Genomic DNA, 57,671 nt, shown 5'->3' on the forward strand with positions numbered 1-57,671 from the left:
CCGAAATAAGCGCAGTCGCGGCATGACTTACGCGGCAACTACCTTGACATGCTCCGAGGTCGTGCCGGCGCTGCGGTGCATTCACATCCATCAGCGTCAGGTACGGCGCTACGAAATGCCATTCCTCTTCGCTGACGTCGCTCGGGTAGGGTTTGCGGGTCACGGATTCAGATCCTCAGCGGCGCCAGATGGCTTGCGGGAAGTTCATAACACGCTCTAATGCAATCGCCCTGGGGAGTCAGTAGAGTTGTGAATTATTCAGGTTGGTTTTTAATTTGTCGATTACGAATTTTTTCGGCTGGATTTCCTCCGTGCACCGTCCATGGTTCCAATATGCTTTTGGTGACTACCGATTTGGCGCCGATTACAGCGCCTGTGGCGATTTTTACACCAGGGCAAACAAAGGATCCTGCCGCGATCCAGCACTCGCTTCCGATGTCAATCGGCTTGTAAATCAATGGCATATCAGGATGCTGATAATCATGTGACCCTGTGCATAGGTAGACGTCTTGTGATACCACGGTTTGGCGGCGAATGGTGATCGGTGCGAAGTTGTAGAGATTTACATGGCGGCCAATGGCGACGTGGTCTTCTATGATAAGGTTCCAAGGCATTAGTACTTTTGTTCCTGGTAGGATTAGGCATCGTGGGCCGATGTTTGCTCCCATGAGGCGCAACGCCGATACCCTCAACGGACTGAATGCTTTTGGCCACCATCGCACCGCAGGCTCCAGCAAAAAAGTCCACAAGCCACGTTTAATGAGAATGGCAATCGGCCAGTTGGTTTTGCTTTTTGATAAATTGACAACTGACATTTCTTGCTCACTTCAAACGATGTAGGGCTTTTGGGGTGGCAACAGTCTTTTGTACGTCACCTTTGCGGAGTCTGCGGTACAGCGTTTGCACGACTTTGCTCAAAACTGTGGGTGACAGTGAAATGCGTGCTCGGTGTTTACAGATGAAGTGCAAAGCCTGTGAAACTGATCCATCGCATCGGGCTAAGGCCAGTTCGATAACTCGATAGGCCATCATGGCCTCGCCATGATGGCGATCTTGCGCAGTCGCTCCCCCTTTTATCAGGCCTAGAGAAAATTTGACTAGTTGCTCCAGTTCATCCAGGGCAAGATCTGCTGGGAGTTTTGCTCCGTCTGATCCTTGATGACGGCGTAGCTCACACCATTCTTCGCTGATGAGTGCTGAGCGGACACTGGCCATCACCCGAGTGTTGAAGTGAACATCAAAGCAAAATCTGAATTGTTCGCTGTAGCCCCCCACCTGATCCCAGACATTTTTTGTAAATACGTTGCATGCGGGTTCTCTGAAACGGGCGATTTGCTGGAGTTTGAGTCGCACCGATTCATCTGGGTTGATATATACTGTTTCCCTGTTGGCTACGTAAGGACTCATGCGTCGTACCACTTGTCCTTGATCATCGATAATCGTGCCCAAATGACCCAGGAACTGTATGTCTGGTTCGGATTTCAGGAAGGTCAGCAGTGCTTTGATGCCTGCAGGGCGTAAGCGATCGTCTGCCCCCATAACCTTCACGTTTTTTCTGGTGGCTTGCGAGACCGTGAAGTTCCAGTTTTTTTGAATGGAACGCCGCGTGTTGGCGCTGATCCATTGAACCCGGGGGTCTGAGTTTAGTAGTTCGCGCACTTCTCCTATGCGCGAACGCTCGCTGTGATTAGGTGGCAATAGATCAAAATCTTCGACAACGACCAACTCCACGTCGACATCTTGCATCAGGATAGATCGAGCCGCTTCTGCGGTGTAATCTACATAAGTGTATGCTGGGATACATATTGAAAGCATGGTGTCAGTTAGTTTATTTTTGGGTTTTCTTAATGTCATGCCCTGTGAGTCGTAGGAGCGTCGCTTGAATTTCATCTAAATTCGGATGATTGCTGATGGCTTTTTCAAGTTCCATTAGCTTTGCTCCCACTAAGAATCGGTACCAATAACCTTGCAAAAAGTGGTACACCAAGCCTGATCGACCATCCAGGAAACCTAGCTGGAAAATGTAGCGCCAGAGAAAGTACATCAGTGCGCTCAGCGTGAATGGCATTTTGTTGTAAACAGACTCTTTCAGCAGCCGCTTGAGGGCGGCTTGGGCGGACGCGCTTTTAGTATTGAGAGCTTCGTCACGCGGCGCCAGGTTGTGGCGTTGAATCAGCACGTCAATGGCCTCACGAGTGGCATAGGCGTTGTGCTTGGTGGTGAAGAAGGTTATGTCGTTGAGGTTGTGATCAGCAAAGCCGCCCTTCATGGTGATGGTGCGGCCGCCCCACACGACCATGTGTTCATCCATCCAGCGGTCTTCGATGCGGCCGTGGCCGTGGCGCCAGATGCGCAGCAACACCAAGGGGTAGCGTCCGCCGTGGCGGACCCAGCGGTCCATGAAGATGTGTTTGCGCTTCAGGTTGATGCCCACCACCTCTTCAGGCAACTTGGGCAGTTGCTGCTCCAGTTCTACGCGCAAGTCGGCTTCAATCAACTCATCGGCATCCAGCCGCATCACCCACGTGCCGCGAATCTCCGCGTTGTCCAGCGCCCATTGAAACTGCTTGGCGTAGTTGATGAACTTGTTCTGCAGCACCACGGCACCCTGTGCCTTGGCGATGGCCACGGTGTCGTCGGTGGAAAACGAGTCCACCACCACCACGTTTTTGGCCAATCCTTTCAGGTTCTCTAAGGCTCTGCCAATGTGGATGGCTTCGTTCTTGGTGAGGATGATAACGGTGAGGTCTAAAGGCATGGGTTCAAGACTCAGAGGCGTGCTTCAAAAGGGTCAAGCTGCTAAAGCGCCGAGCAGCGCATTGGCAGAGGCTTGAACGGTATAACGTTGATCAAAAGTCTGTCGAGCCTGTGCTGCCATGGCTGCGCGACCTGCATTCGGCAAATTCAGCCAGTCGCGCAGCAAGTGTGTTGTGCCAGCTAAGGTGTCGGGCTCGATCAGTCCGCAGCCGTCTTGAGCTATCTCGCGCCAAATGTTCACCTTGTCCGAGATGAGAACTGGCTTGGCGCAGGCCAGTGCCTCCACCACCGCAATGCCGAAGTTCTCTTGGTGAGAGGGCAGCACAAAGGCGTCGCAGGCGTAGAGGGCGCCCCATTTTGCGTCGCCTTTCAGCATTCCGGTCCAATGCACGCGATATTCGATGCCCAGGGCTTTTGCCTGTGCTTGCAAGGCGGCTAAGTAGCTCGCTTCGCTGGGGCCCGCCATCACTAGTTGTTGCGCTGGGTGTGCATGGGCTACCTGGGCAAAGGCGCCCAGCAGCAGGTCGCAGCCTTTCTTGGGGTGCAAGCGGCCGAGAAACAGGAAAAACGGCTGACCGCGCAACTGGGGGTGTGTTTGCCGAAACCCTTCTGCCAAGGCGGCGCCATGGGCGGGCGGCTCGGTGGTGCCCAGCGGCGCCAGGCGCTCGTTAGCGCGGTAGAGCCAGAATGACTGCCGCGCCAATAGTTTTTCTTCTTCGCATGTGAACAGCACCGCTCGTGCATCGCGCAGCACGCGGTAGTCTGCCCAGGGCCAAAACAGCCACTTCTTCAGGCACTTGAGCGGGTAAGTGCGATTGAACCAAGGGTCCAGCATGCCGTGGGTGAATACGTAGTAAGGCACGCTGCTGCCCGCTAGCACGGTGCGCGCAGCCAAGCCATGAAACTGCCACAGGCCGTCCACCACCACAGCGTCAAAGCGCTCGGCATGTGCGCGCAACCAAGGCACCAGACCGGTATGATATTGCCAAGCGGTGCAGCCGTGGCCTAGCGGATGCAGTTTCAGAGGATAATTTGCCACAAAAGGTGCAGCTGGGTCATCCAGCGACACGACTTCCACCGTGTGGCCCATTTCTACCAGCTTCACGCCGCGGCTTCGAATGCTTTCGGCCACGCCGCCCAGGGCTGGGTCGACGGACGACACGACATGCAATATTCTTTTCATGGCAATTCCTCCTGAATTTAATCTTGGTGCGTGTCTGAGCTTTAGTGGCTCTGGCGCCTTCAGATGGTATCTTTTATTTCGGAGATGTTACCAGATAAGCGTAGCGTGTAGCCGTCGGCATCCTTCGCCGTTTTGCAGACCCCTTGAGTTGTGGGGGGGCTAAATGAGGGTCAGGCTTGTTGTAGGGCTGAAAGAAGTCCGTGCGCCATGCTTGAAATGGAATATCTTGCAATAAAGGTTTCCTTGGCGACAAGGGACATTTTTTCCTGCGCTTTCGGGTCCATGGCAAGCCACCTCGAAAGATTGAAGTGAGTTCCTTCCAGCGTGTCTGGTGCGACATACCCGGCGCTGTCTGCCTGTATCTCACGCCAGATGTTGATTTTGTCCGATATCAAAACTGGCAAGCCGCAGCCCAAGGCCTCAGCAACCGCTATACCAAAATTCTCCTGATGTGATGGTAGAATAAATGCATTGGCCGAAGTGAGTGCTTCCCATTTGGCGTCATTTTCCACCATTCCTAACCACGTTATACGGTCAGAAACTTTGAGCTTCTCCGCCAGATCCTTCAGTGAATCAATCATGGCAGGATCACCCGTGCCTGCCATCAGCAGGTGAACCGAATCGTACTTCTGCGCTACTCTGGCAAAGGCTTCGATCAGCAGGTCACACCCTTTTTTCGGGTGTATCCGACTCAAGTACAGTAAAATGTGTTTTCCGACAAGTTCTGGGTGCGCAAGGAAAAATTTGGTCCGGTAGGGTTCTGCCTCTGCCGGGGGGGGCGCTGTTCCATAAGGAACCACGACTTCGTTGGCGCTGTACATCCAAAATGATTCACGCGCGCGAAGGCGTTCCTCTTCGCTTGTGAACAACACAGTCTTCGCATGTTTGAGCACCCAATACTCAGACAGCAGCCAATAGACCGACTTCTTGATGTGTTTTAGCGGATAGGTATGCTTGAACCATGGGTCCAGCATGCCATGAGTAAAGACATGGTAAGGCACCTGCATTCTGTGAAGTGCCCTTGATGCCGCATGACCGTGGTGTTGCCATAGGCCGTGGATGATGATGTGGTCATAGTCCCTCGCATGTTGCTCCAGCCAGGGTTGCGTTGCTTTGCAATAACCGTAGCTACTCCATCCCGGGCCTACGGCATGCACCTGAAGAGGGAATTCTGATACATATGAGATATCTGGGTTGTCCAGACTCAGTACTTCAACCGTGTGGCCTTGGTTCTGAAGAAAAATTCCGCGCTGCTTGATACCTTCGATGGGACCACCACCGCGAGGATCAACAGATGAAATGATGTGGAGCAAACGCATGGCGAAAATTCATAAAGTGGGCTCACTTTTTATATGAAAAAAATGAAAAGTCAAGTTCAATACGCGTTGCTGTCCGCCACCGTCAGCTTGATGGTGCGCGCGATGATGCGCAGGTCCATCGTCAGCGACCAGTTGCGCAGGTAGTCGATGTCGTAGCGCACGCGCTCGGCCATCTTCTCGATGGTGTCGGTCTCGCCGCGCAGGCCGTTGACCTGGGCCCAGCCGGTGATGCCGGGCTTGACCTTGTGGCGCAGCATGTAGGCCTTGACCAGCTCGCGGTATTCCTCGTTGTGCGCCACCGCGTGCGGGCGCGGGCCGACGATGCTCATGCGGCCCTGCAGCACGTTGATGAACTGCGGCAGCTCGTCCAGCGAGGTCTTGCGGATGAAGGCGCCGAAGCGCGTGATGCGCGGATCGCCCCGGGTGGCCTGGGTGACCTTGGCGCCGTTTTCCATCACGCGCATCGAGCGGAACTTGTAGACGGTGATGTCCTCGCCGTCCAGGCCGCCGCGCTTCTGCTTGAAGATGATCGGGCCAGGCGAGCTGATGCGCACGCCGATGGCCACGCCGATCAGCAGCGGCGCGATCAGCACCAGGATGATGCTGCCCAGCACGATGTCCGATAGGCGCTTGATCAGGCCGTTGATGCCGACGAACGGGCTCTCCAGCAGGCTGACAACCGGCAGGCCGTCCATGTTGCGCATGCGCCCCTGGATGACGTTGACGCCGAAGACATCGGGCACGAAGTAGATGGAGACGGCGCTGTCGTGCAGCGCGGCGATCATGCGCTCGATGCGCGGCTGCGAGCTGAGCGGCAGCGTGATGTAGACATCCTTGATGTTGTGGCGGCGAATGCACTCGACCGCCTCGTCGATGCGGCCGACGATGTGCTCGCGCGCGCTGGGGGCGCAGCGGCTGGCATCGCGGTCTTCCAGATGGCCGATGAAGTCATGGCCGAAGGACTTGCGGTTCAGCAGCATGTGCCCGACCTTGGCGCCCAGCGGGCCGGCGCCGATCACCAGCGCGGCGCGGCGCGCCTCAGGCCGGAGCGCGTGGCGGCGCATCAGTGCACCACCGGCCAGCACGGCTGCAAACTGCACCACCGGCGTCAGCACCGCCCACCACACCAGCACCGAGCTGTCGAAGAACTTGAAGCTCTTGGTCGCGAAACCGCACAGCACCAGGATGGCCATCACGGTAGCCCAGGCGGCGCACAGGTCGACCAGGGCGTTCAGGCGGTTCTCGTAGAAGCGGTTGGTGCCGGGGAAGACCAGCAGCATCACCAGGATGCTCAGCAGCATCGAGGCGCGGTCCAGCACATGCCCATGCGCGAAGTGCACCGCCAGGAAGGCGACCACCGCCAGGATGGGCTCGAGCACCGCCGCCAGAAAGACCGGCACGGACGGCGGCGGCGGAGAGAAGGGCAGGGCGTCCATCGGCGCGCCACCGGTGCGGTTGATCTTGAACGCGCTGGGCGGATGCTGGACTGGAACTTCTGCGCTCATGCGTGTTTCCCCTGAGTTCTTCGTGAGTGTCTGATGAGATGGAGCATCATTCATGCCTTGTCCCGCAAATCGAGCCCGTCCCGGAGAGATAAGACACGGAAATTCTGATCAATCCGTGCGATGTGCTGTCACGACCCGGGTCTGGGTGCAACAGTCATTGCAATCGGAGAGCTTGTTCGGTACCTGAAGGTCCGAACGCGGCGGATCGCCGTCCGGACGAGGTGGCGGCAATGCCGCGGATCTCGCGGCCCAGGGCCAGGATCTCATGCACCCAGCGCGCGGCGTGGGTTTCCGGGCTGTCGGTGATGGCGCCGTGGTCCAGTCCGGCCAGCACTTCCTCCAGGCCTTCGCGCAGGCTGACCTGCGGGCGAAAGCCGAGCAGGTCGTGGGCCTTGCGGCCCTCCGGGGCCAAGTCGTGCGGGTCCGGCGCGGCGCCTTCGGCGACGATGCGCAGATGGCTGCCCAGCGTCTGGCGCAGCGCTTCGGCGATCTCGGCGGTGCACAGCGTCAGGTGGCTGATGTCGAAGATCTGCCGCGAGATGTTGTTCACCGGCGCGTCCAGCACCGCGGTCAGCGCGCTGACCACGTCGCGCACATGCAGATGCGCACGGCGGCGCTGGCCGCCCTGGTCGAGCGTGACGCAGCGCAGGCGCAGCGCGCTGAGCGTCATCGCGTTGATCGTCAGATCGAAGCGCATGCGCGCCGAGCGGCCGAACACCTGCCCGAGCCGCAGCACCACCGGCGCGAAGCCGTCTCCGGCCAGCGACAGCACCGCGGCTTCGGTGTGCAGCACGCCATGGGCGTGGCGGGTCAGCGGATGCGGCGGGGTCAGCTCGTTCAGGGTCAGGCCCGGGCGCTGGCCGTAGACATCGCAGCTGCTGGCCAGCAGATGGCGCGACACGCCGCAGCTGCGCGCCAGCCGCGCCAGCCGCACCTGGGCGTGATGGTGGGCCAGCCCGTTCCAGCCCGGATCCAGCTCGGAGACCAGATCGCTCGACAGGCCGGCCAGGTCGATCAGCATCTGCATGCCGGTCAGGTGCTCGCGCCGCAGGCCGCGGATGTCCATGCGCAGGATCTGCAGCCGGGGGTGATGCGTCAGCTCGGCCAGCGCCCGGTCCCCGAACAGCATGCTGTCGACCGCCGTGACCCGGTGCCCCTGCGCAAGCAGCTCGCGCACCAGCGCCGAGCCGATGTAGCCGGCGGCCCCGGTGACCAGGATGGACAGGCTGCGGCAGGGCATGGAAGCAGGTGGAGCCGGCAGGGCGGGCAGGGACGAAGGGACAAGAAATGTGCCCCGAGAGATTTGCCGTGAATGATCCCCGGAATGAGGGGGTGGCATTGCGAGTGGGGGTGGAAGCGGCACTAATGCACTGTGGCGGCCAGATGATGTGTTTGCTGGCTCTGAATACAGCGGGCGTGTTGCAGGGCGCGCTGGCATCAGTGGCCTGAGGCTGATCTGCGCCGCAGGATGCTGTGCGTGTAGGCCACAAAAAATGGCTTCATGCCGAGGAACCTTTTTTCCAGCAGATGCCAGGAAATCATGGATAGCACGAGAGTTGTGACCATTGAATATTTTATTAGATCGGCGACTGATATTCCTGTATTTATCGCAATAATGGACTGTTGTATTGGGAATGCGTAGATGTATATTCCGTAAGAATAATCACCAAGTTTGTTGTATTTTCTGATGAATCCAGATGGAATATATGACAAATATAAAACTAAGTATCCAATCGAAAAAACATAGATAATATAAAAATTGCGCGCATTGCCTAAGTTTATAGCAATAAGTGTCATGAGTGCAAAGAAAATAGCGCCATGGATCTGGATTCGATTTTTTAATACATAAAATGCTGCACCCATGAAAAACATGAAAAACAGCTCTATATATTTTTCTGGGCGATGCATTGAAATATGATCAAAAGCAATTTTTGCTCCAGATGCAAGCACAAAGAGAACGATGATTGCATGAAAGTATTTTTTTTCGAAAGAACTCAATGCAAGCCAAGTCAAGGCGAGTATCAAGTACATCCTGACTTCATAGGGCATGGTCCATAGGGAGCCATTGACTGATTTTTTGTATGGAAGATCTTCAAAAACACCTGGAAGATGATCTTTTACGCCAAAAATTAATGTCGAGCACTTTGCAATATAAATATATATTTCCTCTGATTTTATATAATTAATAAGATTTATTTTTGTGAATATCGGGCCCAAAATGAAAACAATAAATAAAACCACAAAAATGAGTGCTGGAAATATTCTCAAGAAACGAGCCCAGAAAAAATCAATTAAATCTTTTTTGTTGGTCAGGCTGGCCGTTACCAGTAAACCGCTGATCACGAAAAATATATGGACAGAAATTGTGCCCATGGTGAGACCAAGACTTTGCCGCAAGGGCTCGCTTTCACCTGTGCCTGTGACCAAGGAAAAACTGTGCGTAATCAAAACAGAAGATGCGGCAATCATCCTAATCAGGTTCAGATTATTGTCTTTTCCCTGCGATAGATTTGATAATTTGTTATCCATTTTGGCAAAAATATTGAAATTGAATTGCTCAGATATTGGCAAAAGAGTGGGCCTGCTCGCGAGCTCAGGACTTGGGCGAGATCGACGACCCGGGCAGAACGGATCTCTGTGACGATCCCAAGATGAACTCAGCCGCCAGCGACTGCATCAGCAGCGAATTGCCGTGGCCGCTCACATGGTCGCCGTCGAAGAACAGCGGCCGGCCATCCTGCAGCGCGTGGCAGACGCTGTCAGGGCAGAGCACCGGCAGCGGATCCCAGAGCCGCAGTTCCGGCAGGCGCTGCTGGATGGCCTGCATCCGGGCCAGCACAGGGGCACGCATGGCCTCGATCTCGGCGCGCTCGATGCTCAGCCCGCCTCGGCAGGCTGGATTGCCCTGGTTGAACCAGTCCGAGCAGCGGAAAGCCGGGGCCGGAAAGATCGGCTTGGGCATCTCGAGCAGCGGCAGGGCGCCGCTGCGGCTCATCAGGCTCAGCACTTCGACCGCCTCGTCGATGATGCGCTGTTCACGCTCAGGCCCGGGCGGCGCGATGGCGGGTTGTGCCTTGGGGCCCCACTGATCGCCCAGACGGGCCAGCCGCAGCGATGGCAGGAACACCTGATCGCCAGGGTGTGCCTGTTCGGCGACCCGAGCCGCAGCGGCGCGGATGAAGCGGCTGCAGCGATCGCTTTCCTCCTCGAGCGGACGGCGCAGGTTCAGAAACGGGCAGCCCGGTTTCTGCAGGATTTCCACCTGCAGACCCTGCTGGGCCACCAGGGCGTGCAGCAGGCCCTGATAGGCGGCGGCATGCGAGTCACCGATGACCCAGAGCCGGCGGTTCATGGGCGCGGTCGGTGCAGAGCGGCAGTGCTCGGGCGTGAGGCTGCGCAGATCGATTTCGCCAAGGCTGTGGGTCGACATGCTGACTTGGCAGCGCGGCATGTCGACTGGCACCGGGGTGCTGGGGGACCAGTCCTGGGTGCGGGCGGTGACGCTCAGGCTGATCCGGTCATGCTGCAGCGTCATCGCCAGCAGCGCGACGGTGGCCAGAGACGATGCGCCGATGCCTGTCAGCAGAGTCGCTCGGCGTGTCGAACCCGCTCGGCTGCGGCGCAGCGGCGTCTCGATGAAGCGGAAGGACCCATATCCCAGCAGCAGCGACAGTCCCAGGGCCAGCGCCTGCTGTGAGGGTGCATCCAGTCCGATCGTCCACCGCATCAGCACGATGACCGGCCAGTGCCACAGATAGACCGAGTAGGACATCCGACCGACGAAGACGAGCAGCTGATGCGAGAGCAGACGCCGCAGGGTGCTGGTGGGCGGCTGCCGCATCAGTGTCGCGATCAGCAGGGTGGTGGCTGCGACCGGGACCAGGGCCCAGGGCCAGGGAAAGCGGCCGCTGTCGCCCAGCACCAGAGCCGCTGCCAGGGCCGCAGCCGCTGCGAAGCACAGCGCCGCTTGTTGCCGGGAGCGGACCGGTCGAGTGGCCGCCGGGTCCAGATGCAGGGCCAGCAGCACGCCAGCGCCCAGTTCCCAGAATCTGAAGGGCAGCATGTAGAACGTGCTCGAGGGCCGGTCGGCCTGGTTCAGCGCGGCCAGAACCAGTGAAAGCAGGCAGGTCGCACCGACGATGGCCGTCACCCGCCCCGTTCGCCCCGAACGTGCCCAGGGCCAGAGCAGCAGCGGCACCAGCAGATAGAACTGCTCCTCGATGCCGAGTGACCAGGTGTGGGTGTAAGGATTGAACTCCGACTGCGGAGAAAAATAGTCGCCGCTGAAGTGGGCCAGCACCATGTTGCCGACCCCGAAGAGGGCGCCTGCTGCGGTCAGGCTGTTGGCTTCGCTCAGCCAGGCTTTCGGAATGAAGAGCGCCGAGAACACGCCGGTGGTCACGATGCAGGCGATCAGCGCCGGCAGGATGCGGCGCGCGCGCCGTGCGTAGAACTCTGCCAGGAAGGCGCCCAGTCCGGCATGGGGCAGATGCCGCATCGACAGGGTCACCACGAAGCCCGAGATGACGAAGAAGATGTCGACGCCCATGAAGCCGCCGGGCAGCCACGACGGATCGACGTGATAGAGGACGACGGCCAGGACGGCAAGGGCTCGCAGGCCGTCGATGAAAGGCAGATGGGAGACGTTCCCGCCGTAAGGTGTGCTCATGGATAAAGGGTGTCGGTCGAGCTGCGCCAGGCGCCACTCAGAGCCGGCCGTTCATCCTGCGCTTGACCGTGCCGAGAAAGGTTTTCAGATTGTTCCCGAGGCCGGCGCCGGCGGCATTGCCGAGCAGCTGGGGGCCTTCGTCGATCTGTTGGCCCCGGCCTACCGGTTGCCGTGATCGACATGCCGCCCCATGTCAGCAGGCCACGCTTTCCTGCATCAGCGTGTGCCGGATGATGCTGCAGGTGCGCCGCACATCCTCGTCGCTCACGCCCTGGTGGATCGGCAGGCACAGACCTTCGCCGAACAGGGTGTCGCAGATCGGCAGATCGACCGCATCGATCAGGCCCTGCAGGCAGGGCTGGCGGTGCAGCGGGTAGAACATCGAGCGGGTCTGGATGCTGGCGTTCTCCAGCGCCTCGCGCAGCTCGGGCATGCGCGGGCACAGCAGCGGGAAGCGGAAGGGAATGAAGTCGGAGTTGGGGTCCAGCCGCATCAGGCGCATCTGCGGCAGGCCGGCCAGGGCCTCGGCGTAGAGGTTGTAGCGCCGCAGCCGGTCGGCGCGCACCTGCGGCAGCCGCGCCAGCTGGGCGTTGCCCAGCGCGCACTGCAGGTCGGTGACGCGGAAGTTCATCCCCAGCATCTCGTGCACGAAGGTGCCGCTGGACTCGCGGCCCTGGTTGCGGATCAGGCTGATGCGCCGCGCCAGCGCCGGGTCGCGTGCCATGACGACCGCGCCTTCGCCCATCGTGATCGACTTGTCGGCGAAGAATGAGATCACGCCGACATCGCCGAAGGTGCCGGCATGCTGGCCGCGGTAGCGCACGCCGCAGGCCTGGGCGGCGTCCTCGATGACCGCCAGGCCGCGGCGCCGGCCGAGCTGGGCGATCTCGGCCGCGTTGGCCGCCTGGCCGTAGATGTGCACCGGCATCAGCGCCGAGGTGCGCGAGGTGATCGCGCGCTCGAAGGCCTCGGGCCGGGCGGCGAAGGTGTTCGGGTCGACATCGATCAGCACCGGCTTCAGGCCGGCGAAGACCGCCGCGCTGGCCGAGGCCATGAAGGTGAAGCCGGGAATGATGATCTCGCTGCCGCGCGGCAGGTCGAGCGCCAGCAGCGCCAGGAACAGGCCGAGCGTGCCGTTGGGCGCGAAGGAGATGTGCGGCGAACCGGTGAGCTGACCGAGGTTCTGGCGGAAGGCGGCGGCGGCCGGGCCTTCCGTCAGCCAGTTGCGTTCCAGGCAGGCTTCGATCGCCTCGGTCTCCGGGCGACCGATCCAGGGCTGGACTTGCTGGACACGTTGGATCTGCATGTTGTCGAATCCCCCAGGAAAGACAAGGAAATGGCGTGAGGTGGGCTCTTTTCAGGGCAGATGCCAGCGTATGACAGCCACGCGACGGACGGCGCGTTACCGGCTCAGCTGCTGCGCCTGTGGCGTGCGAACTGACCGAGCGCGCCCCACACGAACAGGGTGTTGTGCACCAGATAGCGGCGCCAGAGCCGGCGAGGTTCCTGGGCCAGGCGGTAGAACCATTCCAGGCCGTGATCGCGCATCCACTGCGGCGCGCGGCTGACGGTGCCGGCATGAAAGTCGATGCCCGCGCCGATGCCCAGCGTGACCGCGCGCACCGCCGGACGGTGCTCGAACATCCAGCGGTCTTCCTTCGGGCAGCCCAGGCCGGTCATCACCAGATGCGCGCCGGAGGCGTTGATGTGCGCGATGTCGGCGGCATCCTCCTGGGGCGTCAGCGGCCGGAAGGGCGGCGAGTGCCGTCCGACGATGCGCAGCCGCGGATGCGAGCGCGCCAGCGCGGCACACAGGCGGTCGAGCGTGGCGTCGGTGGTGCCATACAGATAGATGCCCAGGCCGCGGTCCTCGGCCGCATCGAGCAGCCGGCCCATCAGGTCGGGGCCGTTGATGCGCTGCTGGCCGGGGTCGGCGGTGCGGCGCAGCATCCAGGCGACCGGCCAGCCGTCGGGCGTGACCATGTCGGCGGCGCGGATGTGGCGGCCGTGCGCGGCGTCGCGGCTGGCACGCACGATCGAGTGCGCATCGCAGATCGACACATAGCGCGGCTCGTGCGCCACGGCCCAGCTGCAGATGCGGTCGATCGCGGTGTCCCAGTCGATCAGGTCGACCGGAATGCCGAGCACTGGCGCGGTGCGGCGTGCACTCCGGGTGGGAGAGGGCGTGGGGTCGGGCATGGCTCGGGGCGGCCTTTCAGCGGCGCGCGAGCAGCTGCCGGGCGGCGCGGTAGAGGAATTCGGTGTTGGTCGTCAGGTAGCGCGGCCCCAGGCGGCGCGGCTCGGACCAGAGGCGATGCAGCCATTCGAGGCCGATGTCCTGCATCCACTGCGGTGCGCGGCGGATCACGCCGGCGTGATAGTCGAAGGCTGCGCCGACGCCGATGGTGACCGCCTGGATGCGATGGCGGTGCGCGGCCATCCAGCGTTCCTGCTTCGGGCAGCCCAGGCTGACCCAGACGGTGCGCGCGCCCGAGGCGTTGATGCGCTGGATGATCTGCTCGTCTTCCTCGGGCGTCAGCGGCCGGAAAGGCGGCGAGCAGACACCGGCGATGCGCAGCGCCGGAAAGCGCTCATGCAGGCGCTGCTGCAGCCGCTCGAGCGTCGCGGGCGTGCTGCCGTAGAGAAAGACGGCCTCGCCGCGCTGCTCGGCCTGGGCGAAGTAGCGCAGCATCAGGTCCGGGCCGTTGATGCGGCGCTGGTCGGCATGACCGAGGCGGCGCAGCATCCAGGCGACCGGCGCGCCGTCGGCGGTGGCCATGTCGGCGTCCTCGATCACCTTCATGAACTCGGGATCGTTGCGCGCGGTGACCACCGAATGCACGTTGCAGATGCAGACATACCGGCTTTCTCGCAGTACGGCCCAGCGGCTGATGGTGCGGCAGGCATCGTCCCAGTCGAGCACGTCGATGGGCACGCCGACCACACGCTCCACGGTGCGGCCTTCAGAAGCGGGCATCGGTTCCGAGAAGGTCGACGGCAGTGAAAATTCGGGCCGGTGGAGCATGGTCGGGAGTCGAAAAGATGCCGCATGGTAGGCAGGCATCTGCAAGAGTCCCAGTCAATATTGCCCACGTCCCCCCGGTACTCGGGGGGCCTCCGGAGCGCTCAAAGGCGCCAGACGTGCAATCCGGCATCCCGTAACGCCTTTTCATCCAGACCCGATTTGACATCGATGACACAGCCGCCCTTGATCAGCTTGCGGGTGAAATCCTCGAGGCCGAGCGCGCGGAAACCCCGGTGCGCCACCGCCGCGACGATGGCGTCTGCCCGGGGCAGATCGGCCCAGTCGAGCAGGCGCACGCCGTATTCGTGCATGGCCTCGTCCGGGTCGGCCATCGGGTCGTGCACGAACACCTCCACGCCATAGCTGCGCAGCTCGGCGATGATGTCCACCACCTTGCTGTTGCGCAGGTCGGGGCAGTTCTCCTTGAAGGTCAGCCCCAGGATGTTGACCCGCGCGCCCTTGATGTAGCTGCCGGCGGCGATCATCTGCTTGACGGTCTGCTCGGCGATGAACTTGCCCATGCCGTCGTTGATGCGCCGCCCGGCCAGGATCACCTGCGGGTGGTAGCCCAGCATCTCGGCCTTGTGCGTCAGGTAGTAGGGGTCGACGCCGATGCAGTGCCCGCCCACCAGGCCGGGTCGGAAGGGCAGGAAGTTCCACTTGGTGCCGGCGGCCTCGAGCACCTCGGTGGTGTCGATGCCGATCTTGTCGAAGATGATGGCCAGCTCGTTCATCAGCGCGATGTTGAGGTCGCGCTGGGTGTTCTCGATCACCTTGCAGGCCTCGGCGACCTTGATGCTGGAGCAGCGGTGCACGCCCGGCTCGACGATCAGCTCGTAGAGCGCGGCGACCTTCTCGAGCGTGGCCTCGCTGTCGCCGGCCACCACCTTGATGACGTTGGTCAGGCGGTGCTCGCGGTCGCCGGGGTTGATGCGCTCGGGGCTGTAGCCGACGAAGAAGTCGCGCTTCCAGGTCTTGCCCGAGGCGCGTTCCAGCTCGGGGATGCATACCTCCTCGGTGGCGCCAGGGTAGACGGTGGACTCGAAGATGACGGTGGCGCCCTTCTTGAGATTGGGGCCGATGGTGCGGCTGGCGCCGATCAGCGGGCCGAAGTCGGGAATGCGCGCCTGATCGACCGGCGTGGGCACCGCGACGATGATGAAGTCGGCCTCGCGCAGCACCGCCGGGTCGCTGCTGTAGCGCGCGTGCACCGCCGCGGCCATGTCCGCGTCGGGAATCTCGCGCGAGGGATCCTGCCCGGCCTGGCAGCGGGCGATCTTGTCGTGGGCGATGTCGAAGCCGATCGTCGGCAGGCGGCGGCCGAACTCGACGACGAGCGGTAGGCCGACATAGCCGACGCCGATGACGGCGACGGTGCAGGAAATGGCGGCTACGGAGGCGGATGGGGGCAGGGGCGATGACATGAATGGCAGGCTCGGTCGATGAGCGGATTCTGCCGTGTCCGCTTGCGTACCCGGTTTGTGACGAAACGTGCAGACTTAACGGCGCAATTTCGCGAGGCCGATGCGTTTGCCGGAAGCATCATTTGGCCTTCGGGGCTTGCCGCTAAGATGCGCTCGAAACTTCTCGGTTCTCGGGCGATCCCCACACAAGACATGACGTTTTCGCAGTTCCTCTCGATACTCAGGGCCCGCTGGATAGCGGCAGCCGTCGTGCTGTTCCTGACGATCGGTGTCACGGCGGCCGTGTCGCTGCTGTTGCCGAAGACCTACACCGCCACGGCGACCGTCATGATCGACGTGCGCTCTCCCGACCCGGTGGCGGGCATGGTGATGAACGGCATGGCCATGCCCTCGTACATGGCCACGCAGGTGGACATTCTCGGCAGCGTGCGCGTCGCCTCCCGGGTCGTGCAGCTGCTGCGCATCTCCGAGAACGCCGCTCTGCGCGAGCAGTGGAACGAGGCGACCGGCGGCCGTGGCAACTTCGAGATCTGGGTGGCCGAGCTGCTGCTCAAGAGCCTGAACGTCAAGCCGGCCCGCGAGAGCAATGTCATCGAGGTGAGCTATCGCAATGCCGATCCGCGCTTCGCGGCGGCGCTGGCCAATGCGTTCGTGCAGGCCTACATCGACACCAGCGTCGCGCTGCGAACCCAGCCGGCCAAGCAGTACAGCTCCTTCTTCGAGACCCGCTCCAGGCAGCTGCGCGAGGAGCTCGAGGCGGCCCAGGCCAAGCTGTCGGCCTATCAGAAGGAGAAGGGCATCACCGGTCAGGACGAGCGTTTCGACCAGGAGACCCAGCGGCTCAACGAGCTGACTTCCCAGCTGGTGGCGATCCAGGCGCTGGCGGTCGAGGCCGACAGCCGTTCGCGTCAGGCCCGAAATTCGACGGACCAGGCGGCTGACGTGATTGGCAATCCGGTGGTCGCCGGGCTGCGCTCCGAGCTGTCGCGCCAGGAAGCCCGCATGCGCGAGCTGACCGCCCGACTGGGGGATGCGCATCCCCAGGTCGTGGAGATGCGTGCCAACATCGAGGAGATGCGCCGGCGCGTCGACATCGAGAGCCAGCGCGTCAGCGGCAGCGTCGATTCCAACAGCCAGATCGCCAAGCGTCGCGAGGCCGAGATCCGTGCCGCGCTCGAAGCCCAGCGCCTGAAGGTGCTGAAGATGAAGGAGGAGCGCCAGGCCCTGTCCGTGCTGATGCGCGAGGTCGAGACGGTGCAGCGCAACTACGACCAGGCGCAGCAGCGCATGAGCCAGACCGAGATGGAGAGCCAGAACACCCAGACCAACATCGCGCCGCTGACGCCCGCGGTCGAGCCGATCGAGCCGTCCGGGCCGCGCATCATCCTGAACATGCTGATGAGCGTGTTCCTGGGCCTGCTGCTGGCGGTCGGTGTGGCGGTGATGCGCGAGATCATGGATCGGCGCGTCCGCTCGCTCGAGGACATCTCCAGCCTGGTCGGCATGCCGGTCATGGGTGTGCTGCCTGCACCGCGGGGCCGCCGTCTGGCCGGCAAGTCCGTGTCCCGTGACCTGCCGGTCGGCGTCCTGGCCCGACTGCCCAAGCCGGGTGCCTGAGCCTGAGTGTGCAAAGAGGCCGCCCGAGCGCGGCGCGGATATGGTTGGACCATGAAGCCTCTCTCCAAGATTCACGACACTTCCTCGAGCGCTCCCATGCACGCACCGATCGCGGATGAATCCGCTCATCCGGGACAAGACCGCAGCATCGGCGACATCATTCGCGAGACGCATGACCTGTCGCCCGACCAGATCGAGTCGATCCTGGCCTACCAGCGCCAGCATGGCCTGCGCTTCGGTGAGGCGGCTGTTGCGCTCGGGCTGCTGTCCAGCGACGAGGTGGTCTATGCGCTGAGCCAGCAGTTCCATTACCCCTACACCCCTTCGGATCGCGGCAACATCCATCCGGAGCTGATCACCGCCTCGCAGCCCTTCGGTTTCCAGGCCGAGGCGTTCCGCGCGATCCGCAGCCAGCTGATCATGCGGGTCTTCAACCCGAAGGAGCCCCGGCGTGCCCTGGCGGTCATCAGCCCGGACGGCGGCGATGGCAAGACCTATTTCGTCGCCAACCTGGGGGTGGTGCTGGCCCAGCTGGGCGGGCGGACCCTGGTGGTCGATGCCAACCTGCGGGCACCGCGGCTGCACGAGCTGTTCGGCGTGTCCAACACCAGCGGCCTGAGCGGCATCCTGAGCGGCCGGCAGGAAGAGAACGTGATCTTCCAGGTCGGGGACATTCCCAGCCTCTACGTGATGCCGGTCGGTGTCGTGCCGCCCAATCCGCTCGAGCTGCTCGAGCGGCCAGCTTTCCGGCTGCTGATGGCCGAGCTGCTGCGCAAGTTCGACCATGTCGTCGTCGATACCGCGGCGGCCAGCGTCGGCAGCGATGCCTGCGTAGTGGCCTCCAAGTGCGGGGCAGCGCTGACGATCGCACGCAAGGATCGCACGAAAATGGAAAAACTGGCCGAGCTGGTGGAAAGCGCCGGAGCGATGACCGCTAGCATGGCTGGCGTTATCTTCAATCAGTACTGAACCCGAGAACCACTGGCCATCATGCGCACCCTCCACGATCCTGGCGCGGCAGCGGCGACACCGCCGATTTCCATGCAGCCCCTGCAACTGGTGCAGTCCGCGGCAGCGCGTCCGTGGCTGATCGTGCTGGTCGGCGTGCTGGCCATGTATGGACCCACGTTCTGGGGTCTGTTCAACGGGCTGTGGTCGACCGACAGCCAGGGCCATGGTCCGATCGTGCTCGCCATCTCGGTGTGGCTGCTGTGGCGCCGGCTGCCGGATCTGATGGCCAGCCCGGCCGCGCCGGCGCCGCGAAGCGGCTGGACGCTGTTCGTGCTGGCCCTGCTGCTGTATGCGCTGGGCCGCTCCCAGGACATCCTGCTTTTCGAGGTCGGCTCGCTGGTGCCGATGATCTCCGCGGTGATGCTGATCCTGCGGGGCGGCGCCTCGCTGAAGCTGCTGCTGTTCCCGCTGTTCTTCATGCTCTTCATGGTGCCGCTGCCCGCGCCGGTGGTCGACGCGCTGACGCAGCCGATGAAGCTGGCGGTCTCGTATGTCGCCGAGTCGCTGCTGTACACCGCTGGCTATCCGATCAGCCGCAGCGGCGTGATCCTGCAGATCGGGCCCTACCAGCTGCTGGTGGCCGATGCCTGCGCCGGACTGCAGACCCTGTTCACGCTCGAGGCGCTGGGCCTGCTCTATCTGAACCTGATTCGGCATGAGTCCATGGCGCGCAACGTGACGCTGGCCATCCTGATCGTGCCGATCAGCTTCACCGCCAATGTCATCCGTGTCGTCGTGCTGACGCTGATCACCTACCACTTCGGCGACGAGGCCGGGCAGGGTTTCCTGCACGGCTTTGCCGGCATGGTGCTGTTCATGGCGGCGTTGATGATGACCATCCTGGCGGATTCGCTCATCCGCGCCGTCGTGGCGATCTGGTCCGGGCGTTCCCGTTCGGCGACGGCCTGAGCCGACCCGTGCTGGCCATCCCATTCAACCCAGGAAGCAGGATCCGATGATCTCCTCGATGAAGACGGCCGCAGTGATGGCCGCGATCATGGTCGGCACCAGCGTGCTGGCGTCAGCGGCCAAGCCGACCCGGATGCTGGCCGACACCCGCCAGCAGCAGCGCATCGAGCCGCTGATTCCCTTGCAGTTCGGCACATGGCGTGCGGTTCCGGTCACTGGCGGCATCGTCAATCCGCAGGTGGAGGACTTCGTCAACAAGGTCTATGCCGAGACCGTCTCGAAGATCTACGAGAACGACCGCGGCGAACGGGTCATTCTGTCGATCGCCTACGGCAAGAATCAGGGCGACGATTTCCAGGTCCACAAGCCCGAGGTCTGCTATCCCGCCCAGGGCTTCGAGATCCGCAGCAACCAGAAAGGGCAGCTGCAGACGGCCTCGGGCAGCATTCCCGTGCGTCGCCTCGAGACGGTGCTGGGGCGCCAGCGCTTCGAGCCGGTGACCTACTGGACCACGCTGGGCGACTTTGCCGTCGCCAGCGGCATCGACAAGAAGATGCTCGACATCCGCTATGCGATGGATGGCCTGGTGGCCGACGGGCTGCTGTTCCGCATCTCCAGCATCGACCGGGACAGCCCCCGGGCGTTTGCCCTGCATGAGCAGTTCGCACGTGATCTGCTGGCGCATGTCGGTGCGGGCGAGCGCCGCCGGCTGGCTGGGCTGTCGCAATGACCACCACGGTCATGACGGCCGGGGCCTGCCGGATCGGCCCACTGCGCTGACCTGATGAGTTCCACCCCCGCGGGGGGGCGTCCGATGCTGCGCAGCGTGGGTCTGTCTGGTCTGGGCACTGCTGCGCGTCTGGCGTCTTCCCTGGTGGCGATCAGCATCGCTGCCCGTACCCTGCAGCCGTACGATTTCGGCCAGCTGATGTTTCTGCTGTCCCTGGCAGCCATCCTGTGCGTGCCGGCCAATTTCGGCCTGTCCACATGGGTGCTGCGGGCGCTGCCGCAGGCGCGTGCCGTCACCGGCACCTCCCCGGATGGGCTGTCCCCGGACCGCTGCGTGGCCGAGGCCTGGTCGGCCCGCTGGCTGGGCTCGGTGGTGATGCTGCTGGTGGCGATGCCGGCGCTGGCACTGCTGTCGGCACCGGTGCGGCTGCCCTTTGCGCTGCTGATGCTGGCGATGCTGGCCGAGGGGCTCGCCGAGTTCGCGATGGCGGTTCTGCGTGCTTGTGGCCGGCATGACGAGGATGCCCGACTCGGGGTGCGCAGTGCGTGGATCTACAGTCTCTCGGTCGGCCTGACCGCGTGGCTGACCGGCTCGATCCTCGGTGTGGCCGTGGCTTATCTGCTGTCACGTGCCTTGGTGGCGGTGCTCGGTGCCCGGATGGCTTCGCACGCGGTGCCCGGGGGGCTGCGCTGGCTGGGATGGCGGGTGGCCGCGCAGCGCGCCCGGGCCAGTCTCAGCTATGCGACCGATTACGCCATGACGGCGCTGTTCGGTCAGATCGATGCGTTGGTGCTCAACCATCATCTCGGGCCGGTGGCCGTGGGCCTGCACCAGGCCGGCATGCGCATGTTCATGGCTGCGGCGCAGATCATGCCGGTGCTTGCCAATGTCTTTCTGCCGCAGCTGGCCGCTTCGATGACCACGGCTTCCGACAGTCAACTGCGACAGCAGATGGTGCGCATGCAGATGACCATCGTGCTGGTCGGGTGCCTGATCGGTGTGGGCTTCTCGCTGGCTGACGAGATCGTGGTGCGGCTGCTGTTCGGCGAGGCCTATCTGGACCTGCTGCATCTGCTGCCGTGGTTCGGACTGCTGTTCCAGGTGCGCTGCGCTGCCGCCGCCTGGGGCATCACGCTGACGGCCATGGGCGAGCAGGCTTTTCGCGCTCGTGCTTCGGTGCTGCACTGGCTGCTGATCCTGGGCCTGTCGATCTGGCTGCTTCCTGTCTTGCAGGGGCAGGGCTGGCTGCTGGCCTTGGTGGCAGGAAATTTTGTGCTGTGGATGGCCTATGCGGTGCGGGTGCAACTGACCGCGCGCCTGCGCAGCCGTGCCAGCCTGGCACTTGTGCTGACGGCTCTGGCGCTGATGCTGTTGCATCTGGGACTGCTGGTGCAGGCGCAGGGAGGGGCAGGTGCGTGAAGACGGGCGCAGCCTGCTGGTTTCTTTGTGCTTTGCTTGATCCGGTTGCGATTCGCCCCGGAGAGAATCGGAAAAATGCTGATGACCTCCCGTTCATTTCCTTCGACTGCTGCGGCGTCCATGCCGGCGGCGCGGCGCGTGCTTCGCATCGGCTTGCTGTGGCATTCGCTGTCTTCCGACAACCTCGGCGTCGGCGCCCTGACCGAGTCCCAGCTGGCCTTGTGCCGTGAGGCGGCCGAATTGGCGGGCGTCGATCTGGAATTTGTTCTGTTCGGCACGTCTGGCGGTCAGTCCTATGGCCCGCAGGGCGTGAAGCTGGCGCAGGGCTCGGCCGTCTCTGTGCGTCAGATGCCCGGTGGCCGCTCGGCCTACGAGCGCGAGGTGGCGGCATGCGACGCGGTGCTCGACATCGGCGAGGGGGACAGCTTTACCGACATCTACGGCCTGAGGCGCTTTGCCTTCATGCTGGCCAGCAAGCAGATGGTGCTGCGTCAGGGTGTTCCGCTGGTGCTGAGCCCGCAGACCATCGGGCCGTTCGAGTCCCGTCCGGTGCGCTGGCTGGCCCGGCGCGCGATGCGCCGCTGTGCTCGCGTCTTCGCGCGCGACGAGCTGTCGATGTCGTATCTCGAGTCGCAGGGCCTGGGCGCAGCGGCGACCGAGGTGGTCGATGTGGCTTTTCGTCTGCCTTTTGTCCGGCCGGTGCGCGACAGCGAGGACGCAATGATCGACATCGGCATCAATGTGTCGGGCTTGCTGCATTCCGGCGGCTACGCGGGGGCGAACCAGTTCGGTCTGCGTGTGGACTATCCGCAGCTGGTGCGCCGCCTGATCGCGCACTTCACCGCGGTCGACCGGCATCGCGTCTGGCTGATCTCGCATGTGGTGCCCGATCATCTGCCGCGTGATGATGACCGGGTTGCGGTGCGCGAGCTGCTGCAGGCGTTTCCTCGGGCGCGCGCCGCACCGCAGTTCGGCAGTCCGAGCGAGGCCAAGTCCTTCATCTCGGGCATGGACTTCATGACGGGCGCACGCATGCATGCCTGCATCGCGGCCATCTCCTCCGGGGTGGCAGTGGTGCCGCTGGCCTACAGTCGCAAGTTCAATGGCCTGTTCGCGACGCTCGGCTATCCCTGGCTGGCCGACGGCAAGGCGCAGGACACCGATCAGGCCCTGCAGACCATTCTCGATGGCTTCGAGCGGCGCGAGCAGCTGGCCGCCGATGCCCGACGCAGCAATGCTCTGGCCCAGGCGCGGCTGGATGTCTACCGCGACTATCTGGCTGACCTGTTCCGGCAGTGCCAGCGAGCCTGAGCGGCCCATGCAGCCTGTGTTGCGCCCGCACGCCGAAGAATTCCCGATGAAGGAGACCGCTCCGTGCTGATGAACTCCGCGACCTTGCGACGTGCGACCAGCATCTCGGCGCTGACCTCGGTGCTGCTGTGGATCGTGCTGCTGCTGGGCATCTTCATCGTCGGCGCGCTGACCGCGCTGGCGCCCGATCTGATGGTGCGCCTCGCGCCCCTCATCGTCATTCCGGTGTTTGTCGTGGTGGCGGCCTTCCGCTCGAATCGCAGCGACCTGGGGCCCCGGTTCATGCGCGGCTGGGCCATGCTGCTTGCTTGCATGCTGTCGCTGTGGCCGACCTATCTGAGCCTGAAGATCGGCAGCGCCCCTTCGCTGGATGGCCGCAAGCTCATGATGCTGGCCGCGCTGGTCATCTTCGTCTATCTGGTGGTCAACCGTCCCGCCATCCGGCAGGCCCTGTTCTTCCACCGCGATTCCGGCACCCATCTGGTCGGCTTCATCATCCTGGCCTACATCGTGCTGCGTTATGTCTCGCTGCATGGCGCGGCGTTTCCAGTCCATGCTTTCCTCATGCTGAGCTGGGAGCTCGTCTACTACTATTTTCTGTATTACTTCGCGATCGCCTGCCTGCGTCATCCGGATTGCCCTGCCACGCTGCAGAGTGCATTTTTCTGGGCCATGCTGCTCATGGCGATCCTGGTTGTCCTTGAGAAGGTCCAGGGGGTCAACTATCTGACCCTGTACGTGCCCATGGGTGGGGATGTTGGCGCCATGCAGGCGCTCAGTCGTCTCCGGGATGGTGTCCTGCGTGCGCAGGGCACCTTCGAGCATCCGATCACCCTGGCCGAATATGCCTCGATGGTCTCGGGCTTCAGCTTGGCCGCCCTGTTGTGGGCCCGGCGGATGAGGGGACGCCTGTTCGCGCTGCTGGTGCTGATGACCTCGCTGGCGGTCAATCTGGCCAGCGCTTCCCGTTCCGGTCTGGTGTGCGCCGGTGCCGCGATGCTGCTGGTGTTCGTGCTGTGGATGTACCGGGCCCGCAAGGTGCAGAGTCTGGCCGGCCTGTTCGGCCGGCAGGTTCTCGTGATCGGCACGCTGGTCGGTGCGGTGGTGCTGGCCGCGCCGGTGGTCTGGCTGCTGACCCAGGGGCGCTCGACCAACGAGAAGCTGAGTTCGCTGGCCCGCTCGGAAATGCTCGATCGTGGCGTTCCCAGCGTCATCGACAACCCGTTCATCGGCACTGGCTTTGGCACGGCCGGCCAGATCGCCGGGCATGTCGGCAACGGTGGGCTGCTGACGCTGGACAACCACTATCTCGGCATCGCGATCGAGTCCGGCGTGCCGGCGGTCCTGCTGTTCACGCTGTCGCTGCTGATTCCCTTGCTGCGGGCGGTGCACGCTGTGCTGTCCCGCCCCAGTCCGCATGCCGCTTTCCTGGCGGGTGCCGCAGGGGCCCTGGCCTTGCTGCTCATCATTCGCGGCACGATGTGGCTGTCGACCAATCTGGCCATCGGCTATCTGCTGGCCGGGCTGGTGATGGTCTTCTCTCGTCCGGGCCTGTCCTGGGCGGCCGAAGCGGTCTCGACCGACAAGGACCGCACGGCACCGGGCCCCCATCAGGCCTCTCAGGCTGCTTCCCGGGGGATGCTCCGTGCATGACTATGTCGTCCTGCTGAACTGGAACGGCTGGCGCGATACCTGCGAGTGCTTGGCCAGCCTGATGAGGCTGAACGGGCCGGCTCCGCGCGTCATCGTCTGCGACAACGCCTCCTCGGACGGTTCGCTCGACAGGATCCGTGCCTGGGCCCGCGGTGAAGCGGAGGTGGAGCTGCCCGGGTGGTGGCCCGCTCCCGGACAGGCTGGCGCAGGCCGGCCGCCTGCACGAAGACCGGTCATGGCCGAGATTCGCCGTGCCGATGCCGACGGCGAATCGCCCGGAGGTGCATGGGATGTGCAGGGCCCGGATGATGCCGATCTGTTCCTGATTCCGACCGGGGCCAACCTGGGCTTTGCCGGCGGGTGCAATGTCGGCTTGCGCTTCATCCTGCAGCGCGGTGACGCGCGCCATGTGTGGCTGCTGAACAATGACACGGTCGTGCATCCCGATGCGCTGGTGGCGCTGGTGCAGGAAGCCGGTCGGCGACCGCAGGCCGGCATGATCGGTTCGGTCCTGCGCTACTACCACCGGCCGGACATCGTGCAGGCTCTGGGGGGCGGGCGCTTCGACCTGGCCCGCACCGCCACGATGCATGTCGGCGAAGGCGAGCGCTTCGAGCCGGTCTCCGAGTCCCGACAGGCGGACATCGAGCGACAGCTGGCCTACATCACCGGCGCCTCGATGCTGCTGACGCCCGCCTTCCTGGCGCAGGTCGGACTGATGCAGGAAGACTATTTCCTGTATTACGAGGAGATCGACTGGGCCGAGCGTGCCCGGCGCAGTCGGCCCGCCTTCGGCCTGGCGCTGGCCGCCGGCAGCCTGGTCTTCCACAAGGAAGGCGCCTCGGCGGGGACCAACACGCCCTCGGTCTTCTCCGCCAGGCTGCTGGCGCGCAACCGGCTGCGTTTCATCCGGCGTTTCTATCCGGAGCATCTGCCATCCGCCCGCCGGCATGTGCTGCGTGATGCGGTGGTGGCCCTGCTCAAGCGCCGCCCTGCGGTCGCCCGCACGCTCATGCGCGAGGCGCTCGGACCGGTTCGTCTGCCTGAGACTTGTCCGGCGGTACAGGCCACGCGCGCATGAATCTGCACAGGCGCGCGGTCTTTTTCTTCTCCTTTCCCGAGTCGGTCACGCTGCCGTGAACATCCTGCTGATCGCCAGGACCTGTCCTGTGCCCGCCAACGATGGCGAAAAACTGCGAGTCTTCCACCTGCTGAAGGTGATGGCCCGTTCCCACCGGGTCACGCTGGTCTGCCGCGTGATGCATGCGGAGGAGGCCCGCGCCATCGACTCCCTTCGCGAGCTCGGGGTCGAGGTGGTCGGCGTGTCGGTGCCGCCGCCCGCCAGTCATCTGGAGCGGCTGCGATGGATCTGGCCCTTTCTCTGGTCGCGGCATCCCATCTCGCTGTGCACCGTGCTGTTCCCGGCCATTCGCGAGGAACTGCGGCGCCTGGTGGCCGCGCGGCACTTCGACGTGGTCCAGGTGGAGCATTCCTCGCTGGCGGTCTATCTGGATGATCTGGCGCTGCCGCCCACGACCGCACGGGTGGTGACGATGCACAACATCGACTACATCCGCAACGAGCGGGTGATCCAGAACTCGCCCTGGGGCCTGCGCCGGATCTATCACCAGCTCAACCAGATGCGTTTCAGGCGCTGGGAGCTCGATGCGGTGCGCCGCTTCGATCGCGCGATGATGATGTCCGATGTCGATGCGGACATCCTGCGCCGCGATGTGCCCGACGTTCCGATCGATGTGGTACCCAACGGTGTGGACTGCGCGGCGCTGCAGCACCGTCTGCCTGTCGGGCCGGGGCCGCAGGGCGAGCGTGCGCTGGTCTTCGTCGCCTCGATGGACTCCGAGGCCAACCAGGATGGCGCCCTGTACTTTCTCGACCAGGTGCTGCCGCTGATCCGGGCTCGCCGACAAGGCGTGAAGGTCTGGCTGGTCGGGCGCCAGCCGCCGGAAGCGCTGCGTGCACGGCATGACGGGCGGGAGATCTTCGTGACAGGAAAGGTCGATTCCGTCGAGCCCTACTACCGTCAGGCCGATGTCGCCATCGTGCCCTTGCGCTCCGGGGGCGGCACGCGGCTCAAGATTCTGGAGGCCATGGCGCTGGGCGTGCCGGTCGTGTCGACCACGGTGGGGGCCGAAGGCATCGAGCTCGAGACGGGTCGGCATGCGCTGCTGGCCGACTCGCCGGAGGAGTTCGCGGCGGCGATCGAGCGCATCCTGCACGACGCCGACCTGCAGCGCAGCATCAGCCTGGCCGCCCGCCAGCAGGCCCAGGAGCGCTATGACTGGGTGGGTATCGGCCGCCTCCAGGACGAGGTGCATCGACTGGCCCTCGCATCGCGCACATCAGACCGGAACAGGCTCTCGAGAACACACTGATGGATTCCAAGCACTCCCCGCCTGGTCGGCTGCCCAGGATTTCCCTGGTGACCGTCAGCTACAACGCGGCCGACTACATCGACGCCACCTTGAGCTCGGTGCTGTCGCAGCGCTATCCCGATCTCGAGTACATCCTGCTGGATGGCGGATCCCGTGACGGCACGATGGACATCGTGGCGCGCCATCGCGCTGGCCTGTCCCATGTGTCCAGCGAGCCCGATGGCGGGCAGTATCACGCCATCCAGCGCGGGCTCGACATGGCCACCGGCGAGGTCTGCGCCTGGCTGAATGCGGATGACATCTATCTGCCCTGGACCCTGTCGGTGGTCGGAGAGATCTTCGCGACCTTTCCCGAGGTGGACTGGATCATCGGCTCCCCGGCCTATCTGAACCGTCTCGGGCAATGCACCCGTGTTTCCGGTGTGACGGCCCCGGCCTATCCCCGGCGCGAGATCGCTGCGGGCTGGTACCGGGAATCGATGTCCGGTTTTCTGCAGCAGGAGAGCATGTTCTGGCGCCGCAGCCTCTGGCAGCGCGTCGGCGGCATGGACCTGTTGCTGAAGTACGCGGCCGATTTCGACCTGTGGCGACGTTTTGCCGAGCATGCTGATCTGGTGTCGGTGTCCGTGCCGCTGGCCGCCTTCCGTCAGCGCCCGGGCGAGCAGCGTTCGTCGGCCGGTCGTGATCACTATGACGCTGAGGTGGCCCGGGTGATCGCGGGCCAGCCGGCTCCTGCCTGGCTCTGGCGGCGGATGGGGGAGGCGGGAGAGGCCCCCCGCCATCTGATGCGCATGATGCGCTGGGGACGTTCGCCGGTGATCGCCTACTCCCAGGCGCAGCAGGCCTGGTGCAAGAGGGTCAGCCGCCGCCCGGTGGCGCGCACCAGCCTGGCGGATGTGCTGCTGGAGCGGACCTTGCGGCGTGCGGGCTGAAAAGGAGTCAGGCCCTGCTGCCGGGAGGGGCAGCAGGGCCTGGTCGATCCGGATCGCTCAGGGCGATCCGAAGCCTTCAACTCAGAACAGGCTCTCGCGCAGATAGATCACGTCGCCGTTCTGCAGCGGGTCGTTCATGCCCGGCTGCAGGATCTGGACCTTGCCGTCGGCGCCGCGGCGGTGCAGGCGCAGGCCCTTCTCGGTGCCGCGCTGGGTCAGGCCGCCACCAGAGGCCAGGCCCTGCAGCACGGTCATGTCGCGCTCCAGTCGCATCGCGCCGGGGCGCTGCACTTCGCCGTAGATGTAGACCATCGGCATGCGCTCGACGTACACCGTGTCGCCATTGGCGATGACCGGGTCGTTGACGCCGCCGGACTGCGCGAACAGCAGCGGCACGTCGATGACGACGCGCAGCGGCTTGCTGTCGCGCATGCCGCTCAGCACCACCTGGTCGCTGCCGCCCTGGGCGATGCCGCCGGCGGTGGCCAGCAGCTCGCTCAGGCGCATGCCGGTCTGCTCGATCGGGTAGCGGCCCGGACGGTTGACCATGCCCAGCACCGAGGCCTGGTTGCCCCGCACCTGCGTCACCAGGATGCTGACTTGAGGCTGGCGGACGAAGTTGCCGTTCTTCAGGCCGTCGGCGATGAGCTTCTCGGCCTGAGGCACCGACAGGCCGCCCAGACGGACCTGGCCGAGCAGCGGGTAGCTGATCGCGCCGCTTTCGGTGATGCGCGTCTCCAGGGTCAGATCCTGGTTCTGGTAGACGCTCACCCGCACCACGTCGCCGGCGCCGAGTACATAGTCGCGCTGGGCCTCGGAGAGCTGGGCATGAGCCAGGACGGGGGCCAGCAGCATCAGCACGGACAGGAACAGCCGCTGCAGCAGCTGTGCCAGGAGGTCGGTCGGGAGTCGGTGTGTCATCGGCATGTGGCGTGCATCGAAGGGTTTACTTCAGCCCGAGGCCCTTCTGGAGCGTGGCGGCATCGAGCGCATCCGAGGCCGGCGCGGTCGGAGCCACCGTCGGGGTGACTTCCGCCGCGGCACTGGCGGCCTCGGCCGGCACCGGCGCCGCATTGGCGAAGGTACCGACATACTCGATCTTGGCAGATTCGCGCAGCTTCTTGATGCTGTCGCTGACCAGCTTGCGCTTGCGGTCGGTCAGCAGGAACTGCTCGATGGCCTTCTTGGCGGCTTCTTCGGTCACCGGGGCCGGCTTGGCGCCGGCGACGAAGATGGCGCTCAGCCCGGCCGGGCCGGCCTTGACCAGCCACTGGCCTTCGCCGACCTTGGCCAGCTCGGCCAGCGCGCCCATCGGGATGTTCTCGGGCGCCTGCGTCACCGCGCGGGCACCGAAGCGGATGCCGGCGTTCTTCAGCGCCGAGGCCAGTTCTTCGCCATTGCGCAGGCCTGGGATCTTCGACTGCAGCGCGGCCTTCTGCTCGGCATTGGCCTCGATGTTGAACTCCTGCAGCGCGTAGATGCGGCGCTTGGAGAACAGCTCGGGCTTGCTGTCGTAGTAGGCCTTGATCTCCTCGGGCGTCGGTGCGGCCGCAGCTTCAGCGACCTTGTCGGCATAGGCGCGGGCGATGATGTCGCGCTTGGCGGCCTCGATGGCGGAGACGACCCGCGGATCGCGGTCGAGCTTCTGCTCGGTGGCCTGCTGGATGGCCAGCTCCTGGTCGACCAGACCGTCGAGCACCCGGCGGCTCACCGCCTGGACCTGCTCGGGCTTGAGGCCGGGCTGGCGCTGCAGCACCTGGTTGACCTGATGGACCGAGATCTCGCCGGAGTTCACCTTGGCGGCCACCTGGGTGGCCGGCTTCTTGTCGCCGTCACCGCCACCGCAGGCGGCCAGCAGTGCGGCGCAGGCGAGAACGGTCGGGACGAGGACAAGGCGGCTCAGACGGGTGGGGCGGGTGGACAGGGCCGATGTCATGACTTGCATACTCCTGGCGCGAGCGCTGCGTCCGGCGGGGTTCAGTGGCCGGCTGCGCTCGCAATGAAAGAGGTGATAAACGGAACAAACCGGCGGCAGTTTATCCGGCACCTGTCCGGGCGGCTTCCCCGGATTGCAGGGGCGGTTTTCATTCCGGGAAGCCACGTTAAGTCTGCACGAAGGCCTGTGCGGGGCGGGGTTCAGGTCGTGAGCCAGTGCGCAAAAGACGTGCTGTTCTTGACCGGCATAGGCTGAAAGATCGGCCGAACGTCTTCCTGAAACAGCAGAAGTCGCAAGGTCATTCCCGGAAAAAGCCGGGCTTCCTGAACTGCGCAATTGCATTGTTTCGTGTTCGGGTGTGGTGTCTGGCCGCTGTCCAGCGGGAATTTCATCTTTTCGGGTGATGCGGCTCCAGTTCAGGGGGGGATCGTCGATATCGGGCGCAGAGAAGGCCGTTGCTTCATTGCCGCTGCGGCCGCCGACCGATCAGTACACCACCGGACCCGACCCCATGGCTTCGATCTTCACCACGCTCTCCCCCGCAGAAGTCGCCGAGCTGCCGCCGGAGGAGCTGGCGGCCCTGACCACCGAGGACTGGGCCGGCATCAGCTCCGCACAGGTGGCGGTGCTGTCGGTCGAGCAGATCGCCGCGATCGAGAGCCTGGGGCTGGCCGCCATTTCCACCACGGCGCTGCGCGGCTTCGATGCCGAGGCGATCACCGCGCTCAGCACGACCCAGGTCGCTGCGCTGACCACCGGGCAGGTGGTGTCGCTCACCGTGGCGCAGATCGGCGGCCTGGCCTCCGAGGACGTGTCGGTCTGGTCGACGCTGCAGACCTCGGCGCTGACCACCGCGCAGATCGCCTCGCTCGGCTCCGAGCAGCTCGCCGGCCTGTCCGCGGCGGACATCACCGCCTTCGGCAGCACGCAGATCGGCGCGTTCACCACCGCGCAGGCGCCGCTGCTCGATGCGGCGCAGATCGGCGCGATCGAGACGCGTGACCTGGTCGCGCTGAGCACCACCACGCTGCGCGCCTTCTCGGCCGAGCAGATCGCGCTGCTGTCGACCGCGCAGGTGGCCGCCCTGGCCAGCACCCAGGTGGCTGCGCTCGGCACGAACCAGATCGCCGGGCTGACCACCCGCCAGATCGGCGCGCTGGAGACGGCGGACATCGTCGCGCTGTCGAGCGCTCAGTTCGCCGCGCTGACGACCGCGCAGGTGGCCGCACTGAGCACCCCCCAGATCGGCGCGATCGAGACACGCGATCTGGTCGGCCTGGGCACCACCGGCCTGGGTGCGCTGACCAGCAACCAGATCGCAGCGCTGAGCACCGCGCAGGTGGCGGCGTTCAACACGACGCAGATCGCGGCGCTGAGCACCGCGCAGATCGTCGCGCTGGAGTCGACCGACTTCGCGGCGCTGAACACCGCGCAGATCATCGCGCTCAGCTCCGAGCAGATCGCCGCGATGGCGGTGGGCGACATCCAGGCGCTGTCGACCTCGCAGATCGCCGCGCTGCGGCCCTGGCAGATTCCTGCGCTGACCGCTGCGCAGGTCGCCGCGCTGGGCACGAATGATCTGGCGGTGCTGGGCACCACCCAGGTCGCCGCGCTGACCAGCACGCAGGTGCTGGCGCTGGGCACCACCGGCATCGCCGCGCTGTCGCCGGCGCAGATCCAGGCGCTGGGCGCCGAGAATGCCGCCGCGCTCAGCACGCTGCAGATCGCCGCGCTGACCACGCTGCAGATGCCCTCGCTGTCGTTGGCCCAGGTGGCGGCGCTGACGACCACCCAGATCGGCGCGCTGCAGACCGCGGACCTGGTGGCGATGAGCACCGCGCAGATCGCCGCGCTGGGCACGCACCAGGTGGCCGCGCTGAAGACGGCCCAGGTCGCCGTGCTGGAGACCGCCGACCTGGTGGCGCTGAACAGCGCCCAGATCGCCGTGCTGTCGACCGCCCAGATGGTAGCCATGTCGACGATGCAGATTGCCGCGATCGAGAGCCGCGACATCGGCGCGCTGTCGACCGTGGCCGTGCGCGCACTGTCGACCGGTCAGATCGCTGCGCTGACCAGCCTCCAGGTGGCTGCGCTGGCCACCGAGCAGATCGCCGCGCTGACCTCGGCCCAGGTGGCCGCGATCGACACCGCCGACCTGCGCGCGATGAGCACCGCGCAGATCGAGGCGCTCTCCAGCACCCAGGTCGGTGCGCTGCGCAGCACCCAGATCGCGGCGCTGAGCACCCGCCAGCTCGGGGCGCTCGACACCTCGGACATGGTGGCGCTGGGCAGCACGCAGATCCAGGCCTTGTCGACCGCACAGATCGCCGCGCTGTCGGTGGCCCAGATCGCTGCCCTCGAGACCCGTGACCTGGCAGCGCTGGGTACCGCCGGCGTGCGGGCGCTGACCACCGCGCAGGTGGCTGCGCTGACCACCGCGCAGGCGCAGGCGCTGGGCACGCTGCAGATCCAGGCGCTGTCGACCACGCAGGTCGCCGCGCTCGAGTCGACCGATCTGATCGCGATGAACACCGCGCAGATCTCCGCCTTCTCCACCACACAGGTCGTCGCGCTGGGATCGCGGCTGATCAGCGCGCTGGAGACGGCCGACATCGCCGCCTTCTCCAGCCTGCAGATCGGTGCGCTGACCACTGCGCAGGTCGCCGCGCTGGGCAATGCGCAGGTGCTGGCGATCGAGTCGCGCGACTTCGCTGCGCTGACGACCGCACAGCTGCGTGCGCTGTCGACTGCGCAGCTGCAGGCCTTCTCCAGTGCCCAGGTCGCGGCGCTGAACACGGTCCAGCTCACCGCGCTGACCACCGGCCAAGTCCAGGCGCTCGAGAGCGCCGACATCATCGCGCTCAGCTCGACCCAGATTGCCGCGCTGACGACGGCACAGATCGCCGCGCTGACGACCGTGCAGCTTGGGGCGCTGCAGACCGTCGACATCGCCGCGCTGGGCAGCGCCCAGATCAATGCGCTCAATACCGTGCAGTTCGCTGCGCTGAGCACCGCGCAGGTGCTGGCGCTCGAATCTCGTGATCTGGCCTCTCTCGGCACTGCCGCGCTGCGCAGCCTGTCGACCCAGCAGATCGTGGCGCTGAATACGGTGCAGACCGCCGCGCTGACCACCAGTCAGGTCGCCGCGCTGGGCAGCACGCAGGTCGCCGCGCTGGAGACCACCGATCTGGCCGCCTTCTCGAGCCTGCAGGTGGCGGCGCTGACGACCGCACAGGTCGCCGCGCTCAACAGCCGACAGGTCGCGGCGATCGAGACCGCCGACATCGCCGCGCTCAGCAGCGCCCAGCTCAATGCGCTGGGCACGGTGCAGCTGGCCGCGCTGACCTCGCTGCAGGTGGGGGCGCTGGAGACGCGTGATCTGGCGGCGCTGAACACCGCCTCGCTCCATGCGCTGACGACCGCGCAGATCCTGGCGCTGAACACCGCGCAGGTGGCTGCGCTGACCACCGGCCAGATGGCCGCGCTGAGCAGCAGCCAGCTGCGCACGCTGGAGACCACCGACATCGTCGCGCTGGGCACCGGCCAGATCGCCGCGCTGACCACCGCGCAGGCGGCTGCGCTGACCACCCGCCAGGTCGCCGCGCTGGAGACCACGGACATCGCTGCGCTGTCGAGCAGCCAGTTCGCCGCGCTGGGCACGAGCCAGCTGGTGACGCTGAGCTCGGCGCAGATCGCCGCGATCGAGACCCGGGATCTGGTCGCGCTGTCGACCGACGCGCTGCGCTCGCTGCTGACCACCCAGATCGCCGCGCTCGGCACGGTCCAGGCGGCCGCGCTGACCAGCACCCAGGTCGCGGCGCTGACCACCCGCCAGATCGCCGCGATCGAGACCACCGATCTGGTGGCGATGAGCAGTGCCCAGGTCGCCGCGATGAGCACCGCCCAGCTGATCGCGCTGACCACCGCGCAGGTCGGCGTGCTGCAGACTGTCGATCTGGCCGGCCTGTCGAGCACCCAGCTGGGCGCGCTGACCACCGCCCAGCTCGGCGCGCTGTCAAGCGTCCAGCTGATGGCGCTGGAAACGCGTGATCTGGGCGCGCTGAGCAGCACCCAGCTGCGTGCGCTGTCGACCAGCCAGATCGTCGCCTTCGGCAGCGCGCAGATCGCGGCGCTGGACACCGCGCAGATCGCCACGCTGACCACCCGCCAGATCGCCGCGCTGGAAAGTGCCGACGTGATCGGCCTGAGCTCGACCCAGGTCGCTGCGCTGACCACCAGCCAGGTGGCCGCACTGACCACCGCCCAGGTCGCGGTGCTGCAGACCGTCGACATCGCCGCGATGTCGAGCGCGCAGCTCGCCGCGCTGAACACCACGCAGATCGCCGCACTGACCACCAGCCAGGTCGCCGCGATCGAAAGCCGTGACCTGGCCGCGCTGAGCACCGGCTTCGTGCGCACGCTGTCGAGTGCCCAGATCGTCGCGCTCAGCTCGGTGCAGGTGGCCGCACTGGCATCCGCACAGGTGGCCGGGCTGTCGACGGATCAGGTCACTGCGCTGGAGACCTCGGATCTGGTGGCGCTGACCACGCTGCAGACGGTCGCGCTGACCAGCAGCCAGGTTGCCGCGCTGACCACCCGCCAGATCGTCGCGCTCCAGGCCGAGGACATCTCGGCGCTGGGCACCCATCAGATCGGTGCGCTGGGCTCCCTCCAGCTCGCGGCGCTGAGCACCAGCCAGATCCAGGCGCTGGAAACCCGCGACATGGTCGCGCTCAGCTCCCGCGTGATCGGGGCGCTGAGCACCGCGCAGGTGGTGGCGCTGACCTCCGCGCAGGTGGCCGCGCTCAACAGCGTGCAGGTCGCGGCGCTGACCAGCCTGCAGGTGGCCGCGCTGGAGACCGTCGATCTGGTGGCGCTGGGCACCACCCAGATTGCCGCGCTGACCAGCACCCAGGTCGCCGCGCTGACCACCCGCCAGATCGTCGCGCTGGAAACCGCCGACATCGCCGCGATGACCAGCGTGCAGTTCGGCGCGATGAGCACGCTGCAGCTGGCCGCGCTGAACACCGTGCAGCTGCAGGCCCTGGAGACGCGTGACCTGGCCGCCCTGAGCAGTACGGCGGTGCGCGCCTTCACCACGCTGCAGATCGGCGCGCTGACCACGCTGCAGGCGGGGGCGCTGACCACCGGTCAGCTCAACGCGCTGAGCACCGCGCAGATGGCGGCGCTGAACACCGCCGACATCGCCGCGCTGTCGTCCAACCAGATCGCCGCGCTGTCGACGGTGCAGATCGGTGCGCTGACCACCCGCCAGATCGCCGCGATGGAGACACGCGACATCGCTGCGCTGACCAGCGAGCAGGTCGCGGTGCTGCGCACCCACCAGATCGCTGCGCTGACCGGTGCGCAGGTGGCGGCGCTGGAGACCCGCGACATCGCCGCGCTGTCGACCGCGGCGGTGAGGGCCTTCTCCACCAGCCAGATCCTTGCGCTGGGGACCGCGCAGATCGCCCAGCTCACCAGCACCCAGGTCGCGGCGCTGAGCACCAGCCAGATCCGCGCGTTCGAGACCACCGACATCGCCGCGCTCGGCAATGCCGGTCTGCTGCCCGCGCTCTCGAGCAGCCAGATCGCCGCGCTGGAAACGCATGATCTGGCCGCGCTCAACACGAACGCGCTGCGCACGCTGACCACGGCCCAGATCGTCGCGCTCAGCTCCGCGCATCTGGCGGCGCTGGGCAGCAGCCAGATCGCCGCGCTGACGACCGCGCAGGTCGCCGCGCTGGAGACGGCCGACATCGTCGCCTTCAGCACGCTGCAGGTGTCGGCGCTGACGACCGCGCAGATGGCGGTGCTCAACACCCGCCAGGTGGCGGCGCTGCAGACCGATGACATCGTCGCGCTCTCGAGCGCCCAGATCGCCGCGCTGGACACCGCGCAGATCGCCGCGCTGACCAGCACGCAGATCGCCGCGCTCGAGGTGCGTGACATCGTCGCGCTGGGCACGGATGGCGCCGCGGCGCTGTCCACCCTGCAGGTGCTGGCGCTGTCGACCGCGCAGGTCGCCGCGCTGAGCTCGGCCCAGCTCGCCGCCTTCGGCACCCGCCAGATCGCGGCGCTGGAGACGGGCGACATCGTCGCGCTGAACACCGCGCAGATCGCCGCACTGAGTGCCGAGCAGATCGCCGCGCTGAGCAGCCGCCAGTTCGCTGCGCTCGAGACGACCGACATCGTCGCGCTCTCCAGCAGCCAGGTGGCCGCGCTGAGCGGCGCACAGATCGCCGCGCTGAACACGCTGCAGTTCGCGGCGCTGGAAACCCGCGATCTGGTGGCGCTGTCGACGACCGCGGTGCGGGCGCTGACCACCGCCCAGATCGCCGGCCTGACGGTCTTCCAGGCGGCGGCGCTGACCACCGACCAGATCCACGCGCTCAGCACCACCCAGGTGGCTGCGCTCGAGACCGGTGATCTGGTGGCGCTGGGCACGCATCAGGTGGCGGCACTGACGACCGCCCAGGTGGCCGTGCTGCGCACCAGCCAGCTGGTGGCGATCGAGAGCCGCGACATCGCCGCGCTCGACAGCAGCCAGATCGGCGCACTGGGCAGTGCGCAGATCGCCGCGCTGACGACCGCGCAGATCGCTGCGATCGAGACGGCCGACATCGTCGGCCTGGGCTCGGCGGCGCTGCGGGCCCTGACGACTGCACAGATCGTGTCGCTGAACTCGGCGCAGTTCGGGGCGCTGACGACCGCCCAGCTCGGTGCGCTGACCACCGTGCAGATCGCCGCGCTCGAGACCAGCGACCTTGCTGCGCTCGGCGCCGACCAGATCGGCGCGCTGGGCACCGCACAGATCGTTGCGCTGTCGACCCGCCAGATCGCATCGCTCGGGACCGATGACATCGCCGCGCTGACCGGTGCCCAGGCGGCGGCGCTGACCACGACGCAGCTGGCCGCCTTCAGCACCCGCCAGATCGCGGCGCTGGAGACGGGCGACCTGTTGGCGATGAGCAGCACGCAGATCGCCTCGCTGTCGGGCAGCCAGTTCGCTGCGCTGACGACCGAGCAGGTCCAGGCGCTGCAGACGACCGACATCGTCGCGATGACCTCGCTGCAGGCGGAAGCGCTGACGACCGCGCAGATCGTTGCACTCACCACCGAGCAGGTGGCCGTGCTGGAGACACGCGACATCGCTGCGATGTCGATGACCCAGGCCGCGGCCTTCGAGCAGACCGACATCGACGCGATGAGCGAGGCGCAGCGCGCCGCGCTGGCTGCGCTGTCGCCGATCGTGCTCGATCTGGACGGTGACGGCGTGCGCACGCTGTCGGCCTCGGCGGGCGTGCGCTTCGACCTGCTGGCCAGCGGCCAGGCCCACGCCACCGGCTGGGTCTCCGCCACCGACGGCCTGCTGGTGCGCGACCTCAACGGCAACGGCCGCATCGACGACGGGCGCGAGCTCTTCGGCGTGGCGACCCAGCTCGACGGCGGCCAGATCGCCGGCAACGGCTATGTCGCGATGCAGGCGCTCGACAGCAACGGTGACGGCCGGCTCGATGCGAAGGACGCCGCCTTCGGCGAGCTCCGCGTCTGGGTGGATGCGGACTCCGACGGCCTGTCCTCGGCGGCCGAGCTGCACGGCCTGGTCGATCTGGGCATCGTCTCGCTCGACCTGAATGCGCAGGCGGGGACCACGGTCGATCAGGGCAATCTGCTGGGTCTGGTTTCGGGCTACACCCGCAGCGACGGCAGCGTGCATGCGATGGCCGATGTCTGGTTCGCCCGCGGCGAGGCGGCGCCCGCCCCGGCGCTGGACGAACTGCTGGCCGAGGCGCCGGCCAGCGCTCCGCAGGCCAGCGCGGCGGTGGTCGCTTCGGTGATCGCGCCGAGCGCCACTGCGACGCTGGACGAGCTGATGCGCCAGCAGCCGCTGCTCTGAGGTCTCGCGCGCAGCACGGGACGGGGCAGGAGCCCCGTCCCGAACTGCCGAAATGCGCCGGGCTTGCCTTGCGCTTTCTGCGAGTTGAAGCGGGGCATCGCTGCAACCATGGGCGCACCATGGTCCTCACCGCCTCGCCCCCCCAGACTCCGGCCGCAGCGGCCGCCGCGACGGCAGCGCCGCCGGTTGCCGACCGCGCCCTGCTGATCCAGGCCCTCGACCACCAGAACCAGGGGCGCGTCGAGCTGGCCGAGCAGCTCTTCCGCTTCTACCTCGGCCACTGGCCGGCCGATCCGGTCGCGCTGTACTCGCTGGCGGTCATCCTGCTGCGCCGTGCCGACGCGGCCGAGGCGCTGACGCTGCTCGAGCGCGGCGTGCGCGACGTGCCGGGCTTCGCGCCGCTGTGGTTCGCGCATGCGACCGCGCTGCAGGGCACGGGCCGGCGCGACGAGGCCCTGACGAGCTACCAGCGTGCGATCGATCTCAAGCCCGACTACACCGAGGCGCTGATCAACAGCGGCGTGCTGCTGCGCGAGCTGCTGCAGCATGCCGCCGCGCTCGAGCGCTTCCAGCGGGTGCTGGCGCTTCAGCCGGCCAACGAGACCGCGCTGGCCAACTGCGCCACGCTGCTGACCGAGTTCCGCCGCACCGAAGAGGCGGTGGCGATGCTGCGCCAGCTGCAGGCGATCAACCCGTCCTACGACTATGGCGTGGGCATGCTGGTCTACGAGCAGCTCCATGCCTGCGACTGGAGCGGCTTCGATGCGCTGTCCCGGCAGGTCATCGAGGGCGTGCGCGCCGGGCAGCGCGCGTGCAAGTCGCTGGCCTTCATGGGTCTGTCGGACTCGGCCGAAGACCACCAGCGCTGCGCGCGCACCTTCTCCGCCCACCGCTATCCGCCCTCGACCACCCGGTTGTGGAACGGCGAGCGCTACCGCCACGACCGCATCCGTCTGGCCTATGTGTCGCCCGACCTGCGCGAGCATCCGGTCGGCCACCTGATGGCGGGCATCTTCGAGCACCACGACCGCCGCCGCTTCGAGACCATCGCGGTCTCGCTCGGGCCGGACGACGGCAGCCGGCTGCGCGCGCGCATGGTGGCGGCCTTTGACCATTTCATCGACGCGCGCCGCATGAGCGCGATCGACATCGCCCGTCAGCTTCGCGCGATGGAGGTCGACATCGCCATCGACCTGGCCGGCTACACCGCCGACTCGCGCAGCGACATCTTCAGCCACCGGCCCGCGCCGGTGCAGGTCAACTACCTGGGCTATCCCGGCACGCTGGGCAACGGCTACATGGACTACATCCTGGCCGACCGCCATGTGATCCCGCCCGATCAGCAGCGCTTCTACGACGAGCGGGTGATCTATCTGCCCGATGCCTACCTGCCGCCGGCCGCCGGCCTGCAGATCGCCGAGCGCACGCCCACGCGGGCCGAGTGCGGCCTGCCCGAGGACGGCGTGGTCTTCTGCTCCTTCAACCACGACTACAAGATCCTGCCCGGCGTCTTCGCGATCTGGATGCGGCTGCTGGCGGCGGTGCCCGGCAGCGTGCTGTGGCTGATGTCGCGCAGCGAGCTGTCGCAGAAGAATCTGCGCGCGGCCGCGCAGGCTGCGGGCGTCGATCCGGCGCGGCTGGTGTTCGCGCAGCGCGTGCCGCGGGTCGAGGACCACCTGGCGCGCTACCGCGTCGCCGATCTCTTTCTCGACACCCATCCCTACAACGCCCACACCACCGCAGCCGACGCGCTGCTGGCGGGCCTGCCGGTGCTGACCTGCTCCGGCCAGGCCTTCCCATCCAGAGTGGCCGGCAGCCTGCTGCAGGCCGCCGGTCTGCCGGAGCTGGTCACCACCTGCCACGCCGACTACGAGGCGCTGGCGCTGGCACTGGCGCGCGATCCGGCGCGGCGTGCGGCGTTGCGGGCGAAGCTGCAGGCGCAGCGCGCGCACTCGGCCCTGTTCGACACGGCGGGCTTCACCCGCGACGTCGAGGCCGCCTGCATCGCGATGTGGCGCCAGAGCCGCCTGGGCGATGCCCGCGACGCGCTGTGCGCCGTGCCCTGACACCGCGCATCTTCCGACCCTGCCGAGGCCTGCCATGACCCCCTCGACGATCGTCCTGATCCCGATCTACCAGCCCCTGCTGTCGGTGCTGGAGCAGTTCTCGCTCGACCATTCGCTGCCGCTGCTGGCCGGGCGTGACGTGCGCTTCATCGGCCCGCGCGGTCTGGACTACGGCTACTACCAGCTGCGCTATCCGGGCATTCCGTTCGAGGCCTTCGATCCGGCCTACTTCGCGTCGATCGCCGGCTACAACCTGCTGATGCTGTCGCCGGCCTTCTACGAGCGCTACGCGGCGCACGAGTTCATGCTGGTGCTGCAGACCGACGCCATCCTGCTGCGCGACGATCTCGATCACTGGATGAGCCGCCCCTACGACTACATCGGCGCGCCTTGGCCGCAGGGCGTGACGGTCAAGGTCGACCTGGACCCGTTCTGCGGGCCGCATGCCAAGACGGTGCGCGCGCTGGTGGGCAACGGCGGCCTGAGCCTGCGGCGCATCCGCAAGTGCCAGGCGCTGCTGCGCGAGTTTCCGCAGGCGCTGGAGATGTTCCGCCGCACCGGCTCGAGCGAGGACCTGTACTTCGCGATCATGGGCCTGCTGTCGGCCGACTTCGTGCTGCCCAACGAGCGCGAGGCCGCCCGCTTCTCCTGGGAGCTGCAGCCCGAGCACTACCACGCGATCGACTGCCGTCCGCCGATGGGCGGCCACGCCTGGTGGAAGTACAGCCCGAACTTCTGGGCGCGTTTCTTCCGCATGCCGCCGCCGCTGCAGGCCACCACCGTGCCGGCCCGGCTCACCGAACCCGGCCCGCTGGCCGAATCCGCCGCGCCGGCCACGCCCGCCTGAGGGTCTCCGCGCGCGCCCGACTGCCCTGGAGCCTTTCCCCGCCGCTCCTCATTCACGGAACAGGACGACACCAGATGACGACCAAGTCCCTCGACCTCGGCTGCGGCCTGCAGCCCAAGAATCCGTTCAACGCCCAGGAGGTCTACGGCATCGACGTGCGCGACGACGCCGAGGCGCACATCGTCAAGGCCGATCTGGTCATCGAGCCGATTCCGTTCCCGGATGACAGCTTCGACTATGTGACCGCGCATGACTTCCTCGAGCATGTGCCGCGCCTGATCTACCTGCCGCAGCGCCGCAACGCCTTCGTCGAGGTGATGAACGAGATCCACCGCGTGCTCAAGCCCGGTGGCGTGTTCATGTCCTTCACGCCGGCCTTCCCGCACGGGCCGGCCTTCCGCGATCCGACCCACGTCAACATCATCACCGAGGAAACCTTCCCGCTGTACTTCGACGACAAGGTGCGCTGGGCCTCGATGTACGGCTTCCGGGGCAGCTTCCAGATCCTCAGCCAGGAATGGCGCGGCGTGCACCTGATGAGCCTGCTGCGCAAGACCGCATGAACGCCGCCGCACCGTCCGGGCAGGCCGCGGCCGGCAGCGCCGACGCGCTGCTCGGCGCGGTGCACTGGCTCTGCCGCCACCACGGCATCGAGCGCAGCGCCGAGTCGCTGCTCGACGGCCTGGGCGTGCCGCGACCGCTCACGCCCGCCGGCGCCTGCCAGGTGCTCGAGCACGCCGGCCTGCAGGCCGGGCGGGTGAGGCGCGATGCCGCCGAGGTGCTGGCACTGCTGCTGCCGGTCCTGCTGCCGCTGCGCGACGGCCGCGCCGCGGTGCTGCTGGCGCGCCATGTCGGGGCCGACGCTCGCCTGAGCCACGAGCTGCTGATCTTCGACGCCAGTGGCACGCCGCCGGCTCCGCAGCGCCTGGACGACGAGGCGCTGCGCGCGATGCACGACGGCGACATGCTGCTGGCCGGCCCGGGCGAGACGCACGGTGCGCGCGGCTTTTTCTCGCGCTCGGCGGCCGATGCGCCAGCCGAGTCGCTCGACGGCCACTGGTTCTGGCGCACGCTGCGCCGCTATCTGCCCTATTACCGCGGCGCGATGCTGGCCGCCTTCCTCAGCAATGTGCTGATGCTGGCGGGCGGACTGTTCGCGATGGTGGTCTACGACCGGGTCATTCCGCACCAGGCGACCATCACGCTGTGGTCGCTGGCCATCGGCGCGCTGCTGGCCACCGGCTTCGATCTGGTGGCGCGCCAGCTGCGCAGCCACCTGATCGACCAGGCGGGTCGCCGCGCCGATCTGGCGCTGGGCAGCGTGCTGATGCGCCAGTCGCTGGGTCTGCGGCTGGAGCACCGGCCCGAATCGGCCGGCTCCTTCGCCCACCACATGGCCCAGCTCGAGGTGGTGCGCGAGTTCTCCGCCTCGGCCTCGATGTCGGTGGTCAGCGATCTGCCCTTCATCGCGCTGTTCATCGCCGCGACCTGGCTGCTGGCCGGACCGCTGGCGCTGGTGCTGGTGATCGCGGTGCCGCTGATCCTGCTGATGACGGTGGGCGTGCAGGGCCTGCTGCGGCGCAGCATGCTGGCGCAGCAGCACCAGATGGCCGACATGCAGGGCCTGCTGGTCGAGGCGATGGACGGCATCGAGACGATCCGCGCCACCGGCGCGCAGGGCCATGTGCAGCGCCAGTACGAGCAGGCGCATGCGCTGGCCTCGCAGTCGGCGCTGCGCGCGCGGGCGCTGTCGAGCTGGGTCAACAATGTGTCGATGGTGGCACAGCAGCTCGTCACCATCGTGATGCTGGTCTGGGGCGTGCACCTGATCGGCGCCGGCCAGCTCACCGGCGGCGCGCTGATCTCGGCGGTGATGTTCGCCGGCCGGGCGATCGCGCCGCTGGGCAGCGTGGTGGCGCTGGCCTCGCGCTACCAGGGCGCGCGTGCGGCGCTGCGCATGCTCGACCGCCTGATGGCGCTGCCGGTCGAGCGCGATCCGCAGCGCGCCTTCCTGCCCTGTCCGCAGCTCGAGGGCCGGCTGGCGCTGCGCGATGCCGGCTTCGCCTACGGCCCGCCCGGCCAGGCGCCGCAGGCGCTCTCGGGCGTGACGCTGCGCATCTCTGCGGGCGAGCGCATCGCGCTGCTCGGGCGCATCGGCAGCGGCAAGTCGACGGTGCTGCGGCTGCTCGCCGGCCTCTACCAGCCGACCACCGGCGCGGTCGAGATCGACGGGCTGGACCTGCGCCAGCTCGATCCGGCCGACTTCCGCCGCCACATCGGCGTGGTCGAGCAGGAGCCGCGGCTGTTTCGCGGCACGGTGCGCGAGAACCTGCTGCTCGGCCGCCAGGCCGGCGCCGACCGCATCGCCGAGGTGCTGCGCCTGACCGGCCTGGACCGGGTGGTGGCCGCGCATCCGATGGGGCTGGACATGCCGGTGGGCGAGGGCGGCGCGATGCTCTCGGGCGGCCAGCGGCAGCTGGTCGCGCTGGCGCGGGCACTGCTGCTGCGCCCTCAGGTGCTGCTGATGGACGAGCCCACCAGCGCGATGGACGCGCAGACCGAGGCGCAGTTCGTCGCCCAGCTGCGCCAGGCGCTGCCGCGCTGCACGCTGGTGGTGGTCACGCACCGGCCGGCGATGCTGGAGCTGGTCGAGCGCATCGCGGTGCTCGAGGGCGGGCGGCTGATCGCCGACGGCCCGCGCCAGGCGGTGCTGCAGGCTCTGAGCGGCACCCGACCGGCAGCGCCCGCCGCAACGGCCGCGCCTGCTGCGGCCGCCGTGACCGCTCCCCGCGCCGAGGAGGTCTGCTGACATGGGTCTGCCCCGATTTTCCTTCCCCGCGGCGGGTGGCCGGCAAGCGGCCACGCCGCCGGCGGCCGGCGTGCTGATGCCCGGCGACGAGCGCTTCCTGCACGGCAGCCGCCAGGCCGAGCTGACCGAGCCGATGCCGCGTGCGCTGTGGGCGCTCTACCTGCTGTGCGTCATCGTGGTCGTCACCGGCGTGTGGGCGGCACAGGCGCGGGTCGACATCGTCGCCAAGGCGCCCGGCAAGGTCGCGCCCGGCGGCCATGAACAGGTCATCGCCAGCCTGGAGGGCGGCCTGCTGGCCGAGCTGCTGGTGCGCGAGGGCGATCTGGTCGAGGCCGGCGCCGAGCTGGTGCGGCTCGATCCGACCCGTTTTGCCGCGCAGCAGAACGAGGGCCGGGCCCGCCAGCTCGCGCTGCAGGCCACCGCCGCACGGCTGGAGGCCGAGGCGGGCGGGCGCAGCCCGGTCTTTGCGGCCGAGGTGCGGGCCCAGGCCGGGCTGGTCGCGGCCGAGACCGAGGCCTTCCAGGCGCGGCGGCGCGCCCTCGACGAGGCGATCGCGGTCAGCCGGTCCAGCATGACGATGCTCGATGCCGAGCTGGCCACCGCGCGCCAGATGGCGGCACGCGGCCTGATGTCCGAGGTCGAGGTGCTGCGCCTCGACCGCCAGCGCAACGATCTGCAGATGCAGATGGCCGAGCGCATCAACCGTTTCCGTCAGGACGCCGCCACCGATCTGCTGCGGGTGCGCGGCGAGCTGGCGCAGATCGGCGAGCAGCAGGTGGCGCGGCTGGATGCGCTGCAGCGCACCACGCTGAAGGCCCCGGTGCGCGGCATCGTCAAGAACCTGCGCATCACCACGCGCGGCGGCGTCGTCGGTGCGGGCGCGCCGATCCTCGAGCTGGTGCCGGTCGGCGAGACGGTGCGCATCGAGGCCCGGCTGGCGCCGTCGGAGGTCGGCTTCGTGCGGGTGGGCATGCCGGCCACCATCAAGCTCGACAGCTACGACTACTACCGCTACGGCGGCCTGCAGGGCGAGGTCGAATACATCAGCCCCGACACCCTCGAGGCCGGCAATGGCCCGAACGGCCAGCCGCAGACCCACTACCGCGTCCGGGTGGCCACCCGGGTCTCGACGCTGCAGGGGCCGGACGGCCGGCCGCTGCCGGTGCTGCCAGGCATGACCGCCTCGATCGAGATCCGCACCGGCGAGCGCAGCGTGCTCGAGTTCCTGATCTCGCCGATGCTCAAGGGCCGCGAGGCTTTCCGGGAGCGCTGATGCAGCGGACGCTTCTGATGTCGGTGGTGCTGGTCGGCCTGATGGCGCTGGCGCCGGGCGTGCGGGCCCAGTCTGCCCCGTCATCCGTCTGCGACGAGGACAGCGAGGCTGCATCCGTCACCCGGCCGACCGTGCTGCGCGATGCCCGCGCGGTGCTGGCCGCGCTGGCCGACGAGGCGGTGCGCCGCAGCCCCGAGGTGGCGGGGCAGGTCGCCGGCAGTCGTGCCTGGCGCCAGGACCGTCTGCAGGTCGAGGCGGGGGGGCGACCGCAGCTCAGTCTGTCCGGCTCGGGCGTCTGGAGCGGTGCACGCGACAGCGGCCAGACCGGCTCGAGCCTGCAGCACGGGCTGGGACTGAGCCTGTCGGCGCCGCTGCTCGACGGCGGCCGGCGCCAGGCCGAGTCCGCCTATTACCAGGGGCTGGCCGAGGCCGGTGCGCTGGGCGCCGAGGCCACCCGCGAACAGGTCGCGCTCGAGGCGGTGGCGGCTGCGCTGGAGCGCCGTCGCCAGCGGCTCCAGCTGCAGGTCTGGGACCGGCAGGCGGCGCGCATGGCCTGTCTGGCGCGGCAGGTCGGCGAGATCGTCGCGCTGGACCGTGGGCGTGGCAGCGAGGGCATCCAGGCCGGCAAGAGCCTGCGTCAGGCCGAACTGTCGCGCACCGAGGTGCAGACGCAGCTGCGCCAGGCGGATCTGCGCCTGCGCAGCCTGGCCGGCGAGACGGCGGCCGAGGCGGCCGCCGAGCTGCCGCCGGGCCCGCTGGCGGGCTTCGAGACGCTGCCCCCGCTGGCCGCGCTGATCGAGGCGCTGCCCGAGGCGGCCGAGCTGCGCCAGCTGCAGCGCCAGGCCGAGGCGCTCGACCGTCAGGTCGATGCCGCCCGCGCGGCGCATGCGCCGCAGCTGAGCTGGCAGATCGGCTCTTCGGCCAGCCGGCGCGACGGCAGCTCGGTCACGGGCTGGAATGCCGGTCTGACGCTGGGCCTGGTGCTGGCCGACGCCGGCGCGGCGGACGCCGGCGTGCAGGCCGCGATCGAGCGAGTCACCGCGGCGCGCATGCAGCGCGAGGCGCGTCTCGAGGAGCGCAGCCGCCAGCTTCAGGTGCTGCACGACGCCGCGCAGGCGGCGCAGCGGCGCCAGCAGCAGATCGGCCAGCTGCTCGAGCAGAGCGACCAGCTGCGCCGCGCCACCCGCGAGCAGTGGGCGCGGCTGGGCCGGCGCTCGCTGTTCGACCTGATCTCGGCCGAGAACGACCATGCGCAGCTGCAGCTCGCGCGCGCCCAAGCCGAGCATGAGCATCTGATGGCGCTGCTGCAGATGCAGGCCGCCGGGGCAGGTCTGCGCGCCTGGCTGGCGCCGTTCCGGGCCGAGCCGGCGCCGCGCTGAATCGCCTCAGTTCATTCGCCGTCGACGACCAGCCGGTCGCGGCCGGCGGCCTTGGCCGCGTACAGCGCCCGGTCGGCGCGCTCGAGCAGCGCTTCCAGCCCGGCGATGTCGGCCTGCATCAGCGCCAGGCCGATGCTGACGGTATAGCGGATCACGGTGCCATCTGCCCGAGTCACCGTGTCGGCCGCCATCGCGCGGCGCAGCCGCTCGGCCACCAGCCGCGCGCCCTCCAGCCCGGTCGAGGGCAGCAGCACCGCGAACTCCTCGCCGCCGATGCGCGCCGGCACGTCGACCTGGCGCAGCGAGCGCAGCATCACGCCGGCGAGCTGGCGCAGCACCTCGTCGCCGGCGGCATGGCCGTGCTGGTCGTTGACACGCTTGAAGTGATCGGCATCGAGCAGCAGCAGCGCCAGCGGGCGCGGTGCCCGCCGGAAGCGCTCGATCTCTCGCTGGCCGGCCTCGAAGAAGACCCGCCGGTTGGCCAGTCCGGTCAGGTGATCGGTCTCGCTGGCGCGGCGGCGCTGCTCGTGCGCGTCGCGGCGGTCGCTGATGTCGCGCAGCACCAGGCTGAAGCCTGCGGGCGGGTCGCCGTCGCCGATGCCGCTGACCGGCACGATCATCGTGCTGCCCCAGTAGCGCTGGCCGTCGGCGCGCACCAGCCAGCCCTCGTCCATGCTCCAGCCGTCGGCGCGCGCCTCGTGCAGGCGGTCGAGCAGGCGCTCCGGCGTGGTGGCGCCTCCCGCATGGAAGATCGTCGCGGGCCGGCCCAGCACCGCCTCACGCGCGAAGCCGGTCATCTGCGTGGCCGACGCCGACCAGTGCGCGACCCGCCCCTCGGCATCCAGGCCGACTGCCGCATGGTCGTGAATGCCGGTCAGCGCCGCATTCAGCCAGGCTTCGTTCTGGCGCAGCCGGCGCTCGCGCTCGACCTGGGCGGTGATGTCCGACAGCACTGCGACGAGCTGCCCGGCCTGCAGCCGGCGCAGCGTCAGCGACAGCACCAGCGGGCGCTGCCGACCCTCGGGGCCGACGCGCAGCGCCAGGGCCTCGCCGTCGATCAGCAGCTCGCCGGGCGCACCGCTGCGGGCCCGCAGGGCCAGATCCGGCATCGCCGGGCCGAGCAGGTCGAGCAGGTTGGCGAGCGACGCGCCGATGGCCAGCGGCAGCAGCAGCTGGGCCGCGGCGGCGTTGACCAGCGCGATGCGACCCTCGTCGTCGGTCTGCACCAGGCCGACCGGCGCGGCGTAGAGCAGCTGCAGCAGCTCCTGCTGCTCGTCGGTGCCAGGGTTCTCGTCCGGCGGGGACGCGGCCATCATGCGATCCGATCCGGATCAGAGGCGCTGGATCAGCACATAGCGGCGTTCGACGCCGGGCGTGGCCAGCAGCCGCAGCTTCACCGGCGTCGGCCGCATGCGCAGCGTCAGCACGAAGTCGACGATGGCATCGAGCGGCTGGCCGACCTCGGCGGCATCGTCGAAGCGCTGCGCGACGAGAAAGTTGTTCATGCACTGCGCCACGACCGAGAACAGCGGCAGGCCGAGCACTCGCGCCGGGCTGAGACCGGCGGCGCGTGATTCGTAGGCGTTATAGCGGCACACCACGGTGTCAGGCCGCAAGCCGATGACGCCGAAGCCGAGCGCATCGAGTTCCGTGTCGGTCATCGCCTCGAGCGAGGCGAGCAGGTCGGGCTGGTCGAAGCCGGGGAGGGAGGCGTCGTTCACGTCGGTGCTTCCTGACTGACGGCGGCGAGCTGCGCCCGAGGCAGCCCGGGTGGGGCCTGCTGGCGGAGGCGGTGAGATTCGAACTCACGGAAGGGTTCCCCCTTCGCCGGTTTTCAAGACCGGTGCCTTAAACCGCTCGGCCACACCTCCAGCAGGGTCGCCATTGTAGTCAGAACGGCGCGAGGGCTTGCGCGCAGTCGATGCCGACAAGTTCACGCCGACCGCCGTCGATGCGCGCGGCCGTGAGCCGGCCGCCCCAGACGCAGCCGGTGTCGAGCGCGAGCAGGTCGGGTCGGTCGAGCATGCCCAGCGTCGACCAGTGGCCGAACGCGACTGGCGTGCCCGCGGTGCGCCGGCCGGCAATGTCGAACCAGGGGCGCAGGTGCGCGGGGGCGGCGTCGGCGCCTTCCTTGAGCTGGAAGTCCATCGTGCCGTCGGCCTCGCAGAAACGGATGCGCGTCAGCACGTTGATGATCAGCCGCAGCCGGTCGTGGCCGGCCAGCGTGTCGTCCCAGCGCGCGGGCGTATTGCCGTACATCACCTGCAGGAAGGCGGGCAGGTTGGGGCCGCGCAGCAGTGCCTCGGCCTCGGCGGCCAGGGCCAGCGTCTGCGCCGCGTCCCACTGCGGCACGACGCCGGCGTGCACCATCAGCCAGCCGTGCGCCTGCACCGCCAGGCGCTGGTGGCGCAGCCAGTCCAGCCAGGCCTCGCGCTGCGGGCTGGCGAGGATCTCGCCCAGCGTGTCGGAGCGGTGCGGCGCGCGCACCCCGTGCGCCACCGCCAGCAGGTGCAGGTCATGGTTGCCCAGCAGGCAGGTGGCCGCATCGCCGAAGCCGGCCAGGCGCTCGAGCACCTTCAGCGAGCACGGCCCCCGGTTCACGAGGTCGCCCAGCAGATAGAGGCGGTCGCGCGAGGGGGAGAAGTCGAGGGTGGCCAGCAGTCGCTCGAAAGCGTCGCAGCAGCCTTGCAGGTCGCCGATCAGGTAAATCATGGCCCGGATTCTGCTACGCTCGCCGGGCCTCAACTTCCGGCGCGGCGGGGCTTGCCGTGCCTGTCATGGACCTAGCTCTACTCTTTTCGCTGATCCTGCTCAATGGCGTGTTCGCCATGTCCGAGATGTCCCTGGCCGCCAGCCGCAAGGCGCGGCTGCAGGTGATGGCCGAGACCGGCGACGCCGGTGCCCGCGCCGCGCTGGCGCTGCACGACAGCCCGACCCAGTTTCTCTCGACGGTGCAGATCGGCATCACCTCGATCGGCGTGCTCAACGGCATCGTCGGCGAGGCGGCCTTCTCGGGGCTGCTCTCGGCCTGGATCATCGAGACCTTCCCGGTGCCCGAGAACATCGCCTCGGTGATCGGCACCGCCTTCGTGGTGGTGATCATCACTTTCGTGACCATCATCTTCGGCGAGCTGGTGCCGAAGCGCGTCGGCCAGATGTACCCGGAAACGGTGGCGCGTCTGGTCGCGCAGCCGATGGCCTGGCTGTCGGTGGCCGCCGGCCCCTTCGTCAAGCTGCTGTCGGGCACGACCCAGGCCATCCTGAAGCTGCTGGGCGTGCGCGACACCGGCAGCCGTGGCGTGACCGAGGAGGAAATCGCCGCCAGCCTGGAAGAGGGCCTGGATGCCGGCGTCATCGAGGCGCACGAGCACCTGATGGTGCGCAACGTCTTCCGGCTCGACGACCGCCAGATCGGCTCGATGATGATCCCGCGTGGCGACATCGCCTGGCTGGACGTGGCTGCTCCGCGCGAGGAAATCCTGTCGGTGCTGACCGAGCACGGTCATTCGCGCTATCCGGTCTGCCGCGGCAGTCTCGACGAGGTGCTGGGCGTGGTGACCGCGCACCAGCTGCTGATGCAGCTCGCCGGCAGCCGCGAGTTCGTGCTGCTCGAGTCGATGCAGCCGGCGGTGTTCGTGCCCGAGACGCTCTCGGGCATGGAACTGCTCGAGCATTTCCGCGGCTCGCCGGTGCAGATGGTCTTCGTCGTCGACGAATACGGCGTCGTGCAGGGCGTGATCACGCTGCGCGACGTGCTCGAAGCCATCACCGGCGAGTTCACGCCGCATCAGGCCGAGGATGCCTGGGCGGTGCAGCGCGCCGATGGCTCCTGGCTGGTCGACGGGATGATCCCCGTTCCTGAGCTGAAGGACCGCCTGGGCCTGAAGCTGCTGCCCGACGAGGACCGGGGGCGCTACAACACGCTGGCCGGCATGGTGATGCTGCTGCTGGGCCGGCTGCCGCAGACCGCTGATGCGGTCGAATGGGAAGGCTGGCGCTTCGAGGTGGTCGACCTCGACGGCAAGCGCGTCGACAAGGTGCTGGCCAGCCGCATCGAGGAACTGGCCGAGGAGCCCACGACATGACATCGTCCAACGCCGGTGCCGGCGTGCTCTACCACCATCCGGTGCTGCTGACCCGCGAGCAGCACGCTGATCGCCGCGTCGTGCCGGTCACCGACTGGCGCATCGCCGCCGGGCTGAATGCGGTGCCGGTCACCGTCGTCGAGTTCGAGTCGCTCGCGCGCGAGCTGCCGCTGGCCTTCGTGCCGGCAGGGCGCGACGGCGAGGGCCGCACCCGGGTCGCGCCGGTGGCGCTGCTGGGCCTGAGCGAGGGCGAGAACCTCTGCATCGACGCCGACGGGCGCTGGATCGGCACGACGATTCCGGCCTTCCTGCGCCGCTACCCGTTTGCCTACGCCACCGCCGACGACGGCGCGCCGACGCTGGCCGTCGATGCGTCCTGGCCGGGCTTCAACACGGTGGAGGGCGAGCGCCTGATCGCCGACGACGGCCAACCGACCGAATTCCTGAAGCAGACGCTGGCCGTCCTGGAGCGCTACGAGCGCGACACGCTGCGCACCCGCGCGCTGTGCGACCGGCTGGTCGCGCTGGACCTGCTGCGCGGCGGCGAGATCCGCGGCGAGCTCGCCAGCGGGCGCCAGCTCAACGCCACCGGCTTCTTCCTGATCGACGAGCAGCGCCTGGCGACGCTGCCCGACGAGGCGGTGCTGGAGCTGCACCGCAGCGGCCTGATGGCGATGATCCACGCCCATCGTGTGTCGATGGGCCATGTGCAGACGCTGGCCGCGCGCCTGAGCGCCTGAGTTCGGCTCAGGCCGCGGCCATGGCGCGGCGGCGCACCGCCGCCAGCAGCACCGTGACCAGCGCCAGGCCTGCCAGCCAGCCTGCGCCCAGCGCGCCGCCACTGTCTTCCGTGGAGGTGGTCGCCGCTGGCGTGCCGGCGCCGTCGCTGCTGTCGGTGCCGCAGGTGGCGGTCGGGGCCGGGCCGGTGCGCAGCACGGCCGAGCTGCTGGCGCTGCTGCCCGCGCTGTCGGCGACGGTCAGCGTGACCGCCACCAGGCCGCTGCCCAGCGCCGAGACCGAGGCGGTCGAGCCGCCGGTCGTGCCATTGAATCGCGCCAGCGTGCTGTCGCCCAGCGCCCAGCCGTAGCCGGCGAGCGTGCGGCCAGTCGCCACGCTCGAGCCGCTGCCGTCGAGCAGCGTCGCGCTGCCAAGGTCGATGCGGGTCGTCGTCTCGCCGATGCGTGCGATCGGCAGCGAGCCGGCGGCGGCGCGCACGGCGGCGCCTGCATCCAGCATGCCGGCGCCACAGGTGCCGGTGGTGCAGTAGCACTCGTCCTGGTCGGCGCTGAGGCCGGCCACGCAGGTCGACACGCCGGCACCCGCGCCACTGGTCGGAAAGCTGCGGGCGCTCGATTTCAGCAGGGCCATGACCTGCGCCGGTGTCAGCGCCGGGTTGGCTGCCAGCATCAGCGCGGCGGTGCCTGATACCAGCGGTGCCGAGAAGCTGGTGCCGACCGCCGCATCGCTGCCGCCGGTGGTGTGGGTGGGGCAGGACGGTGTGGTGGTGCCGGTGTTGCTGGTGCTCAGGATCGGATAGAGGCACTCGCCGCTGAGGTTGACGCAGTTGCCGGCCGGCGCAGCGATGGTCGCCTGCGGGCCGAGGCTGGAGAAGCCGTTCTTGGTGCCGGCGTGGCGCAGCCCAGCCACCGCGATGACACCGGGGCAGTTGGCCGGCTTGTTGACCTGGCGGCTGTCGTTGCCGGCCGAGGCCACGACCACCGCGCCGGCCGCATTGACCTCCGCCACCGCGACCGAATAGGGGTCGGACGCCGTGCAGCCGCTGGCGCTGTCATCCTTGTAGCCCAGACTCATGTTGATGACCCGCGCCGGATTCGGGTTGGCGGGCACGCCCGGCACCGTCAGGCCGGCGGCCCAGCGCATGCCGGCGATGATGTCGGAGTCATAGCCGCCGCACTTGCCCAGCACCCGCACCGGCAGCACCCGCACATGGCGGCCCAGACCGGCCATGCCGCTGGCATTGTTGGTCGACGCGCCGATCAGTCCGGCCATCTGCGTGCCATGCCAGCTGCTGTCGGAGACGCCGCAGTCCTTGAGCGTGGCATTGCTGCTGTTCTCGGTGCTGCTGATCCAGTCGCCCGGATCGGCCGGATTGCTGTCGCGGCCGTCGCCGTCGTTGGCGATCACCGACTCGGAGATGAAGTCGTAGCCGCCCACCAGCTTGCCGTCGAGATCCGGATGGTTCCAGCGCACGCCGGTGTCGAGCACCGCGACGATGACACCGGCGCTGCCGGTGGTCAGCGACCAGGCCGTCTCGGCATTGATCGCCGAGACCAGCGTGCTCGAGGCGCTGCGCAGATACCACTGGCCGCTGGCCGGGCTGAAGCCACTGCCGCCGGCGTACAGCGGATCGCTGACCGCGGCATGGGGGCGGCGACGCTGGTCGACATGCACCGACAGCACCTCGCTGTCGGCCGCGAGCCGGCGTGCCAGCGTCGCGCTGCTCATGCCGCTGGCGGTCATGACCTGCATGTCGGGGGCGAGGCTGTGGCCGTCCTGCAGCGTCAGGCCGAGACGGCTGCCCAGCGCCTGGGCCTGGCGCAGCTCCGCCACGGTGGCACGGGTGCCGGCCGACAGCGTCGAGGCCAGCCGGGTGCTGGTGCGCAGGCGCACGATGACGCGTGCGGTCTCGGCGCTCTGCACGCTCTCGGCCGGCAGGGTGGCGGCCCGCAGCGGCGTGCGCTCCGTGCCGGCCAGGGCCTGCGGGGCCAGACCGGTCAGGAACAGCGCCGACAGCGCCGACAGGGTCAGGGTGGCCAGCGTGTTCGAGGTGGGGCGGGTCGTCATCATCGTGGGGGCGATCTCGGGGATCGGACGAGTTTAGGCCTGCCTGCTTGTCGGCCTTGTTGCCGGGCAATGAAGCGCCTGACGGGTGTGTAGCCATTTGTCTCGCCCTGTTCCCGGCCCGGCACCCCCTTGTCACGCGGCGTAAAGACTTGGCGTGGGTGTTGCTGTCGAGTTCTTCCATCCCTTGAATGCGGGATCAATTGATTCCTCAATCGGAATAAACGCCGGCTAACATCAGGCTCATGAGGTGAGCCCGGCGCGTGTGTCCGGCGACTCGCACGAGCCGGACCAACCAGGGGAAGTCCACATGGAACGCACGGAACGCTTCTGCCGGATCGAGCTGCTGATCCGCAGCCGCGGCTGCGTCAGCTTTGCCGATCTGATGACCGAGCTGGGCATCTCGCGTGCCACGCTCAAGCGCGATCTCGACCACCTGCGCACCCGCATGGATGCGGCCATCGTCTACGACCGCGAGCGCAACGGCTACCGCTTTGCCGGCACCGGTCGGCCGGTGCGACGCGCCGCCGAGCCCGAGGCGCCAGGCGTGTGGTTCAGCGAGCGCGAGATCCATGCGCTGCTGACGATGCACCAGCTGCTCGACGGTCTGGGCGGCTCGAGCAGCATGGGCCGGCATCTGCAGCCGGTGCTCGAGCGGCTGCAGGGCATGCTCGGCACCAGCGAGAGCGAGGCGCGCGAGCTGGTGCGCCGGCTGCGGGTGGTGCCGCCGGTGCGCAAGCCGGTGCGCGGGCGCAGCTTCGAGCGTCTGGCCGGCGCGGTGCTCGAGCGCCGGCGCCTGCGGCTGACGATCGATCCAGGCGATGGCGGCGGCGAGCGCGAGCGCATCGTCTCGCCGCTGCGCATGATCCATGACGGTGGCATCTGGCTGCTCGACGCCTGGTGCCACGAGCGCGAGGTGCTGTGTCGCATTCCGGTGCCTTCGGTGCGCGCGGTGCAGTGGCTGGAGATGCGGGCTCGCGAAGTGCCGATGCGGGTGATCGAGGCCGAGCTCGACGCGATGCCGGCCCTCCGTGCGGCCTGAGCGTACGGAGGGCCGCGCAAGCGCCTGCAAGCTGAACGCAGGCCGGCTTGGCTATAGTCGGGGCTCCTCCGATTTGCTGGCCGCTGCATGAAGGCTCTCCTCGTCGACGATCACACGCTGTTCCGCTCCGGCCTGATGATGCTGCTGGCGGCCCGTTTTCCGGAGGTGGAAATGCGCGAGGCCGGCGGCGTGCGCGAGGCGCTCGAGCGTCTGCAGGCCGAGCCCGACATCGAGCTGGTGCTGCTCGATCTGGGCGTCTCCGACAGCCAGGGCCTGCCGACGCTGCGCCAGCTGCGCGCGGTGTCGGACGAGCTGACCATCGTGGTGATGTCGGCCGCCGATGACGCCGAGACCATGATCGCCGCGCTCAACGAGGGCGCGGCCGGCTTCATCCCGAAGACCACCCGGGGCGGCGGCGTCGAGAGCGCGCTGCGGGTGGTGCTGGGCGGGGGCGTCTACCTGCCGCCGGCGGTCTACAACGCGGTGGCGCCCACGCCGGCGGTGGCCGCGCCCTCGGTCTCGCAGGACGCGCGCAATGCCGAGATCATCGACCGGCTCGGCCTGTCGCCGCGCCAGGTCGACGTGCTGCGGCTGCTGGCGGCCGGTCAGTCGAACAAGATCATCTGCCGCGAGCTCGATCTGGCCGAGTCCACCATCAAGACGCATCTGCTGGCGCTGTTTCGCAAGCTCGACGTGGGCTCGCGCACCGAGGCGGTGGTCACCGCGGCTCGGCTGGGACTGCGTTTTCCCCACTGAGACGAACCGAACCGGCCCGACACGAGGAGCGATCGCCATGAACCCATTCCTGCTGCGCTGGGGCGCCGGCCTGCTGCTGGCCGGCCTGACCGGCGTCGCCGCCGCGCAGAGCGTGCTGCGCATCAGCGCGGTGCCGGACGGACGCACGCCGGAGCAGCAGGCTGAGCAGTTCGAGCCGCTGGGCGACTACCTGTCGAAGCGACTGAAGACCCGCGCCCAGTGGGTGCCGTTCAAGACCGAAGCGCAGCTCTCGGCCGCGCTGCTGGCCCGCAAGGTCGATCTGGCGTGGATTCCGGCGGGCACGCTGGTGATGCTGCAGGCGCAGGCGCCCAGCCAGGTGCTGCCGCTGGTGCAGCGCGACGAGGATGCGCGCAGCCGCTCGGTCATCGTCGTGCGCGCCGATTCGGCCCTGCGCAAGCCGCAGGACCTGAAGGGGCGCACGCTCGGCTTCGGCCCGGTCAGCAGCGCTGCGGCGCACCTGATGCCGCGCGCGGCGCTGCTGGCGGCCCGGATCGACCCGGCCCGCGACCTGAAGGTCAGCCACGCGCAGAACGAGGAGGCGGTGCTGCAGGCCCTGCAGTCCGGCCAGGTCGATGCGGCGGCCTTTGCCCAGGCGACCTGGGAGGGCTGGGGCGCGGCTTCGCGCATCGACGCCCGCCAGTGGCGCGTGCTGATGAGCACCGAGCCCCGCGCCGACCGCTCGCTGAGCGTGCGCGGCGATTTTGGCGAAGGCCACCGCAACGCGATCGCGGCCGCCTTCCTGGCGCTGGAGGCGGTGCCCGGCGGCAAGGACATCCTGCGCAGCCACGGCACCCGCCGCTTCGTGCTGGCGCCGCCCGAGGCCTTCGATCCGGTGCGTGACGCGGCCCGGCAGGCCGGGCTGATCCGTTGAGCGGCCGATGCCGGCTTGGCGCCTGAGCATAGAATCACGCCCCGTTTCCCCTCCGACCCCGAGTCCGTATGAGCATCAAGAGCGACAAGTGGATCCGCCGCATGGCGGAGCAGCACGGCATGATCGAGCCGTTCGAGCCGTCTCAGGTGCGCTTCGCTCCGGACGGCCACAAGATCGTCAGCTACGGGACCTCGAGCTACGGCTACGACATCCGCTGCGCCGACGAGTTCAAGATCTTCACCAACGTGCATTCCACGGTGGTCGACCCGAAGAACTTCGACGAGAAGAGCTTCGTCGACTTCAAGGGCGATGTCTGCATCATCCCGCCCAACAGCTTCGCACTGGCGCGCACGGTCGAGTACTTCCGCATTCCGCGCAGCGTGCTGACCGTCTGCCTGGGCAAGAGCACCTACGCGCGCTGCGGCATCATCGTCAACGTCACGCCCTTCGAGCCCGAGTGGGAAGGCTACGTGACGCTGGAGTTCTCCAACACCACGCCGCTGCCGGCCAAGATCTACGCGGGCGAGGGCTGCGCGCAGGTGCTGTTCTTCGAGTCCGACGAGATCTGCGAGACCAGCTACCGTGACCGTGGTGGCAAGTACCAGGGCCAGACCGGCGTCACGCTGCCGCGCACCTGAGCGCCCATGGGGGATTGCCCCGGTCCGTTTCCGGGGCGCTTTGCTACCATCGAACGGCTGTTCGTCCTATCCCGTCAATGCGGGTCGGGCGTGAAACCCTGCCGCATCGCGGCACCACGGACGAGGCGCATCCGCTCCCCCTGACATTCCGCCGCGACGGAATTCCTCCATGCGACATCTTGTCCGGCCCGCCGCACTGGTGGCCAATTTCTTCGACATGCTGCCGCCTGCGCAAGTCGCGACGGCTACCGCGATCCAGCAGGCGGTGATCGCTGCCGAGCCTGATCTGGCCCAGGCGGTGCGCTGGGGCAATCTGATGTTCCTGTATCGCGGCAGCAACCTGATGGCGATGGCGCTGCACAAGGGCCAGGCGCATCTGCAGGTGCTCAACGGGGCGGAGCTGATGATGCGCTTTCCCCAGCTCGACGGCGTCGGCCGGGGCATGCGCATCCTGAAGTTCCGCTACAGCCAGCCGGTCGATGCCTTGCTGATCGGCGAGGTGGTGCGAGCCTCGCTCGGCCTGCTGCAGGCTGCTGCGCGCTGACTTCTGGTTCAGGCGCTGTAGCCGCGCCGGACCGGGTCCTGCTCCTCGCCGGCCAGCACCGCCACGGCCCGGTCGACCGGCGCGCGGCTGCGCTGCAGGCGCGCCAGGGCCTCGCGCACACGGTCCGAAGCCAGGCTCAGCCGGTCGCGCATCGCTGTCGACAGCCGGCCCTGTCGGGCCGCGGGAGTCAGTGTGTCCATCGTGCAGGCCAGCAATTCATGCAGGCGGCGGGCCTGGGGCTCGATGCGCGCATGGTCCTGCAGCCTCAGCGCATGCTCGAGCAGCGCGATCTCTCGCTCGAGACGGCCCATCAGCGCTTCGGGTGACAGGGCGTTCGTGGCAGGGGGCGGGGTGTGTCGTGAAGAGTTCATGGTCGACGAGGTCTCGCGTTGGCGGTCGCCGCTGCGAGCGGGCTGGCCGCCCCGTCCTCAGCGACCGGTTCCGATCTGGCCCAGCAGATCCTGGGCATTGGCCAGCAGCTTGTCGGCGATGGCTTCCGCATTGATGCGGTAGACCCCGTCGGAAATGGCCTGGCGCATGCGCTGCACCTTCTCGGTGTCGAACTCCGCGTTCGCGTCGGCCATGCCGCCCTCGCGCAGCGCAGCGCTGGTCTCGGACATCTGCACATTGGTGCTGCTGTCCGCGGCGTCGGCGGGCGTGCCGTTGACCGGAGCCGGCGGCGTGGCTTCACGCGGCGTGGCCTCCTGCCGGACCGGTGGGGCCGTGGGATTGACCGCCGCCAGGGCTGGCGCCGGGGTGTTCAGGGGATTGCTGTTGCCGATCTTCATCACGTACTCCTGCAGACCTTGGATGGTCCTTGTTCCGGGTGTCGAGCATTCGACCGC

The 57,671-nt window shown here is 67.4% G+C and carries 46 protein-coding genes and 1 tRNA gene; 24 read left to right on the plus strand and 23 right to left on the minus strand.

From position 1 onward, the window contains the following. From BW996_RS22530 to BW996_RS11805, 14 genes are all read right to left on the minus strand, one after another. Window positions 1-163 (minus strand): transposase (locus BW996_RS22530; protein WP_375136224.1); only part of this gene is annotated, 163 nt, incomplete at its 3' end. A 91-nt stretch (window positions 164-254) separates the two neighbouring features. After that, window positions 255-815: an LbetaH domain-containing protein gene (locus tag BW996_RS11745; protein ID WP_076458914.1), complete on the minus strand. Its 561-nt coding sequence runs from the start codon at window positions 813-815 to the stop codon at window positions 255-257. Between the two features lie 7 nt (window positions 816-822). Further along, complete coding sequence (locus BW996_RS11750) at window positions 823-1,890, minus strand: glycosyltransferase (RefSeq protein WP_081838245.1); 1,068 nt, start codon at window positions 1,888-1,890, stop codon at window positions 823-825. After that, window positions 1,829-2,758: a glycosyltransferase family 2 protein gene (locus BW996_RS11755; RefSeq protein WP_037484281.1), complete on the minus strand. Its 930-nt coding sequence runs from the start codon at window positions 2,756-2,758 to the stop codon at window positions 1,829-1,831. Before BW996_RS11755 ends, BW996_RS11750 begins: the two co-directional genes overlap by 62 nt. 33 nt (window positions 2,759-2,791) lie before the next feature. Further along, window positions 2,792-3,940: a glycosyltransferase gene (locus BW996_RS11760; protein WP_076458916.1), complete on the minus strand. Its 1,149-nt coding sequence runs from the start codon at window positions 3,938-3,940 to the stop codon at window positions 2,792-2,794. Between the two features lie 170 nt (window positions 3,941-4,110). Beyond that, entirely contained in the window at window positions 4,111-5,259 is a 1,149-nt protein-coding gene (locus BW996_RS11765; protein ID WP_076458917.1) for a glycosyltransferase, read from the minus strand. Window positions 5,260-5,315: 56 nt separating this feature from the next. Beyond that, a complete protein-coding gene (locus tag BW996_RS11770) occupies window positions 5,316-6,764 on the minus strand; it encodes an undecaprenyl-phosphate glucose phosphotransferase (protein WP_241462032.1) in 1,449 nt (482 codons plus the stop codon). 154 nt (window positions 6,765-6,918) lie between these two features. After that, window positions 6,919-8,004, minus strand: a complete 1,086-nt coding sequence (locus BW996_RS11775; RefSeq protein WP_051632161.1) for an NAD-dependent epimerase/dehydratase family protein — start codon at window positions 8,002-8,004, stop codon at window positions 6,919-6,921. Window positions 8,005-8,201: 197 nt separating this feature from the next. After that, window positions 8,202-9,293 carry an acyltransferase family protein gene (locus BW996_RS11780; protein ID WP_081838243.1) on the minus strand — a complete coding sequence of 364 codons (1,092 nt, stop codon included), beginning with the start codon at window positions 9,291-9,293 and terminating at the stop codon, window positions 8,202-8,204. 64 nt (window positions 9,294-9,357) lie between these two features. Beyond that, complete coding sequence (locus BW996_RS11785; RefSeq protein ID WP_051632160.1) at window positions 9,358-11,433, minus strand: acyltransferase family protein; 2,076 nt, start codon at window positions 11,431-11,433, stop codon at window positions 9,358-9,360. Window positions 11,434-11,626: 193 nt separating this feature from the next. Beyond that, window positions 11,627-12,739 (minus strand): DegT/DnrJ/EryC1/StrS family aminotransferase, encoded by a 1,113-nt coding sequence (locus BW996_RS11790; protein ID WP_037484274.1) that lies wholly within the window; start codon window positions 12,737-12,739, stop codon window positions 11,627-11,629. Window positions 12,740-12,843: 104 nt separating this feature from the next. Beyond that, the gene (locus tag BW996_RS11795) at window positions 12,844-13,632 is read right to left on the minus strand and encodes a WecB/TagA/CpsF family glycosyltransferase (RefSeq protein ID WP_076458919.1); all 789 of its coding nucleotides are present in this window, start codon (window positions 13,630-13,632) and stop codon (window positions 12,844-12,846) included. A gap of 16 nt (window positions 13,633-13,648) precedes the next feature. Further along, entirely contained in the window at window positions 13,649-14,410 is a 762-nt protein-coding gene (locus BW996_RS11800) for a WecB/TagA/CpsF family glycosyltransferase (protein ID WP_037484270.1), read from the minus strand. A gap of 149 nt (window positions 14,411-14,559) precedes the next feature. Next, window positions 14,560-15,882: a nucleotide sugar dehydrogenase gene (locus tag BW996_RS11805; RefSeq protein ID WP_051632159.1), complete on the minus strand. Its 1,323-nt coding sequence runs from the start codon at window positions 15,880-15,882 to the stop codon at window positions 14,560-14,562. Between the two features lie 192 nt (window positions 15,883-16,074). Between BW996_RS11805 and epsF the strand changes: the two genes are divergently transcribed. From epsF to BW996_RS11855, 10 genes are all read left to right on the plus strand, one after another. After that, entirely contained in the window at window positions 16,075-17,499 is a 1,425-nt protein-coding gene (gene epsF / locus BW996_RS11810) for a chain length determinant protein EpsF (protein WP_037484268.1), read from the plus strand. A 96-nt stretch (window positions 17,500-17,595) separates the two neighbouring features. Then, a complete protein-coding gene (locus BW996_RS11815; protein ID WP_037484266.1) occupies window positions 17,596-18,468 on the plus strand; it encodes a polysaccharide biosynthesis tyrosine autokinase in 873 nt (290 codons plus the stop codon). 72 nt (window positions 18,469-18,540) lie between these two features. Beyond that, a complete protein-coding gene (gene xrtB, locus BW996_RS11820; RefSeq protein ID WP_051632158.1) occupies window positions 18,541-19,419 on the plus strand; it encodes an exosortase B in 879 nt (292 codons plus the stop codon). Window positions 19,420-19,465: 46 nt separating this feature from the next. Then, window positions 19,466-20,149 carry an exosortase-associated protein EpsI, B-type gene (gene epsI, locus BW996_RS11825; protein WP_037484263.1) on the plus strand — a complete coding sequence of 228 codons (684 nt, stop codon included), beginning with the start codon at window positions 19,466-19,468 and terminating at the stop codon, window positions 20,147-20,149. A gap of 54 nt (window positions 20,150-20,203) precedes the next feature. After that, entirely contained in the window at window positions 20,204-21,568 is a 1,365-nt protein-coding gene (locus BW996_RS11830; protein WP_081838241.1) for a lipopolysaccharide biosynthesis protein, read from the plus strand. A gap of 138 nt (window positions 21,569-21,706) precedes the next feature. Then, the gene (locus BW996_RS11835; RefSeq protein WP_206539525.1) at window positions 21,707-22,879 is read left to right on the plus strand and encodes a polysaccharide pyruvyl transferase family protein; all 1,173 of its coding nucleotides are present in this window, start codon (window positions 21,707-21,709) and stop codon (window positions 22,877-22,879) included. Window positions 22,880-22,948: 69 nt separating this feature from the next. Continuing rightward, window positions 22,949-24,532 (plus strand): O-antigen ligase family protein, encoded by a 1,584-nt coding sequence (locus tag BW996_RS11840; RefSeq protein ID WP_241462033.1) that lies wholly within the window; start codon window positions 22,949-22,951, stop codon window positions 24,530-24,532. Window positions 24,533-24,767: 235 nt separating this feature from the next. Beyond that, window positions 24,768-25,613, plus strand: a complete 846-nt coding sequence (locus BW996_RS21325) for a glycosyltransferase (RefSeq protein WP_051632157.1) — start codon at window positions 24,768-24,770, stop codon at window positions 25,611-25,613. 139 nt (window positions 25,614-25,752) lie between these two features. Then, complete coding sequence (locus BW996_RS11850; protein WP_162177995.1) at window positions 25,753-26,925, plus strand: glycosyltransferase family 4 protein; 1,173 nt, start codon at window positions 25,753-25,755, stop codon at window positions 26,923-26,925. After that, a complete protein-coding gene (locus tag BW996_RS11855) occupies window positions 26,925-27,857 on the plus strand; it encodes a glycosyltransferase family 2 protein (RefSeq protein ID WP_076458921.1) in 933 nt (310 codons plus the stop codon). The genes BW996_RS11850 and BW996_RS11855 overlap by 1 nt, the downstream gene beginning before the upstream one ends. Before the next feature lie 81 nt (window positions 27,858-27,938). Here the strand turns inward: BW996_RS11855 and epsE are convergent, their stop codons facing one another. Further along, a complete protein-coding gene (gene epsE / locus BW996_RS11860; protein WP_037484290.1) occupies window positions 27,939-28,778 on the minus strand; it encodes a polysaccharide export protein EpsE in 840 nt (279 codons plus the stop codon). A gap of 25 nt (window positions 28,779-28,803) precedes the next feature. Continuing rightward, entirely contained in the window at window positions 28,804-29,793 is a 990-nt protein-coding gene (locus BW996_RS11865; protein WP_076458922.1) for an EpsD family peptidyl-prolyl cis-trans isomerase, read from the minus strand. Between the two features lie 511 nt (window positions 29,794-30,304). On the opposite strand from BW996_RS11865, the gene BW996_RS11870 reads away from it, so the two are divergent. The 7 genes from BW996_RS11870 to BW996_RS11900 all read left to right on the plus strand — a co-directional run bounded on the left by BW996_RS11870 (window position 30,305) and on the right by BW996_RS11900 (window position 46,067). After that, window positions 30,305-37,693, plus strand: a complete 7,389-nt coding sequence (locus BW996_RS11870; RefSeq protein WP_139330859.1) for an SPM autocatalytic domain-containing protein — start codon at window positions 30,305-30,307, stop codon at window positions 37,691-37,693. A gap of 119 nt (window positions 37,694-37,812) precedes the next feature. Then, window positions 37,813-39,759: an O-linked N-acetylglucosamine transferase, SPINDLY family protein gene (locus tag BW996_RS11875; RefSeq protein WP_037477994.1), complete on the plus strand. Its 1,947-nt coding sequence runs from the start codon at window positions 37,813-37,815 to the stop codon at window positions 39,757-39,759. A 34-nt stretch (window positions 39,760-39,793) separates the two neighbouring features. Next, window positions 39,794-40,606 carry a DUF5672 family protein gene (locus tag BW996_RS11880; RefSeq protein ID WP_076458924.1) on the plus strand — a complete coding sequence of 271 codons (813 nt, stop codon included), beginning with the start codon at window positions 39,794-39,796 and terminating at the stop codon, window positions 40,604-40,606. Between the two features lie 74 nt (window positions 40,607-40,680). After that, a complete protein-coding gene (locus tag BW996_RS11885) occupies window positions 40,681-41,169 on the plus strand; it encodes a class I SAM-dependent methyltransferase (protein ID WP_037477993.1) in 489 nt (162 codons plus the stop codon). Then, window positions 41,166-43,415 (plus strand): type I secretion system permease/ATPase, encoded by a 2,250-nt coding sequence (locus BW996_RS11890; protein WP_051631502.1) that lies wholly within the window; start codon window positions 41,166-41,168, stop codon window positions 43,413-43,415. The genes BW996_RS11885 and BW996_RS11890 overlap by 4 nt, the downstream gene beginning before the upstream one ends. A 1-nt stretch (window position 43,416) precedes the next feature. Next, window positions 43,417-44,688: a beta-barrel domain-containing protein gene (locus BW996_RS11895; protein WP_083701051.1), complete on the plus strand. Its 1,272-nt coding sequence runs from the start codon at window positions 43,417-43,419 to the stop codon at window positions 44,686-44,688. Continuing rightward, complete coding sequence (locus tag BW996_RS11900) at window positions 44,688-46,067, plus strand: TolC family protein (RefSeq protein WP_037477989.1); 1,380 nt, start codon at window positions 44,688-44,690, stop codon at window positions 46,065-46,067. Before BW996_RS11895 ends, BW996_RS11900 begins: the two co-directional genes overlap by 1 nt. 11 nt (window positions 46,068-46,078) lie before the next feature. Here BW996_RS11900 and BW996_RS11905 read toward each other — a convergent pair whose 3' ends face one another. The 4 genes from BW996_RS11905 to BW996_RS11920 all read right to left on the minus strand — a co-directional run bounded on the left by BW996_RS11905 (window position 46,079) and on the right by BW996_RS11920 (window position 48,779). Next, window positions 46,079-47,383, minus strand: coding sequence for a sensor domain-containing diguanylate cyclase (locus BW996_RS11905; protein WP_245801914.1), 1,305 nt, complete (start codon window positions 47,381-47,383; stop codon window positions 46,079-46,081). 15 nt (window positions 47,384-47,398) lie between these two features. After that, window positions 47,399-47,788 carry a phosphonate transporter gene (locus tag BW996_RS11910; RefSeq protein ID WP_037477986.1) on the minus strand — a complete coding sequence of 130 codons (390 nt, stop codon included), beginning with the start codon at window positions 47,786-47,788 and terminating at the stop codon, window positions 47,399-47,401. A 60-nt stretch (window positions 47,789-47,848) separates the two neighbouring features. Further along, window positions 47,849-47,938, minus strand: a tRNA-Ser gene (locus BW996_RS11915). Between the two features lie 19 nt (window positions 47,939-47,957). Further along, window positions 47,958-48,779, minus strand: a complete 822-nt coding sequence (locus tag BW996_RS11920) for a symmetrical bis(5'-nucleosyl)-tetraphosphatase (RefSeq protein WP_037477984.1) — start codon at window positions 48,777-48,779, stop codon at window positions 47,958-47,960. A 65-nt stretch (window positions 48,780-48,844) separates the two neighbouring features. Between BW996_RS11920 and BW996_RS11925 the strand changes: the two genes are divergently transcribed. Together BW996_RS11925 and BW996_RS11930 are read left to right on the plus strand one after the other, a co-directional pair. After that, the gene (locus tag BW996_RS11925) at window positions 48,845-50,152 is read left to right on the plus strand and encodes a hemolysin family protein (RefSeq protein WP_037477983.1); all 1,308 of its coding nucleotides are present in this window, start codon (window positions 48,845-48,847) and stop codon (window positions 50,150-50,152) included. After that, complete coding sequence (locus BW996_RS11930) at window positions 50,149-50,892, plus strand: SapC family protein (RefSeq protein ID WP_037477980.1); 744 nt, start codon at window positions 50,149-50,151, stop codon at window positions 50,890-50,892. The genes BW996_RS11925 and BW996_RS11930 overlap by 4 nt, the downstream gene beginning before the upstream one ends. 7 nt (window positions 50,893-50,899) lie before the next feature. Here the strand turns inward: BW996_RS11930 and BW996_RS11935 are convergent, their stop codons facing one another. Then, entirely contained in the window at window positions 50,900-52,960 is a 2,061-nt protein-coding gene (locus BW996_RS11935; RefSeq protein WP_051631500.1) for a S8 family peptidase, read from the minus strand. A gap of 304 nt (window positions 52,961-53,264) precedes the next feature. On the opposite strand from BW996_RS11935, the gene BW996_RS11940 reads away from it, so the two are divergent. From BW996_RS11940 to BW996_RS11960, 5 genes are all read left to right on the plus strand, one after another. Then, entirely contained in the window at window positions 53,265-53,996 is a 732-nt protein-coding gene (locus BW996_RS11940; protein WP_051631499.1) for a helix-turn-helix transcriptional regulator, read from the plus strand. Window positions 53,997-54,083: 87 nt separating this feature from the next. Next, the gene (locus tag BW996_RS11945) at window positions 54,084-54,752 is read left to right on the plus strand and encodes a LuxR C-terminal-related transcriptional regulator (protein ID WP_037477974.1); all 669 of its coding nucleotides are present in this window, start codon (window positions 54,084-54,086) and stop codon (window positions 54,750-54,752) included. 37 nt (window positions 54,753-54,789) lie between these two features. After that, a complete protein-coding gene (locus tag BW996_RS11950) occupies window positions 54,790-55,644 on the plus strand; it encodes a phosphate/phosphite/phosphonate ABC transporter substrate-binding protein (protein WP_037477973.1) in 855 nt (284 codons plus the stop codon). 68 nt (window positions 55,645-55,712) lie between these two features. Then, a complete protein-coding gene (dcd, locus tag BW996_RS11955) occupies window positions 55,713-56,282 on the plus strand; it encodes a dCTP deaminase (RefSeq protein WP_037477972.1) in 570 nt (189 codons plus the stop codon). Window positions 56,283-56,451: 169 nt separating this feature from the next. Then, window positions 56,452-56,826 (plus strand): DUF1801 domain-containing protein, encoded by a 375-nt coding sequence (locus BW996_RS11960; RefSeq protein WP_037477971.1) that lies wholly within the window; start codon window positions 56,452-56,454, stop codon window positions 56,824-56,826. Window positions 56,827-56,834: 8 nt separating this feature from the next. Here BW996_RS11960 and BW996_RS11965 read toward each other — a convergent pair whose 3' ends face one another. Continuing rightward, the gene (locus BW996_RS11965; protein ID WP_139330860.1) at window positions 56,835-57,197 is read right to left on the minus strand and encodes a hypothetical protein; all 363 of its coding nucleotides are present in this window, start codon (window positions 57,195-57,197) and stop codon (window positions 56,835-56,837) included. A gap of 57 nt (window positions 57,198-57,254) precedes the next feature. Continuing rightward, window positions 57,255-57,614, minus strand: coding sequence for a flagellar biosynthesis anti-sigma factor FlgM (gene flgM, locus BW996_RS11970; protein ID WP_051631498.1), 360 nt, complete (start codon window positions 57,612-57,614; stop codon window positions 57,255-57,257). Between the last annotated feature and the right edge of the window lie 57 nt (window positions 57,615-57,671).

The sequence above is a fragment of the Sphaerotilus natans genome (assembly GCF_900156335.1).
Lineage (GTDB): Bacteria > Pseudomonadota > Gammaproteobacteria > Burkholderiales > Burkholderiaceae_C > Sphaerotilus > Sphaerotilus natans.

Bases quoted from the DNA above. Each gene is read 5' to 3' on its own strand.
- BW996_RS11745 (WP_076458914.1), bottom strand. From the start codon at position 815: ATGTCAGTTGTCAATTTATCAAAAAGCAAAACCAACTGGCCGATTGCC.
- BW996_RS11750 (WP_081838245.1), bottom strand. From the start codon at position 1,890: ATGAAATTCAAGCGACGCTCCTACGACTCACAGGGCATGACATTAAGA.
- BW996_RS11755 (WP_037484281.1), bottom strand. From the start codon at position 2,758: ATGCCTTTAGACCTCACCGTTATCATCCTCACCAAGAACGAAGCCATC.
- BW996_RS11760 (WP_076458916.1), bottom strand. From the start codon at position 3,940: ATGAAAAGAATATTGCATGTCGTGTCGTCCGTCGACCCAGCCCTGGGC.
- BW996_RS11765 (WP_076458917.1), bottom strand. From the start codon at position 5,259: ATGCGTTTGCTCCACATCATTTCATCTGTTGATCCTCGCGGTGGTGGT.
- BW996_RS11770 (WP_241462032.1), bottom strand. From the start codon at position 6,764: ATGAGCGCAGAAGTTCCAGTCCAGCATCCGCCCAGCGCGTTCAAGATC.
- BW996_RS11775 (WP_051632161.1), bottom strand. From the start codon at position 8,004: ATGCCCTGCCGCAGCCTGTCCATCCTGGTCACCGGGGCCGCCGGCTAC.
- BW996_RS11780 (WP_081838243.1), bottom strand. From the start codon at position 9,293: ATGGATAACAAATTATCAAATCTATCGCAGGGAAAAGACAATAATCTG.
- BW996_RS11785 (WP_051632160.1), bottom strand. From the start codon at position 11,433: ATGAGCACACCTTACGGCGGGAACGTCTCCCATCTGCCTTTCATCGAC.
- BW996_RS11790 (WP_037484274.1), bottom strand. From the start codon at position 12,739: ATGCAGATCCAACGTGTCCAGCAAGTCCAGCCCTGGATCGGTCGCCCG.
- BW996_RS11795 (WP_076458919.1), bottom strand. From the start codon at position 13,632: ATGCCCGACCCCACGCCCTCTCCCACCCGGAGTGCACGCCGCACCGCG.
- BW996_RS11800 (WP_037484270.1), bottom strand. From the start codon at position 14,410: ATGCCCGCTTCTGAAGGCCGCACCGTGGAGCGTGTGGTCGGCGTGCCC.
- BW996_RS11805 (WP_051632159.1), bottom strand. From the start codon at position 15,882: ATGTCATCGCCCCTGCCCCCATCCGCCTCCGTAGCCGCCATTTCCTGC.
- epsF (WP_037484268.1), top strand. From the start codon at position 16,075: ATGACGTTTTCGCAGTTCCTCTCGATACTCAGGGCCCGCTGGATAGCG.
- BW996_RS11815 (WP_037484266.1), top strand. From the start codon at position 17,596: ATGCACGCACCGATCGCGGATGAATCCGCTCATCCGGGACAAGACCGC.
- xrtB (WP_051632158.1), top strand. From the start codon at position 18,541: ATGCAGCCCCTGCAACTGGTGCAGTCCGCGGCAGCGCGTCCGTGGCTG.
- epsI (WP_037484263.1), top strand. From the start codon at position 19,466: ATGATCTCCTCGATGAAGACGGCCGCAGTGATGGCCGCGATCATGGTC.
- BW996_RS11830 (WP_081838241.1), top strand. From the start codon at position 20,204: ATGAGTTCCACCCCCGCGGGGGGGCGTCCGATGCTGCGCAGCGTGGGT.
- BW996_RS11840 (WP_241462033.1), top strand. From the start codon at position 22,949: ATGAACTCCGCGACCTTGCGACGTGCGACCAGCATCTCGGCGCTGACC.
- BW996_RS21325 (WP_051632157.1), top strand. From the start codon at position 24,768: ATGGCCGAGATTCGCCGTGCCGATGCCGACGGCGAATCGCCCGGAGGT.
- BW996_RS11850 (WP_162177995.1), top strand. From the start codon at position 25,753: ATGGCCCGTTCCCACCGGGTCACGCTGGTCTGCCGCGTGATGCATGCG.
- BW996_RS11855 (WP_076458921.1), top strand. From the start codon at position 26,925: ATGGATTCCAAGCACTCCCCGCCTGGTCGGCTGCCCAGGATTTCCCTG.
- epsE (WP_037484290.1), bottom strand. From the start codon at position 28,778: ATGACACACCGACTCCCGACCGACCTCCTGGCACAGCTGCTGCAGCGG.
- BW996_RS11865 (WP_076458922.1), bottom strand. From the start codon at position 29,793: ATGACATCGGCCCTGTCCACCCGCCCCACCCGTCTGAGCCGCCTTGTC.
- BW996_RS11870 (WP_139330859.1), top strand. From the start codon at position 30,305: ATGGCTTCGATCTTCACCACGCTCTCCCCCGCAGAAGTCGCCGAGCTG.
- BW996_RS11875 (WP_037477994.1), top strand. From the start codon at position 37,813: ATGGTCCTCACCGCCTCGCCCCCCCAGACTCCGGCCGCAGCGGCCGCC.
- BW996_RS11880 (WP_076458924.1), top strand. From the start codon at position 39,794: ATGACCCCCTCGACGATCGTCCTGATCCCGATCTACCAGCCCCTGCTG.
- BW996_RS11885 (WP_037477993.1), top strand. From the start codon at position 40,681: ATGACGACCAAGTCCCTCGACCTCGGCTGCGGCCTGCAGCCCAAGAAT.
- BW996_RS11890 (WP_051631502.1), top strand. From the start codon at position 41,166: ATGAACGCCGCCGCACCGTCCGGGCAGGCCGCGGCCGGCAGCGCCGAC.
- BW996_RS11895 (WP_083701051.1), top strand. From the start codon at position 43,417: ATGGGTCTGCCCCGATTTTCCTTCCCCGCGGCGGGTGGCCGGCAAGCG.
- BW996_RS11900 (WP_037477989.1), top strand. From the start codon at position 44,688: ATGCAGCGGACGCTTCTGATGTCGGTGGTGCTGGTCGGCCTGATGGCG.
- BW996_RS11905 (WP_245801914.1), bottom strand. From the start codon at position 47,383: ATGATGGCCGCGTCCCCGCCGGACGAGAACCCTGGCACCGACGAGCAG.
- BW996_RS11920 (WP_037477984.1), bottom strand. From the start codon at position 48,779: ATGATTTACCTGATCGGCGACCTGCAAGGCTGCTGCGACGCTTTCGAG.
- BW996_RS11925 (WP_037477983.1), top strand. From the start codon at position 48,845: ATGGACCTAGCTCTACTCTTTTCGCTGATCCTGCTCAATGGCGTGTTC.
- BW996_RS11930 (WP_037477980.1), top strand. From the start codon at position 50,149: ATGACATCGTCCAACGCCGGTGCCGGCGTGCTCTACCACCATCCGGTG.
- BW996_RS11935 (WP_051631500.1), bottom strand. From the start codon at position 52,960: ATGATGACGACCCGCCCCACCTCGAACACGCTGGCCACCCTGACCCTG.
- BW996_RS11940 (WP_051631499.1), top strand. From the start codon at position 53,265: ATGGAACGCACGGAACGCTTCTGCCGGATCGAGCTGCTGATCCGCAGC.
- BW996_RS11945 (WP_037477974.1), top strand. From the start codon at position 54,084: ATGAAGGCTCTCCTCGTCGACGATCACACGCTGTTCCGCTCCGGCCTG.
- BW996_RS11950 (WP_037477973.1), top strand. From the start codon at position 54,790: ATGAACCCATTCCTGCTGCGCTGGGGCGCCGGCCTGCTGCTGGCCGGC.
- dcd (WP_037477972.1), top strand. From the start codon at position 55,713: ATGAGCATCAAGAGCGACAAGTGGATCCGCCGCATGGCGGAGCAGCAC.
- BW996_RS11960 (WP_037477971.1), top strand. From the start codon at position 56,452: ATGCGACATCTTGTCCGGCCCGCCGCACTGGTGGCCAATTTCTTCGAC.
- BW996_RS11965 (WP_139330860.1), bottom strand. From the start codon at position 57,197: ATGAACTCTTCACGACACACCCCGCCCCCTGCCACGAACGCCCTGTCA.
- flgM (WP_051631498.1), bottom strand. From the start codon at position 57,614: ATGAAGATCGGCAACAGCAATCCCCTGAACACCCCGGCGCCAGCCCTG.